We start from the raw sequence: 56154 nt of genomic DNA, 5'->3' as shown, positions 1-56154 counted from the left end.
TTCAGCCACAAGGGCCAGGCTCGGGTCATCCAGCAGCAAGCCGTCATCGAGTGGGGCGATGGTGATCGCCAGGCGCTCGCTGCCGGTGATGAAGTCAGCCCAGCCCTCGACGGTATGCGGGCGCAACTTCAGGCGTTCGAGCAGCTCCAGCAGCACCTCGCGTCGGCCTGCCGATTCGGCGGTGAACAGCACCCGGCCGGGGAACTGGTCGAGGAAGTTCGACAGCTCTGCCAGCGGCTGGTTGGCCTTGGCCTCGATGGCCAGGTTGGGCAAGGCGCGGGCCGGGAAGCGTTCGCGGCCTGCGCCCTGTTCGAGTTCGTCGGCGCTGACCACCACGCGCGGCCATTGCTTGAGGCGGGCGAAGCAGTCCTCGACCGGCATGAACAGCTCGGCCGGTGGCAGCAAGGGGCGGCTGAGGTCGCCGCGGCGCTCTTCGTAGCGCCCGCGTACGTCGTTCCAGAAGTGTTCGGCGGCCTGCTCGACGCCCGGCAGGGAGAATACCTGGGTGTCTGCCGGCAGGTAGTCGAAGAGTGTCGCGGTCTCTTCGAAGAACAGCGGCAGGTAGTATTCGATGCCGGCCGGAATGATGCCGCTGGTCAGGTCCTGGAAGATCGCGCTGCGCCGGAAGTCGACGTCGAAGCGCTCTCGGAAGCGGGCCTTGAAGCGTGTCACCTCATCCTTGTGCATGGGGAATTCGCGGGCCGGCAGCAGGCGGATCGAGTCGACCTTGTCGATCGAGCGCTGGGTCTCCGGGTCGAAGGTGCGCAGGGTCTCGATCTCGTCGTCGAACAGGTCGATGCGATACGGCGCCTTGCTGCCCATGGGGAACAAATCGATCAGCGCGCCGCGCACGGCGAATTCACCATGCTCGTAGACCGTGTCGACGCAGCGGTAGCCGCTGGCTTCCAGGCGGGTGCGCATCTGCTCGACGTCGATCTTCTGGCCCACGTCCAGCACCAGGCTGCTGCCCAGCAGGAAGCGGGTCGGGGCCAGGCGGTGCAGGGCGGTGGTGATCGGCACCACGAGAATGCCGTGGTCCAGCTCTGGCAGTCGGTAGAGGCTGGCAATGCGCTGGGAGATGATGTCCTGGTGCGGCGAGAACAGGTCGTAGGGCAGGGTTTCCCAGTCGGGGAACGGCAGCACCGGGAGCTGCGGGGCGAAGAAACGCAGCTCCTGTTCCAGCCGATCGGCGGCCTGGCTATCGGCAGTCAGCAGCAGGGTGAAGCGCCCGGCGCTGCTGGCGGCCTCGGCGATGGCGAGACTGAGGGCGGCACCTGGCAGGTTGCCCCAGGTTTGTTTGCCGGCCGTGGCCGACAGTTGCGGAAGGCGCAGAACTGACACGGAAGATCCGACTCCAAGCGTTGCGGCAAAGAGGTCAAGTGTACCGGCGACGCTCCTCGCTGTCAGGCTCGAAAGGGCATGACGGCTGGCTTCGCGGGTAGCGACAGGCGCTCATTGCCCGATACGCATCGGGGCGTCATAATGTAGCCCCTTTTTTCTGTCCCTACATGTGGAAGGTTCCCGTGACTCAGAAGCCCGACCAGTGTCTTGGTGAGTGGATCGATCGTGAAGCCCTGGCTGAAGCGATGATCCCGCTTATCGGTCAGCTCTACCGCAACAACAACGTGGTGAGCTCGATCTATGGCCGCAGCCTGATCAACCGTTCGGTTATCTCGATCCTCAAAGCCCATCGCTTTGCACGTCACCGTCAGACCGACGAGACCGAACTGTCCGTACACGAGACATTCCCCCTGCTCAAAGCCATGAGCGAGCTGAAACTGGGCGCCGCTTCGGTCGACCTGGGCAAGCTGGCCAACAAGTTCAAGCAGGAAGGCAACGGTCGCACTGCCGAGCAGTTCGTTCGTGAAGAGCTGGCTGAGGTGGTGGGCCAGCAGAACGCTTCGGCGCGCAAGGGCACCGACGTCGTCCTGTACGGCTTCGGCCGCATCGGCCGCCTGCTGGCGCGCATCCTGATCGAGAAGACCGGTGGTGGCGACGGCCTGCGCCTGCGCGCCATCGTCGTGCGCAAGGGCGCCGAAAACGACCTGGTCAAGCGCGCCAGCCTGCTGCGCCGCGACTCGGTTCACGGCCCGTTCGATGGCACCATCACCATCGATGAAGCCAACAACACCATCACTGCCAACGGCAACCTGATCCAGGTCATCTACGCCAAGAGCCCGAGCGAAGTCGACTACACCCAGTACGGCATCGACAACGCACTGATCGTCGACAACACCGGCGTCTGGCGCGATGCCGACGGCCTGGGCCAGCACCTGGCCTGCCCGGGCGCTGCCCGTGTGATCCTCACCGCACCTGGCAAGGGCGCGCTGAAGAACATCGTGCACGGCATCAACCATGGCGATATCGCTGCCGATGACAAGATCATCTCCGCGGCATCCTGCACCACCAACGCCATCGTGCCGGTGCTCAAGGCCATCAACGATCAGTACGGCATCGTCAACGGCCACGTCGAAACCGTTCACTCGTTCACCAACGACCAGAACCTGATCGACAACTTCCACAAGGGCAGCCGTCGCGGTCGTGCCGCGCCGCTGAACATGGTCATCACCGAAACCGGCGCCGCCACTGCCGCTGCCAAGGCACTGCCAGTGCTCAAGGGCAAGCTGACCGGCAACGCCATTCGCGTACCGACGCCGAACGTGTCGATGGCCATCCTGAACCTGAACCTGGAAAAGGCCACCAACCGCGAGGAGCTCAACGAGTACCTGCGCCAGACCGCCATGCACTCGGAACTGCACAAGCAGATCGACTACGTCAGCTCCCAGGAAGTGGTTTCGACCGACTTCGTTGGCTCGCGCCACGCCGGTGTGGTCGATGCCGAAGCGACCATCTGCAACGATAATCGTGTTGTCCTGTACGTCTGGTACGACAACGAATTCGGTTACAGCTGCCAGGTCGTTCGCGTGATGGAAGAGATGGCCGGTGTGAACCCGCCAGCGTTTCCACGCTGATAGGCTTGTAAGGCCATGAAAAAACGGGAACCTTCGGGTTCCCGTTTTTTTATGTCGTGTCTGTGCCGGCACTGCCACGGTAAACGCTGGTCCCAGGGTAGACGCGGCACAGGCAATCGAGAGTCTGAATCTTGCGCAAAGCCTTACTGCTTATCCTGATGCTGCTATCGGCCTGTGACCAGCAACCCACGCTGGAGCGCCTTGGCGGCCCGACCATGGGCAGCAGCTACAGCATCCAGTATGTTCGCAACCCCGGCGGCCCGGCACCGGACCAGGTGCGCGAAGCTGTCGAAACCATCCTGCATGAAATTGACGCGTCGTATTCCACCTACCGTGACGACTCTGTCGTCAGTCGCTTCAACCAGTTGCCGGCCAATCAATGCCTGGCCATCCCGCAGGACATGCTCGAGCTGGTCACCTTCGGCCAGCACCTGGCGGATGTGAGCGAGGGCGCTTTCGACCTCAGTGTCGAGCCACTGCTCAACCTGTGGGGTTTCGGCCCGCAGGCGCGTCAGGAGCAGGTGCCCGATCCTCAGGCCCTGGCCTTGGCCCGTCAGCGCGTAGGTTATCGTCACCTGCACATCGATGGCGAGCGCCTGTGCAAGGATGTCGCGCTGGAGCTGGACTTCAACAGTATCGCTGCCGGTCACGCCGTCGACCTGATCGCCGAGCGCCTGCGGGCGATGGGTATCGACAGCTTTGTCGCCGAAGCCACCGGGGAATTGCAGGCCGCAGGCCGCAAGCCTGATGGCAGCCCCTGGCGCATTGCACTGGAGCTGCCGCGCGAGGATCGCCAGATCGCTCGCCAGGTGATTGCCATCGATGGCCTATCGGTGTCGACCTCGGGTGACTACCGCAACTATTTCGAGGACAATGGCCGGCGCTATTCGCACACCTTCGATGCCCGTCTGGGGCGTCCGGTCGCCCACGGTCTGGCTGCGGTCACCGTGCTTGACCGCTCGGCACTGATCGCTGACGGTTACTCGACGTTGCTGCTGATTCTCGGGCCCGAGCGCGGCTGGGATTTTGCCGTGGCCCACGGCATCGCTGCCGTACTGGTGACCCGGGTCGAGGGTGGTTTCGTCTCCCGTTCCACGCCAGGTTTCCAGCGGGCGTTGAAAGGCGGGTGAAAGGCAGGGCACGGATGATCGCGGCCAGGGAAGCGGCGAAATGACATGTAGTGCAGGCAAAGATGGCCTACGACGCGACCAAGGGTTAATGTGCGCGGCGTTCACGCTTGATTAGACTGCACCCGAATTTTTTCATGGCGCCTCGGCGACATGATGAGCCCCGCGGCCAGCCGCGGCGGGCCAGTTCTGAAGGAGTACGCATGGCTGTCTACAACTACGACGTAGTGGTGCTGGGTTCCGGCCCGGCCGGAGAAGGCGCGGCAATGAACGCCGCCAAAGCGGGGCGCAAGGTCGCGATGGTCGACAGCCGTCGCCAGGTCGGCGGCAACTGCACCCACTTGGGCACCATCCCGTCCAAGGCACTGCGTCACTCGGTGCGGCAGATCATGCAGTTCAACACCAACCCGATGTTCCGTGCCATTGGTGAGCCGCGCTGGTTCTCCTTCCCCGACGTGCTCAAGAGCGCCGAGAAGGTGATTTCCAAGCAGGTTGCCTCGCGCACCGGCTACTACGCGCGCAACCGCGTAGACGTGTTCGTCGGCACCGGCAGCTTCGCCGATGAGCAGACCGTCGAAGTGGTCTGCCCCAACGGCGTGGTCGAGAAGCTCAACGCCAAGCACATCATCATCGCCACCGGCTCGCGCCCTTATCGCCCGGCCGACATCGACTTCCACCACCCGCGCGTCTACGACAGCGACACCATCCTCAGCCTGAGCCACACGCCGCGCAAGCTGATCGTCTATGGTGCCGGGGTGATCGGTTGCGAATACGCCTCGATCTTCAGTGGCCTGGGCGTGCTGGTCGAATTGGTCGACAACCGAGGCCAATTGCTGAGCTTCCTGGATTCGGAAATCTCCCAGGCGCTGAGCTACCACTTCAGCAACAACAACATCACCGTACGCCATAACGAGGAGTACGAGCGTGTCGAGGGCCTGGACAACGGGGTGATCCTGCACCTGAAGTCGGGCAAGAAGATCAAGGCCGACGCCTTGCTGTGGTGCAACGGCCGTACCGGCAACACCGACAAGCTGGGCCTTGAGAACATCGGTATCAAGGTCAACAGCCGCGGCCAGATCGAGGTCGACGAGAACTACAGCACCAGTGTGCCGAACATCTACGGTGCCGGTGACGTGATCGGTTGGCCGAGCCTGGCCAGCGCCGCCCACGACCAGGGCCGTTCGGCGGCCGGTAGCATCGTCGACAACGGCAGCTGGCGCTTCGTCAACGACGTACCGACCGGCATCTACACCATTCCGGAGATCAGCTCGATCGGCAAGAACGAGCAGGAGCTGACCCAGGCCAAGGTGCCGTACGAAGTGGGCAAGGCGTTCTTCAAGAGCATGGCCCGTGCGCAGATCGCCGGCGAGCCTCAGGGCATGCTGAAGATCCTGTTCCACCGCGAAACCCTGGAAATCCTTGGCGTGCACTGCTTCGGCTACCAGGCTTCGGAGATTGTCCACATCGGCCAGGCGATCATGAACCAGCCGGGTGAGCTGAACAATCTCAAGTACTTCGTCAACACCACCTTCAACTACCCGACCATGGCCGAAGCCTATCGGGTAGCCGCGTACGACGGTCTGAACCGGCTTTTTTGAGCGGCTCCGGCCGGTGGCCTGAGCCGGTCGGGGAGACCGATTTCAGCCCTACCCGAGGGTGGTCTTGGCCAAACCGGGAAAGTCTGTAATCAGGCTGTCCACGCCAAAATCGGCGAGTCGGCGCATCAGCGCCGGCTCGTTGACCGTCCACACCGACACATGCAAACCCTGCTTCTGCGCCTTGAGCAGGCGTTCGGGGGTGCACAGTGTCCAGTTCAGCGCGAGCATCTCGCAGCCGTAGTTCTGTGCCACTTTCAGTGGGTCGAGCCAGGCGTATTCGGCAACCAGCCCACGCGTGATGTCGGGCACCAGTTCCTGCGCTGCCCCCAGTACTTCCCGCGAGCTCGAGGTGATGGTCACCTTGTCGAGCAGGCCGTATTGTTGTGCCAGCTCGCGAATGGCCAGCACCGTGCTTGCTGCACGGGTGCGCGAAGCACTCTTGACCTCCAGCTGCCAGTGGGCAAAGGCGCATTTCTCGAACAGTTCTTCAAGGCGCGGGATAGGGCAGGGCTGCACATGTCCGGGGCCGCCCTTGCGCGCGTCGTAGGTAACCAGGTCCGCTGCCGGGTGTTCGACGACCTTGCCGCGTCGACCGGTGGTGCGCTTGAGGGTAGGGTCATGGATCACCATCAGCTCGTTATCGGCCGACAGGTGCAGGTCCAGCTCGCAACGGTCGACGCCGTGCGACAGGCACTGGCGGAAGCTGGTCAGGGTGTTCTCGGGCGCTTCGCCCTTGGCGCCGCGATGGCCGTAGATCAGGGTCACGTTCGTTCCTTCAGGTCTAAAGGGAAAAGGCTCAGGATGCCGGGTCGTCGTGTTCGAGTTGCTGGCGCCGCTGTTGTTGCTGACGCTGCAGGATATAGCGGGCCAGCAGCTGGCGCTGGGCATCGGTCATGTCGATGAATTCGGTGCCAACCTCGAAGCCGCCGTCGGCACGTGGGTCGCAGTGGGTGACGCGGCCACGCAGCAGCAGGCCGTGGGCGCGTGGCATCAGCACCATCTTCACCTTGACCCGGGTGCCGGGCGCGATCTGCTGCGCCTGGGCGAATTCGACACCGCCTTCGGAGATGATCACCCGCTGCGGCTGGCCGATCTCGCCGATCAGCGTTTGCGCGACCACCGCGCTGAGCAGGTCGAGGCGTTTGTTCTGGGCGCGCAGGAAGGCGGCCAGGGTGCGGTCCTTGTCGCTGAGCTGGCGCAACAGGTGCTGGGATTCGAAGTCCGACAGGTGCAGCTCGCTGAGCAGGTTGAACAGTGGTGAATCATCCTGCAACAGTTCTGGCTCAAGGGCTTCGGCCGCGCTCAGGGGGCTGATTTCCAGTGCGATCCTGTCTTCGATGCGGTAGTATTCCCGGCGATCTTCTTCGTCTAATGTCGTCATGGCGAACCCATGGTTGCGGCGGTGGTCCGAGTGTAAAGCCGCCGTAGGCGCCTCGCCACCAGGACGTTCCCTTTCATCCGAACAAGCCCCGACATGTTCAGACCTCTCTTCGTATTCATCGGTACGCGTTACACCCGTGCCAAGCGACGCAACCATTTCGTCTCGTTCATTTCCCTGACCTCGATGATCGGCCTCGCCCTGGGCGTGGTGGTGATGATCGTGGTGCTGTCGGTGATGAATGGCTTCGATCACGAGATGCGCACCCGCGTCCTTGGCATGGTCCCCCACGCCACCATCGAGGGCGACCAGCCCATCGGCGACTGGCAGGCCCTTGCTCAACAAGTAAAGCAGAATCCGCACGTGCAGGCGGTCGCGCCCTTCACACAGATGCAGGGGCTGCTTACCCATGACGGCAAGGTGCAGAAGATGCTGCTCAACGGCATCCAGCCGGACCGCGAGCGCGAGGTGTCGATCATCGACAACTTCCTGCAGCAGGGCAGCCTCGACCAGCTGGCGCCCGGCGAGTGGGGCATCCTCATCGGTGACAAGGCCGCCACCAAGCTGGGCGTTAAGGTCGGTGACAAGGTCACCTTCGTCGCCCCCGAGGTGAGCATCACCCCGGCCGGGATGTTCCCGCGCATGAAGCGCTTTACCGTGGTCGGCACCTTTCACGTCGGCGCTGGCGAGATCGATGGCTTCCTGGGCCTGACCAACCTCTCTGACCTTTCGCGCCTGCACCGCTGGAAGGCCGACCAGGTACAAGGCCTGCGCCTGAAGTTCGACGACCTGTTCAAGGCTCCGCGCGAGGCTTGGAGCATCGTCCAGCAGTTGGGCGAGCACCAGTACTACGCCCGCGACTGGACCCGCACCCAGGGCAACCTGTACCAGGCGATTCGCATGGAGAAGTCGATCATCGGCCTGCTCCTGCTGCTGATCGTCGCGGTGGCCGCGTTCAACATCATTTCCACCCTGGTGATGGTGGTCAACGACAAGCGCGGCGACATCGCCATCCTGCGTACGCTTGGCGCCACGCCCCGGCAGATCATGGCGATCTTCATGGTCCAGGGCACGGTGATCGGCGTGGTCGGCACGCTGATCGGCGCAGTGGTCGGGATCATCGCTGCGCTCAACGTCAGTGCGGCGATCGCGGGTGTCGAGACCCTGATCGGGCACAAGTTCCTCAATGCCGATGTGTACTTCATCGATTACCTGCCGTCGCAGATCATCGCCCAGGACGTGTGGATGGTCTGCGGTGCGGCACTGGTCCTGAGTTTCCTCGCCACCCTGTATCCGGCCTGGCGTGCCGCGCGCACCCAGCCTGCAGAGGCGCTACGTTATGAGTGAGTCGCGCATGAGTGATAAAGCCGTACTGAGTTGCCGCAACCTGGGCAAGTCCTATGACGAGGGGCCGGAGTCGGTGCAGGTGCTGTCGGGCCTGAGCCTGGAGCTGCACCCGGGGGAGCGGGTGGCCATCGTCGGTAGCTCCGGCTCGGGCAAGAGCACGCTGCTCAACCTGCTTGGCGGCCTCGACACGCCAACCCAGGGCAGCGTCTGGCTGGCCGGGGAAGAGCTTTCGGCGCTCGGCGAACGTGATCGCGGCTTGCTGCGCAACCGCGCCTTGGGCTTCGTCTACCAGTTCCACCACCTACTGGCAGAATTCACGGCCCTGGAAAACGTCTGCATGCCGCTGCTGATCGGTCGTACACCCATCCCGGAGGCGCGCCAGCGCGCTGAGGCGCTGCTCAAGCGTGTAGGCCTCAGCCATCGCCTGAATCACAAGCCTGCCGAACTGTCTGGCGGCGAGCGCCAGCGCGTGGCGATTGCCCGTGCGCTGGTCAACCAGCCGGGCCTGGTGATGCTCGACGAGCCCACCGGCAACCTTGACCACCATACCGCCCTGGGTATCCAGGAGCTGATGCAGGAGCTGTCGACGGCGTCGCGCACGGCGTTCCTGGTGGTGACCCACGACCTGAGCCTGGCACGCAAGATGGACCGTGTGTTGAGCCTGGAAGACGGTCGTCTGATCTCGATCTGATTGCATGGGGCCGCCTGCGCGGCCCCAATCTACTGTTCAACTGGGTGTTCGCGTACATGTTCAGACCCTTGCCCTTGTTCATCGGTGCCCGTTACACCCGTGCCAAGCGCCGCAATCACTTCATCTCGTTCATCTCCATGACCTCGATGATCGGCCTCTCTTTGGGCGTGCTGGCGATGATCGTGGTGTTGTCGGTGATGAACGGTTTCCAGCGTGAGATGAGCTCGCGCGTGCTGGGGCTGGTGCCGCATGCCAGCATCCTTGGCGTACAGCCGCTGGATAACTGGCAGCGTGTTGCCGAGGCCGCGCTGAAGAATCCGGCGGTGATCGCCGCGGCGCCCCTGACGGAAATGGAAGGCATGCTCTCCTACAAGGGGGCGATGCAGCCGATCCAGGTCAGCGGTATCGATCCGGCGCAGGAGGGCAAGGTCTCCATTGTCGGCCAGCATATCGTTCAGGGTGCCCTGCAAGCGCTGCAGCCCGGTGAGTATGGCGTGGTGCTCGGGGAGCTGACGGCGCGCCGTTTTCGCCTGAACACCGGTGACAAGGTCACCCTGATCGTGCCGGAGGTGAGCAGTGCGCCCGGTGGTATTACCCCACGCATGCAGCGGCTGACCGTGGTCGGCATCTTCAAGGTCGGTGCCGAGCTGGACGGTTCGCAGGCCTACATCCACATGGCCGATGCCGGCGAGATGCAACGCTGGGCACCGGGCCAGGTGCAGGGCGTACGCCTGAAGCTGCACGACCTGTATGCTGCGCCGCAGGTGTCCAAGGCGATCGCTTCGGGCCTGGGCGATGCCTACCGCGCCGATGACTGGTCGCACACCCAGGGCAGCTTGTTCAGCGCGATGAAGATGGAAAAGACCATGATCGGTCTGCTGTTGCTGATGATCATTGCCGTGGCGGCGTTCAACATCATCGCCACCCTGGTGATGGTGGTGAACGACAAGGGTGCCGACATCGCGATTCTACGCACCATCGGTGCGACGCCGGCGCAGATCATGGGGACCTTCATGGTCCAGGGCAGCCTGATCGGTATCGTCGGCACCCTGATTGGCGGGGTGTTGGGCGTGATCGGTGCGCTCAACGTCAGCGCCATCGTCGGTTGGCTGGAACGCACCAGCGGCCAGCATATCTTCACCTCCGACATGTACTTCATCAGCAGCCTGCCATCGCAGTTGCAGTGGGGTGATGTCGCGATCATCTGTATCGCCGGCCTGGTGATGAGTTTCCTGGCCACGTTGTACCCGGCGTATCGCGCATCGCAGATCGAGCCTGCGATGGCATTGCGTTACGAGTGACGTCGTGGTCTGCGCCTGAAGGTGGGCGCGATCCCTGCGCTGGCGCGAGCGTAAACGAAGCCCGCGCCAGCCGTTGCACTGCCTCAGCGCTTCGGGGGCAGGTCAATCACAAAGCGTGTCCATCCTCCTTCACAGTGAGCGTGAATCCCCCCGCCATGGGCCTGCACGATGGACCGGGTGATCGCAAGCCCCAGCCCTGCATGTTCGCTGCTGCCTTCATGGCGTGTCGGATCCTCTCGATAGAACCGGTCGAACAGGCGTGGCAGGGCCTGAGGTGCAATCGCGGGGCCGGTATTGGCGATCTCTATGTGCAGCCCCGGTGACAGCGTCACTTCGATGGTCCCGCCAGGTGGGGTGAAGCGCAGTGCGTTGTCCAGCAGGTTGGACATGGCCCGGCGCAGCATGTGCCGGTCGCCCTCTGTCTGTGCTTCACCGCGGCGTCGCAGGATGATGCCGGCATCTTCGGCCAGCGGCGCGTAGTACTCCAGCAGAGCATCGGTCTCGGTCGCCAGGTCCAAAGCCTGTCGGCTGGGCATCAGCAGGCCATGGTCGGCCTTGGCCAGGAACAGCATGTCGTTGACCATCTGCGCCATGTGTTGCAGTTCCTCGAGGTTGCCGTGAAGGGCTTCGCGGTACTCCTCCAGGCTGCGGGGGCGGGTGAGAGTGACCTGGGTGTGGGTGAGCAGATTTGACAGCGGCGTGCGCAGTTCATGGGCGATGTCGGCGGAAAACGCCGAGAGGCGCTGAAAAGCATCGTCCAGGCGTTGCAGCATGGCGTTGACGGTGTGGCCGAGCTCGGCGAGTTCTTCAGGCAGTTGCGCCACTGGCAGGCGCGTGGTCAGCGAGCGCGCATTGACGCTGGCGGCCACCGCGCCCATCTGGCGCAACGGTTGCAATCCGCGGCGCGCAGCCCAGGCGCCGAGTAGGGCTGTGGCCAGCGCGCAGAGCCCGACAGTCAGCCAGATCAACTGCTGCATGCGTTGCAGAAAGTGCTGGTGGTGGGTGATGTCGAGAAACAAGGTGATCTGGGCGTTTGGCAACGCCTGGCACAGGCTGCGGTAGTCCATGCCGTCACTGTGCAGGGTGGCCAGGCCCGGCTGACGGGGCTCCTGCGGCAAGCCTGCGCGGCTGTCGAACCACAGCGTACCGTCGTTGCCGCGGATACGCAGGGCCAGGTCCGACTGGTGGCTGAGCTCGCTGCGCAGCGTCGGCAGGTGGTCGTCCAACGCGGCGCGGGAGTCGACATCGGCCAGGTGCGCACGCAATTGCGAGAGGCGGGCGCTGAGCAACTGCTGGTCGAGCTCGACGAAGTGACGTTCACTGGCATGGCTGAACAGCAACCCGGCGCTCAGCGACACGGCGGCGGTGCAGGCCGCGAACAGCAGGGCCAGGCGCCCGCTGAGGGAGAGTCGGGGCATCAGTCGTGGCGCTCCTCGAGCACGTAGCCCATGCCGCGCACGGTATGGATCAGCTTGTTGGGGTGGTTGTCGTCGATCTTCAGGCGCAGGCGACGGATCGCGACCTCGATCACATTGGTGTCGCTGTCGAAATTCATGTCCCACACCTGCGAAGCGATCAGCGATTTGGGCAGCACCTCGCCCTGGCGCCGCAGCAGCAGCTCGAGCAGGGCGAACTCCTTGGCGGTCAGGTCGATGCGGCTGCCGGCGCGCTCGGCGCGGCGACGGATCAGGTCCAGGCGCAGGTCGGCCAGGGCCAGGGTGGTGTCCTGAGAAGGGCTGGCACCGCGGCGCAGCAGGCTACGTACCCGGGCCAGCAGCTCGGAGAAGGCAAAGGGTTTGACCAGATAATCGTCGGCCCCCAGCTCCAGGCCATGGACGCGGTCTTCGACAGCGTCACGCGCGGTAAGGAACAGTACCGGCGTGTCCAGCCCCGCCTGGCGCACCGCCTGAAGGATCTGCCAGCCATCCCGGCCCGGCAGCATGACATCCAGGATCAGCAGGTCGTGGTCGCCGGTGAGCGCGAGAAATTGCCCCGTTTCACCGTCACCGGCCAGTTCCGTGGCAAAACCGGCCTCGCTCAGGCCCTGGCGCAGGTATTGGCCGGTCCTGGCCTGGTCTTCGACGATCAGCAGTTTCATGCACTGTCCATTGTCAAAAAGGTAAGCGCACAAGCACTCCAGTTTTCATAGAACAGCCCGGAGTGTCGTGCCGCAGCATTGGCTCAAATGATACGTGACGATCGGCAAGCGCGCCCAAGCTGACAAACTTGTAATCTGCCTGTCAGCTAGCCGCCAGTCCCATGACCCTAGAGTGGCTCCATCTCTAGCGCACAAACCGGAGTTGCCATGAAACACCTGATCCTCGCCGCCACCCTCGCCGTGGCCAGCCTGCCGGTCTTCGCCGATGGCGCCAAGACCTTCGGCTTCGGCGAACCGGCGCCGGCCTCCAAGGCCACCCGTACCGTCGATGTGGTGCTCAAGGATATCGCCTTCGAGCCCAAGAGCCTGCAGGTCAAGGCCGGCGAGACGGTGCGCTTCGTGGTGATCAACGAAGGCAAGCTGGCTCATGAGTTCAACCTGGGTGACAAGGCCATGCACGTCGAGCACCAGAAGGAGATGGCGGCCATGGCGGGCATGGACCATGGCAACATGGCCGGGATGGACCACAGCCAGATGGGCCATGGCGGCAACGGGCATGATCAGGGCAACACTGTGCTGGTCCAGCCCGGGCAGCGCGCCGAGCTGACCTGGACCTTCCGCAAGTCGGCGCCCATCGAGTTCGCCTGCAATGTACCGGGCCACTATCAGGCAGGCATGGTTGGTCAGTTGACCATCGAGTGACATCATCCCCAAGGCGGGGTGCAAAACCGGTAGAATGGCGCCATTCCCGCGCTTTCAGGTCAGATACATGCATCCCGCCGCCGAACACTCCCCGCTGGGCAAGTCCAGCGAATACATCGCCACTTACACCCCGTCGCTGCTGTTTCCGATCCCACGCACGGCCAAATGGGCCGAGCTGGGTGTGACCGCGCAGACCCTGCCGTGGCAGGGCGTGGACTACTGGAACTGCTTCGAGCTGTCGTGGTTACTGCCCTCCGGCAAGCCGGTGGTGGCCATCGGCGAGTTCGCCATTCCGGCCGACTCGCCTAACATCATCGAGTCCAAGTCGTTCAAGCTCTACCTCAACTCGTTGAACCAGACGGTGTTCGCATCGACCGGCGAGCTGCAGGCGTGCCTGGAGAAGGACTTGTCCGCTGCTGCAGGCAAGCCTGTGAAGGTTCAGGTTCGAACGCTGGGTGAGGTCGAGCAGCAGGGTGTGGTGGCCTTGCCGGGCCAGTGCATCGATGGGCTGGACGTGAGCATCAGCAACTACGAGCAACCGCAGCCTGAACTGCTGCGCTGCGACTCGCAGCGTATCGTCGAGGAAACCCTGCACAGCCACCTGCTCAAGTCCAACTGCCCGGTCACCGGCCAGCCTGACTGGGGGAGTGTGGTGGTCGAGTACAAGGGGCGCGCGCTGGATCATGCCAGCCTGCTGACCTATCTGGTGAGCTTCCGCCAGCATGCCGACTTCCACGAGCAGTGCGTCGAGCGGATCTACCTGGACCTGCTGCGCCTGCTGCAGCCGGAGCATCTGACGGTGTATGCGCGTTATGTGCGTCGGGGTGGGCTGGACATCAACCCCTACCGCAGCAATCGGCCGATCAGTCCGAGCAACGGGCGGTTGGTGCGCCAGTAAGCGCAATGCTTGGGGGCGTTATACCCCCAGCGTAGCGCGAGGCCGCTCCCGCAGGTGATAACTGCAGGGGCGGCTCCTGGTGATGAAATCAGATCCCCATGCTGTGCAGCGAGTTGGCAATGCTGCGCAGCGTCGCCGTGAGGTCCGGGTGATCGGCTTCGAAACGCTCGATGGCCAGATTCACGCCATCGACCAGGTTGTTGTCTGGCGTGGCCTCTTCGAGCTTCAGTTGCGCTTCGATCTGTCGCGCTTCCTCATGCAGGCTGGCGAGTTCTTCTTCCGACAGCGGTACGTTTCGATCCAGTTGCTCGCGCAGGCTGTTCAGGCGCTCTTGCAATTCGCGGGCGGGCATTGGCTGTTCTCCATCAATGACTTGGCAAGCCATGGACCTCGGCGAAGCGGCAAAGGTTCTGGCCTGACCTCAAGCGTAATCCACTTGCTGGCGCTTTGCATGACCGGCATCAACGGCGCTGTGTCAGGGTTTTTCACCCTTGCGTCGGCGCTGAGCGATGTCCGCAAGGCAGGTGTCCAGTGACTCCAGGTGGTCAATCACCGAGTGCACGCCCAGGCCGAACAGTTCGAGGGTAGCCTTGCCGCGGGCCAACTCCTGCTCCTGCGTGCTCATGGCTTGCCACCGGCTCGATGCCAGGTCGCAGGTTGGGCTGCAGGCTGCAAGGCCGACCGTCCACAATCCGGCGTTCAGGCCCGACTGCAACAGGCGCGGCTCGCCACTGACCAGCACGCAGCCATCGAGGCGATCGCTGTTCAATGACATCAAGGCCTGCCAGCAAGCATTCGGTGAGGGCCATGGTGAACCGTTGGCAACCTGGCCGGGCAGCCAGTCGGGGAGCACGCGGGCCAGGTGCTCGCCCTGATGGTCGCTCAGGTCGTCCAGCCAGATGCAAGGTACTTGCTGGCGCCGCAGTTGTTGGAGAGTGTCCAGGGCACCTGGGGCGGGTAGGGGGCTGCCGTTCGCGGCCTGGACCAGGCAGCCGCGCAGGCCGAACAGCACAGCAGTGAGGGCGGGCGCTTCGTGCATGGCAACATCCCTGAAATACACCGCAGGCTAAACGCCCTTCATGACGGTCGGATGACAGTTGGAAGATGAAACTCTTGTTCACAAAATGTTGAACAAAGGTGTGTAATGCTGGCTGCCTGCCAGATTGCCTTTATACTGGCGCACTATCCAGCAGCGCCTTCAGGCGGCTGCCACCGTGAAATCCGATGGAGAAACATCTATGCAGAGGATCGGTGCCGGTGTGATCGAGCGAATCACCCAGGCCTGTGTCTGTGCCACTCTGTTGCTGGCGCCTGTGGCCGCCACCCAGGCGGCGACCGAGGAAGATCCCTGGGAAGTGGTCAATCGACCGATCTTCAGGTTCAACGACACCATTGATACCTACGCCCTCAAGCCGTTGGCCCAAGGCTATCAGGCGGTCACCCCGCAGTTCCTCGAGGACGGCATTCACAATGTCTTCCGGAACCTGGGCGACGTCGGCAACCTGGCCAACAATGTCCTGCAGCTCAAGCCTCGCGCCGCAGGCATCGACACGGCGCGGCTGATCGTCAATACCACGTTCGGCCTGGGCGGCTTCATCGACGTCGGGACCCGCATGGGGCTGCAGCGCAACGACGAAGATTTCGGCCAGACCCTCGGTTACTGGGGCGTGCCTAGCGGGCCATACGTGGTCATCCCGCTGCTGGGGCCGAGCACTGTGCGTGACGGCCTGTCCAAGTACCCGGACTCCTTCACCGAACCCTACCGCTATATCGATCATGTACCGACCCGCAACTCGATCTTCGCCCTGGACGTGATCGACACCCGCGCCAGCCTGCTGTCGGCAGAGAAGCTGATGCAGGGCGACAAGTACATCTTCATCCGCAACGCCTACCTGCAGAACCGCGAGTTCAAGGTCAAGGACGGGGAAGTCGAAGACGACTTCTGAGTCAGGCAAGCAGAAGAAGGCGACCGCAAGGGTCGCCTTCTTCGTTTTGGCGCAGTGTGAAAGTGATGCACCTGTGCGTTCAGCTTCTCCCTGATTGACGGCACAATGGCCGTCGTTCTCATTCTCAAGGGTGGCTGGCCCCATGGCGGCATTCAAGCGCTCCGATCTGGCGGACCTGAACGTATTCTTCACCATTGCACGTCGCGGCAGTTTCGTCGATGCCGCCAACGAGCTCGGACTGACCGCCTCGGCGTTGAGTCATACGATGAAGAAGCTCGAAGATCGCCTCGAAGTCCGCCTGCTCAATCGCACCAACCGCTCGATCGCGCTGACGGCCGCCGGCAGCGACCTCATGCAGTCCCTGGCCCAGGGCTTCGAAGCCATCGGCCACGGCCTCAATGCCCTCGAAGACCACCGCAAGGCGCCCGTCGGTCGCCTGCGCCTGAATATTCCCCATGACGCCGGGCGCCTGCTGATCCTGCCGGTGCTTGATCGGTTCCTGTCGCGCTTTCCCCAGGTACACCTCGACCTGGTGATGGACGACCGCATGCTCGACATCGTTGCCGAAGGCTTCGATGCCGGCATCCGCTTCGGTGCAACCGTGCCCCAGGACATGATCGCCATCCCGCTGACCGGCGTGTTGCGCTGGGTTGTGGTTGGCGCGCCGGCATACCTGGACAAGCACGGCCGACCCACATCGCCCGCCGAGCTCATGCAGCATCGCTGCATCCAGATGCGTATCGGCGACGATTCGGTCTACCCCTGGGAGCTGGGTGACGGAGAACGGCAGGTGCGCATCGAAGGGCCAGGGCCGCTGCGCTTGAACGCCAGCGACATGGCCATTGGCACCGCAGTTGCGGGGTTGGGCCTGGCGTACTGCCTGGAAATGCGCGTGCGCGAAGAGCTGCGCAGTGGTGCGCTGGAGGTGGTGATGCCGCAGTGGGCCTCCAGCGACGAGCCGCTGGTGATGTACTACCCCAGTCGCCGCCAGACGCCACCCGCCCTGCGTCAGCTGATCGAGTTGATTCGAGCCGATCAGGGCCTTTCATGAGCCTAGTCTGACTAAATGATGAAAATGGTTCAGCATGGCGCTGAGTTCTTTTCTGTCTGAAGTTCGCGCGTTTGCTGATTGAATGGATTCAGCGGTGGTCGCGCCGACAGGCTGCGCACTGCCTAGCATGTAACCAGACCAAGAGGTGGACTTGATGACTTATTTTGCCGATCCCGGTCGCTATGAGGGCGCCATGCCCTATCGTCGTGTTGGGCGCAGCGGCCTGGTACTGCCGGCCATTTCCCTGGGCCTGTGGCAGAACTTCGGCGGCGTGGATCAGTTCGAGACCGGCCGCAGCCTGCTGCGCCGTGCCTTCGACCGTGGTGTCACGCACTTCGACCTGGCTAACAACTACGGCCCGCCTGCCGGCTCCGCCGAAGAACACTTCGGGCGCTGGATGGCCCAGGATTTTGCCGCCTACCGCGATGAGCTGGTGATCTCCACCAAGGCTGGCTGGCACATGTGGCCGGGCCCTTACGGCGGCCCGACCGGCTCGCGCAAGCACCTGATCGCCAGTTGCGAGCAGAGCCTGCGACGCATGGGCCTGGATTATGTCGACATTTTCTATTCGCACCGGGTCGATGCCGACACACCGCTGGAAGAGACCATGGGCGCGCTGGCGCAGTTGCACCGCCAGGGCAAGGCCCTGTACGTGGGCATCTCCTCCTATTCGCCGGAGTTGACCCGCGAAGCTTCAGCAATCCTGGCTTCTGAAGGCGTGCCGCTGCTGATCCACCAGCCCAACTACTCGATGCTCAACCGCGATATCGAGCAGGGCTTGCTCGGCACGCTCGACGATCTGGGAGTCGGCTGCATTGCCTTCTCGCCGTTGGCCCAGGGCATGCTCACCGACAAGTATCTGCAGGGCGTGCCAAGCGAATCGCGCGCCACCCGGGGTGGTTCGCTGCCGTCGCGCATGCTCGGCGATGACAATCTGGCGCGAATCCGCGGCCTCAACGACATCGCCCAGGCCCGCGGCCAGACCCTGGCGCAGATGGCGATCGCCTGGGTGCTGCGTGATTCGCGGGTGTCCTCGACGCTGATCGGCGCACGTACGCTGGCACAGCTCGACGATTCCCTCGATGCGGTGGGCAATCTGCAGTTCACCCCTGACGAGTTGGCCGCCATCGACCGTCATGCCACAGACGGTGGCGTCGACCTGTGGAGTGTGTCGTCGCACATCGGTCGTCGCTGAAACCTGATCTTTTCCAGACCTGCCCGCGAGTAGCCAGGCATTTACATCCTGTAATTGTCTGGCTGCTCAAGGGCTTTTCTATACCCAACCGTATGCCAAACGGCCCTGCCAAATAACCGCTGGTGATTAGCACAGCGAACTCGACCCTCGTATGCTTGAAACGCCCCGCGGATGGGAGTACCGTCTGCGCCTTACAGGGCACCACTGCGATTTGCCGGACAGGTTTTCTTGTCCTACACCTCAAAGAGAAGTGGTCACAGAGTATTCCAGTAGCCGTCCGTCGCCCTTGCCGATGTCCGCTACGCCAACCAATCGGCGCCGTTCGCCCACATGCAGAAAACCAGTGCAACGCTGCTGATCATCGATGACGACGACGTGGTCCGTGCAAGCCTCGCCGCCTATCTGGAAGACAGTGGCTTCAGCGTCCTCCAGGCCGGTAATGGCCAGCAGGGGCTCCAGGTCTTCGAAGAACACCAGCCCGACCTCGTGATCTGCGATCTGCGCATGCCGCAGATGGGCGGCCTCGAATTGATCCGCCGGATCACCGAGCACGCTCCGCAGTTGCCCGTGATCGTGGTATCCGGTGCCGGCGTCATGAGCGATGCGGTCGAGGCCCTGCGCCTGGGCGCGGCCGACTACCTGATCAAGCCGTTGGAAGACCTTGCCGTGCTCGAGCACTCGGTGCGCCGTGCGCTCGACCGTTCGCGCCTGGTGCTCGAGAACCAGCGCTACCGCGACAAGCTCGAAGCTGCCAACCGGGAGCTGGAAGCCAGTCTGCACCTGCTGCAGGAAGACCAGACCGCCGGTCGCCAGGTGCAGATGAACATGCTGCCGGAAAAGCCGTGGACTGCGGGCGATCTGTCGTTCGACCACCAGATCATTCCCTCGCTCTACCTCTCCGGCGATTTCACCGATTATTTCCGCGTCGACGAGCGCCGCATCGCCTTCTACCTGGCCGACGTGTCCGGCCATGGCGCGTCTTCGGCCTTCGTCACCGTGCTGCTCAAGTTCATGACCACCCGCCTGCTGTTCGAATTCAAGCGCAACGGCAAGATGCGCGAGTTCAAGCCGTCGCAGGTGTTGGCGCACATCAACCGTGGCCTGATCAACTGCAAGCTGGGCAAGCATGTGACCATGGTCGGCGGGGTGATCGACGAAGATACCGGCCTGATGACCTACAGCGTCGGCGGCCACCTGCCGCTGCCTGTGCTCTATACCCCGGGGCAGGCCCGCTACCTGGAAGGCCGTGGCCTGCCGGTGGGGCTGTTCGATGAAGCCACCTACCAGGACCATGTGCTCGAGCTGCCGCCGCGCTTCAGTCTCACGCTCATGTCCGACGGCATTCTGGACCTTTTGCCCGGGGATACACTCAAAGATAAGGAAGCGGCCTTGCCGGAAATCGTCAAGACCGCGGGGGGCAGCCTGGACGGGCTGCGCCAACGATTCGGATTGGCTACGCTTGGGGAGATGCCGGATGATATCGCCCTATTGGTGTTGAGCAGGAACCTTCAATGAGTACCGGTAGAATCCAGTTCGCCGAGCAGAGCGGTACCTTCGTGCTGAAATTCGTCGGTGAAGTGCGCCTGACCCTGTGTTCGGCGCTGGATGCGACGATCGAGAAGATCTTCACCGCACTGAATTTCTCGGCCATCGTCATCGACCTGACCGAAACCGAAAGCATCGACAGTACCACCCTGGGCCTGCTGGCCAAGCTGTCGATCCTGTCGCGGCAGAAGGTCGGCCTGCTGCCGACTGTGGTCACCACCAACCCGGACATTTCCCGGCTATTGCAGTCGATGGGGTTCGACCAGGTATTCAACATCGTCGACCGTCCGCTGCCATGCCCGGATTGCCTGAGCGACTTGCCATCGCAGGATCAGAACGAAGAAGTGGTGCGCTCCAAGGTGCTGGAGGCGCACAAGATCCTCATGGGCCTGAACGACTCCAACCGCGAAGCGTTTCGTGATCTGGTGAGTGCGCTGGAGCGTTCCTGATTCGGCGCCAATGGCGCCCCGGGATCCGCTAGCGGTCCCTCTCACCACACCGCACGAACTCCGTCGCTTCATCGCCCTCGGCACTCAGCTGGACAACCCGCGCCGGCCGCCCCTGCTCGTCGAAGAATACCTCCCCCAGGCCCGCACCATTCCACAGCCGCTCCCCGGCCTTGCTTCGGCTTGGCACCCGAGGCACCACCTCCATCGATCGGCGCTGGGTGAACCAGTTGAGCGGCGAGCGCGGTGAGTACAGCCAGCGGTTCAGACGGTCGAGCACATCCAGCAGGCGCACTGGAAAGGTGTTCTTGATTCCGCTGCTGGTGACCTGCCACAGGTGTGGACTGCGTTGGCGGTGGCGGATCAGCACTTCGTAGACGAATGAATAATGCACGTCCCCGGACAGGATCACGTAGTGTCCCGGCGTGCGGGAATGGCGGAAGATATTCAGGATCACCTGAGCGGCGCCGCGATGGGCCATCCAGTTCTCGGCATCCACCAGCAGCGGGTAGCCCAGTGCAGTAAACACCCGCTGCACCGTCTCGATCAGCTTGACCCCGAAAATCGGCGCCGGTGACACGATGATCGCTGACGGATGATCGAGCAGGGCCTGCTGCAGTTCGCACAGCGCTTCCCAGTCAAGCAGCCCGGACGGCTTGCTCAGCTTGCGTTCGCTGCGCCAGCGTCGGGTGCGGGTGTCCAGTACGCGTAGCGGTGGGTCGCTGGGCAGGTCGTATTGCCAGCCTTGGAAATGCAGCAGATCACCGATCAGTGTATCCAGGGCCTCACCGTCCAGTGCGCCCTGCGGTGCATTTGCAGTCAGTGCCTGCAATCCCTCGACCAGCGTTGTGCAGCCCTTGGGGTCGTTGCCCCAGCCTTGGCACAGCAGGTAGCCGAGCAGGGCGTTGCCGATGATCCGACGCGAGAAGGGGTGGCCATAGGCGGTCTGCTCCCATTGCGCCGACAGGTTCCAGTCATCGGTGATGTCGTGGTCGTCGAAGATCATCAGGCAGGGCAGGTGTGCCATGACGCGCGCCACTTGGCCCAGGCCGTCGCGGAACGCCTCGATCAGCGGCAGTTCGTCCTGGTAGCGCTGCTGGCGCCTGACAGAGAGCCCTTCGGGCGCCTCCAGCCCCACCAGTGTCCAGGGTGTGGGTGACCAGACCAGCAGGTACATGGCCATGACCTCGGCGAAGGTCACCAGATGATTGTCGGCATTGCTCGACGAGAAGATCGGCTTGCGCTTGCCCCGGAAGAAACGCCGGCGCAGCGGCTCATTGCCCTGCTGGGCTGGCAGCAGGTCGGCGCGATGGTAGTAGCAGGCGGGATGACGATAGAGCGCCTGGCCGCTGTCGACCAGCGCGCCGTCGAGAGGCTCGTCGAACAGCTTCAGGCGTTCGATCAAGCCGTGGATGGCCTTGAGGGTGGGGCCGGCCACATCGTCGGCATACACCTGGTCGCCGGTCATCATCAGCAGTGCCGGGCGTTGTTCAGGGGGTGGGTTGTCGAGCAGCAGGCGGTCGGCGCAGAGCAGGCCGTCGGCGGCGGGGTGATGGGGTTTGCGGCACGAGCCGTGCAGCAATGGATCGATACGCTTGCGCAACACGAAGCTCGGACGACTGGCACCTGGGTACAGCAGGTGCGGCGCCCAGTCGGCGATGCCCTGATCATTGTCCAGGTGCAGGTCGTACTCCAGCAGCACATCTTCGGGCAAGGGCTGGTCGAAGTGCAGGTTCAGCAGGTGTACATGAGCATGTTCGCCGATGGCGACGACCTGGCACTCCAGTTGGCTGCCGACGTGCGGGCAGTCCAGCACGAACTTGGGGTTCAGTGGTCGTGAAGCGACCAGCCAGATGGCCAGGCGTTGCGGTTCCAGGCGGCGCAGCACGGGGCCGGCGAGGACGAGGGGGAGGGTGGTGGTCATTGCTTCCATCTGTTGGGAGGCTGCCGGCCCATCGCGGGACAAGCCCGCTCCTACAGCAGCACCTATTCCGTGGCAGGGCACATGCTTCTGTGGGAGCGGGCTTTTACCGCGATGGGCCGGCAGCTTCTTTTTCGAATACACAAACGCAAACGGGCGGGAAATACTCAGTACTTCCCGCCCGTTCCACAACTCGGATATGTGTCAGCCTTTGTCGGCCATCAACGCCTCGAGCTTTTCCTGGTCGCGTGCAAACTGGCGAATGCCTTCGGCCAGCTTCTCGGTGGCCATGGCATCCTCGTTCATCGCCCAGCGGAACTGGCTCTCGTTCAGCACTTGCTTGGCTTCGCCGGTATTGCCCGGCTTGAGGATGCGCGGCAGCTCGCCTTGGTCGTCGCTCAACTGTTGCAGCAGCTCCGGGCTGATGGTCAGGCGATCGCACCCGGCCAGTTGCTCGATCTGCCCGACGTTGCGGAAGCTCGCGCCCATGACCACGGTGTCGTAGCCGTTGGTCTTGTAGTAATCGTAGATGCGTGTCACCGACTGCACGCCTGGATCCTCGGCGCCGACGTACTCTTTGCCGGTGCTCTTCTTGTACCAGTCGTAGATGCGGCCCACGAACGGCGAGATCAGGAACACCCCGGCATCGGCACAGGCCTGGGCCTGGGCGAAGGAGAACAGCAGCGTGAGGTTGGTCTGGATGCCTTCCTTTTCCAGCTTCTCGGCGGCGCGGATGCCTTCCCAGGTGGAGGCCAGCTTGATCAGCACGCGATCCTTGGAAATACCGGCAGCTTCGTACAGGGCGATCAGCTGGCGTGCCTTGTTCAGCAACGCCGGCTCATCGAACGACAGGCGTGCATCCACTTCGGTGGAGATACGCCCGGGGATGACCTTGAGAATGCCCGCGCCCACGGCCACCGCGAATTTGTCGCAGGCCAGGTCGACGTTGCCCTTGGCATCAGCCTTGACCTGTTTGAGCAGGTCGGCGTAACCCGAGATGGCCGCGGCCTTGAGCAGCAGCGACGGGTTGGTGGTGGCATCGACCGGCTTGAGGCGGGTGATGGCATCCAGGTCCCCAGTGTCGGCGACCACGGTGGTGAACTGCTTGAGTTGTTCCAGCTTTGAGGTCATGGGCGTGCTCTGTCCTGATGCTCTGTCCTGTGAGTGTTTTGACATTACCCGAGCCCTGGCGGCCACTCAAGGCCAAACACCGGCTAAGGCTATCCTGCGTCATGGGGGCGCGGGCTGGCCCCGCGATGGCCACATGGCAGCCCCTGGATGGGGCGTCGACTCCCCCTTCGAGTCCAGCCCCCGCCCAGGGTTCCCTAGCGTCCGGCCAGCAACTCTGCCGCTTGCTCGACCACCTTCAGCGGCTCGGCCGCCTTGTGAATGTCTGCCGACAGCAACTGGCGGAACCGCCGCGCCCCCGGGAAGCCCTGGCCCAGGCCGAGGATATGCCGGGTGATGTGATGAATGGCCCCACCACTCTCCACATGCGCCACCAGATACGGCATCAGCCGCGCCATCGCCTCGCTGCGCGTCACGACGGGCGCGTCGCTGGCGAACAGCTGTTGATCCACCTCGGCCAGCAGGTACGGGTTGTGGTACGCCTCGCGCCCCAGCATCACGCCGTCGAAGGTCTGCAGGTGCGTGCGGCATTCGTCGAGCGTCTTGATACCGCCGTTGAGCACCAGCTCAAGGTCCGGGAAGTCCTGTTTCAACTGCGCCGCCACCTCGTAGCGCAGCGGCGGCACCTCGCGGTTCTCCTTCGGCGACAGGCCCTCGAGGATCGCGATTCGTGCATGCACGGTGAAGCTGCGACAGCCCGCGTCGCGCACCTGGCCGACGAAGTTGCACAGCTCGGCATAGCTGTCGCGGCCATTGATGCCGATGCGGTGCTTGACCGTCACCGGAATCTCGACCGCGTCGAGCATCGCCTTGACGCAGTCGGCCACGAGCGCCGGGTGGCCCATCAGGCAGGCGCCGATCATATTGTTCTGCACCCGGTCGCTGGGGCAGCCGACGTTGAGGTTGACCTCGTCGTAACCCGCCTCCTGCGCCAGACGAGCGCAGGCGGCGAGTTCAGCCGGGTTGCTGCCGCCCAACTGCAGCGCCAGCGGGTGCTCGGACTCGTCATGACGCAGGAAACGCGCCGCATCGCCGTGGAGCAGGGCGCCGGTGGTGACCATTTCGGTGTAGAGCAGGGCGCGTTGGGAGAGCAGGCGCAGGAAGTACCGGCAGTGGCGGTCGGTCCAATCCATCATGGGTGCAACGCTGAACCGGCGGGAGGGTTCAGGGCGCGTGGTTTGTGGCTTTGAGGCTATTTCTAGGGGCATTCTGTTCTACACGGTTTGTACCATTTTCCGGGGTTTTCAGGTGTTTTGGAGTGACAGTGGCGCGATATACCACCGCCAATCACCCTTGTACCACCGGAAAATATGGCAACGATCAAAGCAAGGAAAAAGGCCGATGGAACGGTCAGCTATACCGTCCAGATCGGCCTCAAGATAAAAGGTGTCCTAGTCTACCAAGAGTGTCAGGCGTTCGCCCGAACGCAAGTAACTCAGGCCAGGTACCAAGACAGGCGCAAGAGCTGTCCGAGGACTGGCTGAGGCTCTTTCAATCAATCCGCAGGTAATATCAATTCAGGACCCTGGTTGCGGACACTGCCTACATCCTTACGGACTGCATGCCACTTGAAATCACCTGCGGCTCGGCAACCGGTACGCACTATCTCTTCTGCGCGCTCCATTGATGTATCTGGCGAGAGCCACTCACGAGCAACCTCGGGCGAGAGCACAAGAGGTTTGCGGTCGTGTATATCGACGAGACCTTGGTCAGCTGCAGCGGTGATGATCACGAAGCCGTCCCGTTCGTCTGGTTCAAGTGCTGGGTGAGCTTCGGCCAGCGCCGCGAAGAACAGCGGGGCTTCGTCCGTTGCCTGGATGTAGTAGGGTTGCTTGCGCTTTGGGTCCGCAGGATCGGCTATCCACTCGTACCAGCCATTCGCCGGTGCCAAGGCTCGGCCATTCGGCCAAAGCGCCTTGAAGAACTTTCCCGTCACCACCGTTTCTGCCCGCGCATTGATCGGGTCAGGACGCTTCCCCTTCGCCCAAAACGGCGCCCATCCCCATTTCACTCGATCCACCCTCAACCCTTCCGGCGCAGGTCGAATCACCTCCACTCGGGTGGAGGGTGCGACGTTGTATCGATTGATCTGCTCGTGGTCATAGCCATTGATCACGACCAGGTCGAGGCTCAACTGTCGGAGGTAGTTGTCCATGGATTCGTAGATCGAGTAACGCCCGCACATACCTCACCTCGCTCGTTCGTCGGCTTCCACCCCCCTCACGTTGACGGGGGAAAGATCTAACAGTTAACTGTACATATATACAGTTATCTATCTGGAATAACCCCTCATGACCATCACTTTCCTGGGAGTCCCGACCGGTGGCCCTGCATTGCTGCCCGTGTACTCGTTTCGAGTGCCCGCAGGCTTCCCCTCGCCAGCGGCGGATCATCTGGAACGTCACATCTCACTCGATGAGCTATTCGAGCTACGGGCGCCCCATGTGTACCTGGTGCAAGTGGAGGGCGACAGCATGCAGGGCGCTGGCATTTTTTCCGGCGACCTTCTTATCGTAGACCGCAGCAAGGAAGCAGAGCATGGCGACATCGTGATCGCTGCGGTCAACGCCGAGCCCGTCTGCAAGCGCCTGCAAAATCGGGGTGGGGTGGTGATGCTTCAGTCCGAGAACCCCAGTTATCCGCCCCGGTACGTGATGGAGGGCGATGACCTGGTCATCTGGGGTGTTGTTCGCTACAGCGTGCGCGATCATGCGCAGTGACCGAGTGTTCGCGTTGATCGATTGCAACTCGTTCTACGCGAGCTGCGAACGCGTGTTCCGGCCGGATCTGGCCAAGACCCCTATCGTGGTACTGAGCAACAACGACGGCTGCGTGATCGCGCGCAGCTATGACGCCAAACCGTTCGTGAAGATGGGCGAGCCATACTTCCAGTGTCGCGAGAAGCTGAAGCGGCACGGCGTGGTGGCGTTCTCCTCCAATTACGCGCTGTATGGCGACATGAGTGAGCGCGTAATGTCGATCATCGAATCGATGGTGCCTGCGGCTGAGGTCTATTCGATCGACGAATGCTTCGCCGATCTCACAGGCGTGCAGGGCAGCTTGACCCAGTTCGGCCGCGAGATACGGGCCAAGGTGTTGCAACGTACCGGCATACCTGTCGGTGTCGGCATCGCACGCACCAAGACCCTCGCGAAGCTGGCCAACCACACCGCAAAGCGGCTGCAGGCACACACGGGCGGTGTGGTCGATATCACGACGGATTTCGAGCGTGACTGGGTGCTGCGTAATACCGAGATCAGGGAGGTGTGGGGTATTGGGCGGCGGATGACCGAGCACCTGCAGAGCATGGGGATTCAGAAAGCCATGGACCTGGCAAAGGCTGACCCGCGCATGTTGCGGGACAAGTTCAGCGTGGTGGTGGAGAAGACCGCGCGCGAGCTGGCTGGCGTTCCCTGCCTCGAACTGGATGAGGCAGCACCCCCGAAGCAGGAGATCTGCTGCAGCAGGATGTTCGGCAAGCGGCTGAGTGAGCTTGCCCCGATCAAGCAGGCTGTGGCCACATACGCCGGGCGAGCGGCTGAAAAGCTTCGGGCGCAGGGCTCGGTATGCAAGCGCATGCGAGTAAGTATCCGTACAGGCATGTTCAACCCTGATGAGCTGCACCATGCGCAGGGAGCGATTGTGGAGTTGCCTTATCCCACGAACGATACGTTGCTGCTCACCAGGGCGGCGACAAACGCGGTGGAGCGAGTTTTCAGGGAGGGCTACCGGTACAGCAAGGCCGAAGTGCTGCTGCTCGATTTGCGGCAGCCAGGTGAATTCACGGATGATCTTTTCGCGATCACGCAGCCTTTGGCGAGCGACAAGCTGATGTCGGTGGTAGACCAGATCAACGACCGGTATGGGCGGGGGACAATGAGGGCGGGCAGCGTCCCCCGCAGCCCCGATTGGGGGATGCGCCGCGAGCTCATGAGTAGGTCATATACCACTCAGATTGATCAATTGTGGCGAGTTCGGTAGAGGGGAGTGGGTGCAAAAATAGGGCAAACCGAGCGCCATTCCATGCCCCTCTATGCCACATTTGGGCTTTGCTCGCAGACATAAAAAGCGCTCAAGCCTTGTATATAGGGCTGGGGCTTTTTCTCGTTAATACTCCAGCACAATCGGTATGAGTAAGGAATCGGGGTGGCGGCATCTATAACTCTGCCGGTTCCATCATTGCTATCAATGCTTGCGTGAGAATATTCATGTAGAAATCGATGTATAGAATTCTTTGTCGTGTATGTTTCATTCTCAGGAACTGCCCGGGACTGAGGTCAAATAGGCGCTCGGTTCCAAGCATGTTTCTCTGGACTATTCTGAATTGCTGTATTGCTTCGGGTGAGTTATGAGCAATACGGTTGCGTACTCGTTCACCATCGCTTAGAAATTGGCTATTGGCTGATACTACGACTGCCAATGGCCATCCCTCTCGCATGTAAAGTTTTGCTGTTTTGGCTAGGCTATCTGCCTGTGCCCAGCTGATAAATTTGTTTGCGCCTTTAACTATATTGCGTGCAAGGGCTCGATCTGTAGTGTTCAAGTGGCTGGTGGGTTGAAGATTGTTTAGCGTGATTCCCCCCGTTGCATAGTGCAGAAATATTTGCTCAACATCGTTTTCATATGCAGTGAAAGCTCTTAGGAAGATGGCCTCCACCGATGCGTCTGTGGCTATATCAGTACTGTTAATGTCTGTGGGGGCCACTGGAATGTTGGCAGTTATCTCCATAAAGGAGGTATGTCTCTGAATTATAGAGTCGCGGAGTTCCACCATTTCTTCAGGCGTCATGGATGGCTTCCAATACAAAGCGCGCTCGCTCGCGGCGTGCCTCTGTGTCGGTAGTCCTTCGTTGCGCGAAGTTTATATATCGTGCGAAAGCGGCTGGTACATCTTCATCCGTATTTTCAGTGTACTGGTCATATAAAGCACTCAACTGGTCAAGCTCTGCACGCCAGCGACCGAGGCTTTGACTGTTGAGCTCAGGCCGAGGGGCGTCTTCAAGACCGCGCAGCGGCCTGATTGAGTTTGCTACACAGGTAAATAGTGTATAGAACCAGTGCGGGCGAGCCCAGTTGGTATTTTTTAGTTCCTCGGGCGGGTATATAGCTCCGATATACTGCATTGTCTCGTTGAAAGTCGAGATGGCGTCACGAATTTCTTGAGGTACGCTTTCTTCCTTTTCGTATTCTTTGTAATATTTTTCGATATTTTTTACTGTCTGGACACCGCCAGTAATAGCGACTAGTAAGTCGGAGGCTAGCTGCGCTTCGCCCATTCGGCTAACGGCCTTCTCTGTCAAGATACTGCCTTCTAGCATGTAGCCTACGTAGGAGAATCCCAGCTCATATGCTGATGTTTTGAATGTCCCCAGATATTTTGCATTTAGTTTTTCTTGGGTGTTCAGAGTGACGGAGTAAGTGTTAATCCTGGCGAAGATGTCGAGCATGTCAGCTAGGCTTAGGTTGTAAAGAAGATCGACGCCAACTTCGTATTGTAGGATAGATCCTTGAACGTCTTCGTCTAATTCATCAAATTTTTGTCCGGCGTATTCCTCGTTGTGGGCGCTGAGTACTGTAAAGTTGCCGGCTACAAACTCAAGTATTGTTCGAATCCGCTGTTGTCCATCCACAACTGTACGAACGTTTTTTTTGCCGATAAGGTCTTGCGTAAGAAGAACCTTCGGCATTGGTTTTCCACGTAAAATGGTGTCAATTAGAAACGACTTGGCTGCACGAGTCCATACTCCTCGCCGCTGAAACTTTGGCGATAGATCTAGAAGATTCGATGCATCCCATTCAAGAAAATCGGCGATGCTGTACGACCTTGCGTCAAATTGCTTCATCTTATCTATCCATGTCGTGGTGCATTGAAAAGGCAGCTGCCTGATACTAACGAGTAGCTGTAGCTTAGGGATTTTAGGCGAAAAAAGCACCTGACTTGCAGGGCGAGCGTTACCCCCATTAGGGAATGTGAGGAGGCAGGGGAGGATTGACCTACGTCCGGCTAAGCAGGTGTGGAGCGTAGTTGGTACAGAATTGGTACGCAGAGAAATGCGTCAGGCTAGAGCTCGCGTGAATTAGGGATTTTGAGAAGTAGATACCCAATCCATCATGGGTGCAACGCTGAACCGGCGGGAGGGTTCAGGGCGCGTGGTTTGTGGGTTTGAGGCTTGTGAAGCAGTGCGTTCGTTCAACGTATTCAGTACCGATTACCGACAATTTTGTCGCGTTGTACCCTTCGCTCGGGGCGCTATACCAACAGAGCCGCACAGAAGGCGTTCAAGACGCCAGTTTACCAAGAGCACCAGGCATGTGCCTGTAGAGCCTTGCTTGCCGTGGCCCCGATGGTCAGTCCGTCAGGGAAACATTGCCCGCGAAACCCCCTACGGCCTGGATAGCTCCCCGCTGACTTTGCCGAGCATCGGCCTTACGATAGATTGTTCGCCTCAACCAACTCGCACCATGTCGAAACCCACAAACAGCCCGCATCCGAAGGGAAGACTCATGCATCCATACGACATGCCCCAAGCCGAAGCGGAGAAGATTCACGTCGAAATCGCCAAACTGATGGCAGAGACTCGCAAGCTCAATGCCGAAGCAGGCAAATTGACCCGAGAAACCTTCTGGTACCCGATCGGCATCGCGACCGGTCTGGTGACAGCAGTGGCGGGCATCACCGCACTGACAATCAAGGTCTTTGCCTGAATCCCCAGCCCCGCAATCGCGGGGTTTCTTGCATCAAGGCCAATGGCCTGCACTTCATCAAATGGTCTACAAAGCTGGCGCCAGCGCCATCGATGGTCAAAGCTGCAGGTTCCCCTTGCATTGATAAAGGACTTCGCATGCCCATCCGACGCTCACCGATCGCCGCTGCCATCGCCTTGTCATTCCTGTCGTTTTCCGCCCTTGCCGCCAACCTGACTCCCGACGCGCTACTGAAAAAGGCCGAGGCCGAGCAGAAGGCCTATCTCGCGACCGTCAAGCAACTGGTCAATGTCGATACCGGAACCGGGCAGGCGCCGGGGCTGAAAACCGTCAGCGGCCTGCTGGTCGAGCGGCTCAAGGCGTTGGGTGCCGAGGTCAAGACCAGCCCTGCAAGCCCCTCGGCGGGCGACAATATCGTCGGCACCTTCAAGGGCACCGGCAGCAAGTCGTTCCTGCTGATGGTCCACTACGACACGGTGTTCCTGCCGGGCACCGCTGCCAAGCGGCCGTTCAAGGTCGAGGGCGAGCGTGCCTATGGGCCTGGCGTGGCCGATGCCAAAGGTGGTGTGGCGATGATCCTGCACTCGCTGAAGCTGCTGCAGGACGAGAAGTTCAAAGGCTTCGGCACCTTGACCGTATTGTTCAACCCGGATGAGGAAACCGGCTCCAGCGGCTCGAAGGCGATCATCGCGGAACTGGCGCGCAAGCATGACTACGTGTTCTCGTACGAGCCACCGGACAAGGATGCGGTGACGGTCGCGACCAATGGCATCAATGGCGTATTTCTCGAAGTGAAAGGCAAGTCTTCCCACGCAGGCTCCGCGCCTGAGGCTGGGCGTAATGCCGCCATGGAGCTGGCCCACCAGATGCTGCAGTTGAAGGACCTCGGTGACCCGGCCAAAGGCACCACGGTCAACTGGACGATGGTCAAGGCAGGCGACAAGCGCAACATCATTCCCGCCAGCGCCACGGCCGAGGCGGACATGCGCTACTCGGACCTGAGCGAAAGCGACCGAGTGCTGGCCGACGCGCAACGCCTGGTGCAGAAAAAACTCATCGACGGCACCGAAGTGACGGTGCGCCTCGACAAGGGCCGCCCGCCGTTGGCGAAGAACGCCGGCTCCGAGCAGTTGGCGAAAACCGCCCAGACGCTCTACGCGAAGATCGATCGCAACATCGAGCCGATCGCCATGCGTTTCGGGACCGATGCGGGCTACGCCTATGTGCCCGGCAGCGAGAAGCCTGCAGTGCTTGAAACCATGGGTGTGGTGGGGGCGGGGTTGCATGCCGATGACGAGTACATCGAGCTGTCGAGCATCGCGCCGAGGCTTTATCTGACAGTGGCATTGATCCAGCAATTGTCTGAGGCGGCGAAGTAAGCGCGCGTAGGATCAAGTGGTTATTGTCCTGCGATGACCAGCATGCCGGTTCCATTTGCCGAGGTGTCTGCTTCGTGGGCAAGTCGGGGCGCCGAACCGCCGCCCCTACAGGGGCGGGCAGTGGATTGCAGGCTTTGTGGCCGCGGCGGTTACTCAAGGCGACTGATTTCTGGCGACTTCCAGGTCGTTCATCAATGCTTTGGCCATGGCGCTCAGATACCTCAGGGCGACCATGGCCGCAGGCGTGATTGATTCATCACCCATTTCGCTCAGGTCGCGCACGCATCCCAGTAGTAGCGAGACTTCGTCGAAAGCCTGGCCGGCGGGAATGCCGGGTTGCACGCGGAAAATCCCTAGCGCAGTGGCGATGCCGGGTGTGGTGCCTTCATTCATCAGCGAACCTCTTTGACATCCGCCTCAGTGCATGTTCGATCAAGGCGCGAGCCGTTTCTGCGGCGTGCGCTGCGTTGGCGAGCATGTTCAGGCCAGGAGTACCGGCCAGGGCCCGGCAGTGCTCGTCGAGGGTTTCGCTGACGCCGCGCAACAGTTCGCTGGCGTGAGCCAAGGCGTCGGGCGGAATGAGGTCGGAATGGATGGAGAAGTAGAGGTTGTTGACGAGTTTGAGGCGGGGTGGATCGGGGACGATCTTTTTCATGGCTAACTCCCATTAAGCAAAGTAGCCACCTTCATCATCCCTCTCACAGGATAAGGGTGGCAGCGGTGCGTGGGGTGAGAGACCGGCGAGAGTTAGCAAAAACCGGCCAGGCAGAAGCCTGCCCACGCACTGCTGCCATAGCAGTGCCGCCAACTCTTCAGTAAAGCCGGGCTCTCACCCCCGGTCGCCATATGGACGACCCGGGGAAATTAGCCCTGATGCTTATCTTCAACAACAGAGAAACGGCTGCGTGCTGCGTAGGATAATTCCCAGGTGGCGTTGAGCTGAAGTATTGGCGGAGAGATTCGGAATTTTCTGAGGGTGTAGTGGAGGGTAGCGGCGGTTCGGCGGCCCGGTTTGTCCCGAGAACACGGGCGTAGCCCGTGCCAGGGAGCGCGGTGTCTTTTTCGCGGGCAAGCCCGCTCCCACAAGGTCCGCGCAGGTTTTGAGAACCCTGTATCGCGGGGCTGCAGGCGCGGGCAGCCTTGCCTCAGCCGTAGGCGAAGTTGTACTCCTCGTCGCGATCTTCCTTGGTGATCGGCCCGCCGGTGAGGTCGTACTTGTCCAATACCGGCTTGAGTTCGCCGAAGAACTGGTCCTGCATCTTCTCGCGCTTGGCCACTTCGATGATCGGCAACACGATCCCGGCCACCAGCCCGATACCCGCCGTGGCCCAGCCCAGCACGCCTGAGAAGGCACCGGCGATGGCGCCGACATCGGCCAGACCGAACAGGCCCGCACCGCCTTCGATGATCGAGGTGATCGCCGCACCTGTACCTAGCGCGCCGGTGGTCAGCGAGAAGCCGGCCCCGACCTTGTCACCGGCGAAGGCGCTGTTGACGCCGCTGATCAGGCCCAGCACGCCGCCGATGAAGCTGCCCGCACCGCCGATGACCTTGCCCAGGTTGCCCAGGCGGTTGATACCGTCGGTGTTCTGCACCATGTTGCCGGTCGGGAACTCGCCGATCGGCGCGGGTTTGGACGGGTCGACCGGGGTGGGTTTCCAGACCATGCCATAACCGGCTTCCTTGGCGTACTTGGTGCCGCCCTCGATAATCAGGCCGGCGAACTGCATGCCTGCCGAAACCCGCGAGGCGTTGTCGGTCGGGCTGTTGCCACCGGTGGCGGAACGTGCAGCCAGCACACCACCGGCGAGCAGGGCGCTGCCGATGTGCAGCAGGCCTTGCTTGTAGGACTCGCTGACATTGAGCTTCAGACCGTCGATCGACTTGGGCAGGACGTCGCTGATCTTCTCGCCCTGGCGGTTGGTGTCCCACACCGAGCGCAGCATCGAGATCACATCCTGCGGGCGGATCGGCGCACCGCTGGAGTCCTTGAACATGTCTGGATCGTCGGCCATGGCCTTGTCGATGATGGCCTTGGCCTTGTTTTCATCGAAGTTGCCGCTGCCGTCGCCAAAGATATCCTTGAGCGTGGTGTTGTCGGCACCGTCGATCAGCGAATCGGACACCGCCTGGTTGATGCGCTGGCCGACCTCGGAGGCCTCCTGCGGCGTCACCTTGTCGCCGAGGAACTCTTTGAATAGCGCGGCGTTGGAAGCGTACTGGCCGATGACGGTCATCGGGTCGCCACCCTTGGATAAGCCGTCCTCCAGGTCCTTGCCGTTGAGGATGTGCTCGCGGAAATACTGCTCGATCTCCCCGGACTTGCCCGACTTGTCGGCGATCGATGCCAGGTCGACGTTGCCGTCGCCGCCCAGGGCGAGGTCGGTCAGGGTGGCATCGGTACCGGTCAGGGCGAGGGCATCGGGCAGCGAGAGCGGGTTGCCGTTGCCATCCTTGGTGGCCAGGGCGGTGTTGATGATGTTGCCGCTGTTGATCTGGCTGTCTTGGCTGTGCTGTAGCGCTTTCTTCATCGCCGGGTCGGCGTTGATGATGTCGCGCATGCCCGGGCCCTGGTTTGCGGTCATGTAGGCCTTGACGTCCGCGTCGTTGCCCAGCTTGGAGATGGCATCGTCCAGTTGCTTCATGACCTTGGACTTGGTCGGGTTGAGGTGGTACTGGCTGTCGGCGGTGATGCCGGCATACAGGTCGCCGTCGACCTTGTCGCTGGCCTGCAGGCGCGCACGCGCGTCGGTGATCTCCAGCATGGCCGCGGCCTTGGTCTTGCCGTCGTAGTTCTCGGGGTGCTCGAGCACGTCCTTGGTCAGCTTGGAGGTGTCCACGCCCGCCAGAGAGCCGCGAATCGAGGAGTTGCTGAGCATCATCAGCACGCCGTGGTCGTCCTTCGGCGCCTGGTTTTCCAGCCAGGCGCCGATGTTCTTCTGCTGGACGATGCCGTCGGAGGAGGCGGTCGCGGGGTGGTCGCCGGCCGAGTCCATCACGTGCCACATGCCTGGGTTGGACCAGTAACCGGCAGCGCCTGTCAGCTCGGGGCTCAGGCCGCTGTCGGACTTGATCGCGTTGAGGTTGTCGGTGGTCAGGCTGCCGTTGTTGGCGCGCTGGTTGGCGCCTGCCATCTGCGGGCCAGCGCTGCTGACCAGCGAGATGTTGGCCATGACGATGGCTGCGGACTTGGCGTTTTCCTTGGCCAGGTCGGAGGCGCCCGGGTTTTTCGAGAGGAACTTCGAATAGGAAGAAGAGGCGGCCGACAGGTCCTTGTTCTGCTGGCTGATGAACTTGTCGACATCGGCGTGGGTGATGACGCCATCGCTCTTGCCCAGGCCGCCGCTGTCCAGGGCGTTCATCAGGCTCGGGCTGCCCGCAAGGTACTTGAGCGTGGCCTGCGCCTCGGGCGGCAGGTCGCTGGGTGGGTTGGCGAAGTCGATCTTGCGGTCGTGCAGGCCCCATTTGTCCCAGTTATCGCTGAGCATCTTGGATGCGGCGCGCGGACGCTCCAGGTCTTTTTCGGCCTGGGTGGGCTTGTCGCCGCCCTTGTTGCCGGTGATGGTGTCCCAGTCGCGCACACCGCTGGCGTACTTGGAGTTGTCGATCCAGCTGGTGTCGACCGCGCCGTCGACACCGAAGATGCCGTTGGACGCCTTGCTCATCGAGGCATAGAGATCCGGGCTGATGCCTTGGGAGACGATGATCTTCTCGCCGCTTTCGGTTTCGTAGCGAATCAGGCCGTGGCCCAGTTCCTCGGGCGTACCGATGGCCTTGATGCCATCGGCGGGCTCGTCGGCCCTGGCCAGGCGATAGCCTTCCTGCTCGCTCTTGTTGATCAGGGTGAGGGCTTCGCCGTCGGACTTCACCTGGTCGAACAGGGCATGGTTGGTCTCGTTGGCGACGATCACCTTGTCGCCGGACTGGGTTTCGTAGCGAATCAGGCCGGGGCCGACCTCGTCGGCAGGGCCGATGAACTTGTAGTCGTCCATGCCCGGTGGCACATCGCCGGCCTGGGCGATGCGATAGCCCTCGGCCTTGCTCTTGTTCAGGGCGTCCACGGCGTCGGTCTTGCTGGCCATGCCGTCGAACAGGTAGGGGGTCATCTGCTTGATGATGACGATGTCGCGGCCGTCGCGGGTCTTGAGGTCCAGGACGTTGTCGGAGAGCTTGGTGATCGAGGCGATGTTGGCCAGCGGGATGCCGGTGTTGCCGATATCGGCGAGGTTGGGATCGTTGAGGTGCTTGATGACTTCCGGGTCGTTAGTGGCCAGTGCGGCGGCGATTTCCGCTTCCTTCTTGTTGTCGACCGCGGCGGCGACGACGAAGCGTTTGTTGCCGGCCGGCGTGGGGGCTGGCGTGTCCTTGAAGTTGGAAAGCGAGCGGGTGACCGCAGTTTCGAAACGGGCGAGGGGATTGTCCGAGGACGTTGTGCCAGGGGCGTCGGTGTTCGAGGTTTTCATGGGGCCGGACCTAGTGATACAGGAGGATTCCGACGATAAGGAGGCAATAAGTCATATTTGTTTCAAATTGTAAAATAAACGTGCGAAGCGTGAGTTCATTATCGTTTTCACGCGTTTGCTAAATGATGTGATTGCCGCGGCGGAAGTTGTGAATTTAGTTGCCTGTCAAGTGAAGCGTTGTTTAGTAAATAGCCATTGTTATCGGCAAGCTATTAACTAAGTGAAATGTTGTGAAATGACTCGTAACTATCTTTCCCGGATTGGCACTGCGCTTGTGGAGGTGAGCTTATGTGCAGTCTCGCATGCGTCGGTTTCAGGATGTGCCCTGTCGCTTGCGCGCTACCGTTTTCGGCCAACGGTGCCATTCTTATCAGGATGTCCGAGGACCGAGTGCGCACAGACGCACCGGCTTGGACGAGGAGGGCGACCGTGATCCTGTGACCGTGACAGGCCCGGAACGCCACAGCAGAACACCGCCGGACACCTGCCCGCACCTTCGGGCGGATCCGGGTTGCCGAGGTCCGCTGTATGCCTGAAGAGACGCTTGACCTGCCCTTGATCCAGCGGGTGCTGGACAACCACAAGGAGGTGCCCGGCGCGCTGTTGCCGATCCTCCACGCCATCCAGCAAGGCCTGGGCCATGTACCCGATGAAGCAGTCCCCGAGATCGCCCATGCGCTGAACCTCAGCCTCGCCGAGGTGCGTGGGGTGATCAGCTTCTACCATGATTTCCGCACTTCGCCCCCGGCACGCCATACCCTGCGCCTGTGCCGCGCCGAGTCGTGCCAGAGCCGCGGCGCCGAAGCCCTGGCCGCGCAGCTGCGCGAACAGCTTGGGCTGGACGACCATGGCACCACTGCAGATGGAGCGTTGAGTCTGCGCCCGGTGTACTGCCTCGGCGCTTGCGCCTGCTCGCCAGCGCTGGAGCTGGACGGGCAGGTGCATGCGCGGCTCACGCCCGAGCGTCTGCAGGCTTTGGTGAACAGCTGCAGGGTGGAGGCGGGCGCATGATCAAGCTGTGTATTTCCTGCGATTCGCTGGCTCGCGCAGTGGGCGCCGACCAGCTCGCCGAGGCGTTCGAACGTGAGGCCGCGAAGCGGCAACTGCCGCTGCAGATCCAGCGCACCAGCTCGCGTGGCCTGTATTGGCTCGAGCCATTGCTGGAGCTGGAAAGCGCCGAAGGGCGCCTGGGCTTCGGACCGGTCATGCCCGAAGACGTGCCGGGCCTTCTGGAGGCCCTGGACAAAGGGGCTGAGCATCCACTGGCATTGGGCCCTGTCGAACAGATCCCTTACCTGAAGACCCAGCAGCGCCTGCTGTTTGCCCGCGCAGGCATCACCCGGCCATGTTCGCTGGACGACTATCAAGCCCATGGGGGCTTCGAGGGCTTGCGCAAGGCTGCATTGATGGACGGCGATGCAGTGGTTGCCGCGGTTCTGGATTCCGGCCTGCGTGGCCGAGGCGGGGCTGCGTTTCCAGCGGGTATCAAATGGCGCACCGTGCGCCAGGCACCGGCCGGGCAGAAGTACATCGTCTGCAACGCCGACGAAGGCGACTCCGGCACCTTTGCCGACCGCATGCTGATGGAAGGCGATCCGTTCCTGCTGATCGAAGGCATGATCATCGCCGGCCTCGCGGTTGGCGCTAGCAAAGGCTATATCTATGTGCGCTCCGAATACCCGGACGCCATTCGAGTGCTCAACGAGGCCGTCATGCTGGCGCGCGAGGCCGGTTATCTGGACGTCACCGGCAGCGGCGTGGCCTTCGAGCTCGAAGTGCGTGTGGGGGCTGGCGCCTATATTTGTGGCGAAGAGACGGCGCTGCTGGAGTCGATCGAAGGCAAGCGCGGCATCGTGCGCGCCAAGCCGCCGCTGCCGGCGCTCGAGGGCCTGTTCGGCCAGCCGACGCTGGTGCATAACGTCCTGACCTTGGCTTCTGTGCCGATCATCCTGGCAAGAGGTGCAGCGTTCTATCGCGACTTTGGCATGGGCCGTTCGCTGGGCACCTTGCCGTTCCAACTGGCGGGCAACGTGCGCCAGGGCGGGTTGGTCGAGCGTGCCTTTGGCCTGACCCTGCGTGAGCTAGTCGAGGGGTATGGTGGTGGTACCGCCAGTGGTCGTCCGCTGAAAGCTGCGCAGGTCGGTGGCCCGCTGGGTGCCTGGGTGCCGCCGTCGCAGTTCGATACGCCGCTGGACTACGAGGCCTTCGCTGCCATCGGCGCGATGATCGGCCATGGTGGTGTGGTAGTCGCCGACGACACGCTGAACATGGCCGGCATGGCGCGTTTCGCCCTGCAGTTCTGCGCCGAGGAATCCTGCGGCAAGTGCACGCCCTGCCGCATCGGGTCGACCCGCGGCATGGAGGTGGTGGATCGCCTGATCGCCAGCAGCGACCCTGCTGCGCGCGAAGACCAGGCGCACCTGCTGCGCGATTTGTGCGACACGATGCAGTACGGCTCGCTGTGCGCCATGGGCGGGATGACCGCTTACCCGGTGGCCAGCGCCCTCAAGCACTTCCCCGCCGATTTCGGTCTGGCCAGCTCGGAGGCCGCACAATGATCAACTATTTCGACCCCGCCAACAGCGACATCGACCTGGGCACGCCTGCCCGCGACAGTGAGCTGCAGGTCAGCCTGAACATCGACGGCCGTGCGATCAGTGTCCCCGCAGGCACCTCGGTGATGCGCGCCGCCGCGCTGCTGGGCACCAGCATTCCCAAGCTGTGCGCCACCGACAGCCTCGAAGCCTTCGGCTCGTGCCGCATGTGCATGGTCGAGATCGACGGTATGCGCGGCTACCCAGCTTCATGCACCACGCCGGTCAGCGAAGGCATGGTGGTGCGCACCCAGACGCCGCGCCTGGCCGACCTGCGGCGCAATGTCATGGAGCTGTACATCTCCGATCACCCGCTGGACTGCCTGACCTGCTCTGCCAATGGCAACTGCGAGTTGCAAACGGTCGCCGGCCAGGTGGGCCTGCGCGAGGTGCGCTATGGCTATGACGGCGCCAACCATCTTGACGAGGCCAAGGACGTCTCCAACCCGTACTTCGACTACGAGCCCAGCAAGTGCATCGTCTGCAGCCGCTGTGTGCGTGCCTGCGAAGACATTCAGGGCACCTTCGCCCTGACCATCAGTGGTCGAGGCTTCGAGTCGCGGGTGGCAGCGGCCGGTGGCGAGAATTTCCTCGCCTCCGAGTGCGTGTCGTGCGGCGCCTGCGTGCAGGCCTGCCCGACAGCGACCCTGACTGAGAAGAGTTTGGTCCAGCTCGGCCAGCCGGAGCGTGCGGTGATCACCACCTGCGCCTATTGCGGGGTGGGCTGCTCGTTCCGCGCCGAGATGAAGGGCGATCAACTGGTGCGCATGGTCCCGGACAAGAACGGCGGCGCCAACCACGGTCACGCCTGCGTCAAGGGGCGCTTCGCCTGGGGCTACGCCACTCACCCGGATCGCATCACCACGCCGATGATCCGCAAGCGCCTTGAAGACCCATGGCAGGAAGTCAGTTGGGATGAGGCGCTGGCCTATGCCGCCAGTGAGTTCCGACGCATCCAGCTCAAGTACGGACGCGACTCGATCGGCGGTATCACCTCCAGCCGTTGCACCAACGAAGAAGCCTATCTGGTGCAGAAGCTGGTGCGTGCCGCCTTCGGCAACAACAACGTCGACACCTGCGCGCGGGTCTGCCATTCGCCGACCGGTTATGGCTTGAAGCAGACCCTGGGCGAATCGGCCGGCACCCAGAGCTTCGACTCGGTCATGCAGGCCGACGTGATCCTGGTGATCGGCGCCAACCCGACCGACGCTCACCCGGTGTTCGGCTCGCAGCTCAAGCGCCGCCTGCGCCAGGGCGCGCGGCTGATCGTCATCGACCCGCGCCGCATCGACCTGGTCGACTCGCCCCACGCCCGCGCCGAGCTGCACCTGCAGCTGCGTCCGGGCACCAACGTCGCCATGCTCAATGCCTTGGCCCATGTGATCGTCGATGAAGGGCTGCTCGACCAGGCCTTCATCGACGCGCGCTGCGAGAGTGCCGAGTTCACGCGTTGGCGTGAGTTCGTCAGCCTGGCCGAGAACTCACCCGAGGCGCTTGGGCCGATCTGCGGCGTGCCTGCCGAGCAGATCCGCGAGGCGGCACGGTTGTATGCGGGCGCTGGCAATGCGGCGATCTACTATGGCCTGGGCGTCACCGAACACAGCCAGGGCAGCACGGCGGTGATGGGCATCGCCAACCTGGCCATGGCAACCGGCAACATCGGTCGCGAAGGCGTGGGCGTCAATCCGTTGCGTGGTCAGAACAACGTCCAGGGCTCGTGCGACATGGGCTCCTTCCCCCACGAATTGCCGGGCTACCGGCATATCTCCAACGAGACCGTGCGCAGTGAATTCGAGCAGGCCTGGGGCGTGACCTTGCAGCCTGATCCTGGTCTGCGCATTCCCAATATGTTCGAGGCCGCGCTCGATGGCAGCTTCAAGGCGCTGTACTGCCAGGGCGAGGATATCGCCCAGAGTGACCCGAACACCCAGCACGTCACTGCGGCACTGATGGCCATGGAGTGCGTGGTAGTGCAGGACATCTTCCTCAACGAAACCGCCAAGTTCGCCCATGTGTTCCTGCCAGGCAGCTCGTTCCTGGAAAAGGACGGTACCTTCACCAACGCCGAACGCCGCATCTCGCGGGTGCGCAAGGTGATGGAGCCGCTGGCCGGCAAGGCCGACTGGGAGGCGACCGTGGCCCTGGCCAATGCCTTGGGCTATCGCATGGACTACCGGCATCCGTCCGAGATCATGGACGAGATCGCCCGCCTGACGCCGAGCTTCCACCGCGTCAGCTATGCCGAGATCGACCGCCATGGCAGCCTGCAATGGCCGTGCAACGAAGCCGCGCCCGACGGCACCCCGACCATGCACATCGACCAGTTCGTGCGCGGCAAGGGGCGATTCATGCTCACCGGTTATGTGCCCACCGACGAGAAGGTCAATGCCCGTTATCCGTTGTTGCTGACCACCGGCCGCATCCTCAGCCAATACAACGTCGGTGCCCAGACCCGCCGCACCCACAACGTTGCCTGGCATGATGAGGATCGCCTGGAGATCCACGCCAGCGATGCCGAAAGCCGCGGCATCCGCGACGGCGACTGGGTTGGGGTGGGCAGCCGTGCGGGGCAGAGCGTATTGCGTGCGCGGGTCAGTGCGCGGGTGGCGCCGGGCGTGGTGTACACCACCTTCCACTTCCCCGAGTCCGGTGCCAACGTGATCACCACCGACAACTCCGACTGGGCCACCAACTGCCCAGAGTACAAAGTCACGGCCGTCGAGGTGGTGCGGGTGTTCCAGCCCTCGGAATGGCAGAAGCGCTATCAGCATTTCAGTGACGAACAGCAGCGCTTGCTCAAGGAGCGACGCCAGGTCGAAGGACAGGAAAAAGTCGAGGTCCGCCGATGAGCAGTGACAACCTGGTCAGGATGGCCAACCAGATCGCCCACTACTTCGACAGCGAGCCGGACCGGGCGCTGGCGGTGCAGGGGGTGAGGCAGCACTTGCAGAGTTTCTGGACCCCAGCGATGCGCCGGCAGTTGAGCGAATGGAGCGAGGCCCATGCGGGGGAGGGGCTCGATTCGAAGGTGCGGGAGGCGTTGGGATAGTGATCGGGCCTCGGCATGACCCATGCCGAGGCCGCGCAGGCATTAGCCGTTTTCGCTATAATCGAACTTCCATCACCCCGTGAGAGGCGTTGAACGGTGAAAGGCATCAGCTTGGAAACCAAAAAAGCAGCTTGGGAAAAGACTCGCCGCTCGAACTACGCAGCCAGTCTGCGCCTTGAGGGTTTTGATGTCACGCCTGACTCCGCCGAGCGTAAGCTCCCGTCCAAGGAAGAGTTGTTGCGTCACTACCGCAAGCAGGTTTGATCCTTGGACAAGTACGGTGTCGGACAGGACGCCTACTGTTATCCCGGTACGGTCGTCCTGTGCAATCTACTTGATCTTCGTGATGAGTCAGCGCTTGCCAGGGCCGAGCGGGACTTTTCCGAGCTCGCCGCCAGCCAGCTCCCATTCGAGCTTCCTCCTTACGATCTTCCCTATCTCCAGAGGCTTCATCGCGCGCTTTTTCAGGATATTTATGCGTGGGCTGGAGAAATCCGCACGCTCGATATTTCCAAAGGCCACACGCGTTTCTGCAATATGAGTCGCATTGAAACCGAAGCTTCAAAAGTATTCAGCAGCCTTGCACGGCAAAGCTGGTATGAGGGCTATTCGCGTGCGGATCTGATCCGCGCCGTGGCAGAAAGCTTTGGCGATTTGAACATGGTCCATCCATTTCGCGAGGGAAATGGGCGAGCTCAGCGGATTCTTTACGAACACGTGATCTTGAACGCGGGTTTTGAAATCGACTGGTGGTCGGTCGATCCTGATGAGTGGGTGGCTGCGAACATAGCGGCAGTTGTTTGCGATTATTCGCCGCTGGAAGCGGTTTTCGACAAGTGCATCGGGCGGACCATCATCGGCTTGTCGCCTGTTTAGCGTTCATGGCACGCCCAACATGAAACCTCCGTCATCTTCGCCAGCCCCGGCCGGTGCTAGGCTCGGGTAAATACTCGCCACGGAAACCCCACCATGGAAATGAACTGGCACCAGGCCCTGCAAGAGAGCCTGAGCTGGCTTGCAGTCGCTTCATTGATCACCCTTGTCGGCTTCACCGCCGCCGCTTTCCTGGCGGTGCGCTTTACTCGCTGGGGCCAGCAGTTCTGGCAACTGGCAGGCGATTACTTCAGCTTCAGGCGCAGTTGGCGTCCGCTGTTGGTGTTTGCCCTGCTGCTGTTCCTGGCGCTGTTCTCGGTGCGCATGAACGTGCTGTTCTCGTTCTGGTACAACGGTTTCTATAGCGCCCTGCAGGGCCTGGACCAGACCGCGTTCTGGTACCTGCTCGGGGTGTTCGCGGTACTGGCGACCATTCATGTGCTGCGTTCTCTGTTCAACTACTACGTCACCCAGTCGTTCAACATCCACTGGCGGGTCTGGCTGACCGAGCGCCTGACCGCCGACTGGATGCATGGCGATGCCTACTACCGCGGGCAGTTCCTAGAAGAGCCGGTGGACAACCCGGACCAGCGTATCGAGCTGGACGTCAATGCCTTCGTTACCGGCTCGGTGTCGCTGGCCCTCGGGGCAGTGAGTGCGTTGGTCTCGCTGGTTGCCTTCACCGGCATTCTCTGGGGGCTGTCGGCGCCGCTGACAGTGGCTGGAGTCGAGGTGCCGCGGGCGATGGTGTTTGCGGTGTACGTCTATGTGCTCATCGCCACCTGGATCGCTTTCCGCCTCGGGCGGCCGTTGATTCGCCTGAACTTCCTCAACGAAAAGCTCACGGCGAACTTTCGCTACGCACTGATGCGCTTGCGCGAGAACGCCGAGAACATTGCCTTCTACCAGGGCGCGCAGGTCGAGCGGGGCACGTTGCTCGGGCGTTTCTTCGCCTTGATCGGCAATGTCTGGGCACTGGTCTGGCGGAGCCTGAAGTTCAACGGTTTCAACCTGGGTGTCAGCCAGGTGGCGGTGGTGTTCCCGTTCATCCTGCAGGCGCCGCGCTTTTTCAGCGGAGCGATCAAGCTGGGTGATGTGATGCAGACGTCGCAGGCGTTCGGGCAGGTGCAGGATTCGTTATCGTTTTTCCGGGAGTCCTACGACACCTTTGCCAGCTACCGCGCGACCCTCGATCGTCTCACCGGTTTTCTCGATGCCAACCACCAGGCCAGCGAGCTGCCGCACGTGGCAACCCGCGAGCTGCCGCGGGCCCTGGATATCGCGGGTTTGCAGGTGCTGCGTCCGGATGGCCATCGGTTGATTGCCGACCTGAGCCTGAACCTGCAGGCCGGGCAGGCATTGCTGATCAAGGGGCCTTCGGGCAGCGGCAAGACCACGCTGCTTCGAGCCCTGGCGGGATTGTGGCCTTATGCAGAAGGGGCGGTCGCGAGGCCTTTGGGGGAGCAGGCGCTGTTCCTGTCGCAGCGGCCTTACCTGCCGTTGGGGGATCTGCGCACCGCCATCGCCTACCCGGCCCAGGTCGGCCAGGAGCAGGATGCACGGATGCAGCAGGCATTGCGGCAAGTGAACCTGGCGCATCTGGCCGAGCGCCTGGAGGAAAGCCGCGACTGGACGCGCATCCTGTCGATCGGCGAGCAGCAGCGCCTGGCGTTTGCCCGGGTGCTGTTCAACCAGCCGCATGTGGTGTTTCTCGATGAGTCCACTTCGGCGATGGATGAAGGTTTGGAACATGCCTTGTATTCGCTGCTACGCAACGAAATGCCGGAAACCTTGCTGGTGAGTGTCGGGCACCGCAGCACGCTGGCTGGCTTTCACAGCCACCGGCTGGAGGTCGATGGCAAGGGTGGTTGGGCGTTGTTCGAGCAGGACGCGGTGGTGCTGTCCTGAGTATCGGCAGCAGATGAAAAAGCCCCCTGGCATCGCTGCCAGGGGGCTTTTTTACATGCGGCGCGGGCCTTACATGTTGGGGTAGTTAGGGCCGCCGGCACCTTCTGGGGTGACCCAGGTGATGTTCTGCGACGGATCCTTGATGTCGCAGGTCTTGCAGTGCACGCAGTTCTGCGCGTTGATCTGGAAGCGCTTGCTGCCGTCTTCCTGGGTGACCACTTCGTAGACCCCGGCCGGGCAGTAACGCTGGGCCGGCTCGTCGTACAGTGGCAGGTTGGTGGCGATCGGCACGTTCGGATCGGTCAGCTTCAGGTGGCAGGGTTGTTCCTCTTCATGGTTGGTGCTGGAGAGGAACACCGAGCTGAGCTTGTCGAAGCTGAGCTTGCCGTCGGGCTTTGGGTAGTCGATCTTTTTCGCGTCGGCAGCCAGCTTCATGCAGGCGTAGTCGGGCTTGGTGTCGTGCAGGGTGAACGGCAGCTTGCCGCCGAACCAGTTCTGGTCGACATAGTTGAACGCAGCGCCGAACAGTGGCCCGAACTTGTGCATGGCCGGGCCGAAGTTGCGGCTGGCGTACAGCTCTTCATACAGCCAGCTGGCCTTGAACGCCTCGACGTAGCTGTTGAGGGCGTCGCCACCTTCGCTGCCGGCGAACAGGGCATCGGCCACTGCATCGGCGGCCAGCATGCCGGACTTCATCGCCGTGTGGCTGCCCTTGATCTTGGCGAAGTTCAGGGTGCCCAGGTCGCAGCCGATCAGCGCGCCGCCGTTGAACACCATCTTCGGCAGCGAGTTCAGGCCGCCCTTGCAGATGGCGCGGGCGCCGTAGCTGATGCGCTTGCCGCCTTCCAGGTACTGGCTGATCACCGGGTGGTGCTTCAGGCGCTGGAACTCGTCGAACGGCGACAGGTAGGGATTGGCGTAGGACAGGTCGACGATCAAGCCAACTACTACCTGGTTGTTCTCCAGGTGGTAGAGGAACGAGCCGCCGGTGTTCTCGGCGCTCACCACATCCAGCGGCCAGCCGGCGGTGTGCACGACCAGGCCTTGCTCGTGCTTGCTCGGGTCGATCTCCCAGATTTCCTTGATGCCGATGCCGTAGTGCTGCACGTCGGCTTCGCTGTCCAGGTCGAAGCGCTTGATCAGCTGCTTGCCGATGTGGCCGCGGCAACCTTCGGCGAACAGGGTGTACTTGGCGCGCAGCTCCATGCCGGGGGTGTACAGGCCGTCCTTGGGCTGACCTTCGCGGTCGACGCCCAGGTCGCCGGTGACGATGCCACGGACTACGCCGTTCTCGTCGAACAGCGCTTCCTGGGCGGCGAAGCCCGGGTAGATTTCCACGCCCAGGTTCTCGGCCTGCTGGGCCAGCCAGCGGCACAGGTTACCCAGCGAGATGATGTAGTTGCCCTGGTTGTGCATGGTCTTGGGCACGAACAGGTCCGGCACCTTGACCGAACTGCCCTGGTCCTTTAGCACATAGATGTCGTCGCGCTTGACCTCGGTGTTCAGCGGGGCGCCGAGTTCTTTCCAGTCGGGGAACAGCTCGTTCAGCGCGCGGGGTTCGAAGACCGCACCGGAGAGGATGTGGGCGCCGACCTCGGAGCCTTTCTCGACCACGCAGACGCTGATCTCGTTACCGGCTTCGGCGGCCTTCTGCTTCAGGCGGCAGGCGGCAGACAGGCCCGCCGGGCCTGCGCCGACGATGACCACGTCGAATTCCATGTATTCGCGTTCCACAGGTTCTCTCCTACTCAAGGCTCATCGCGTTGCTTGTCTTATGGGTGTCGGATGCCCGCTCACGGTCGGGGCAGCTGTAGCCGTGCCGGTGGCGGACTACACCGTTTTGTCTTGGCCGCGCATTATATCTACACCACTTGGCGGGTCCAATACAAACGTTTGTTTGAATTTGCCGCAGCCCAGTAAAATCACAGGAGGGCGGCTGGAGGCTGGCCAATTTGCCGTATTGACCGGATTGGGTGTTACGGTCAAGATACGAGCGGTTTTACGCTCGCCGTAGGCTGACCGTCGGGCGCAGGTGCACCTCTAAAAACCAGGCGTAGAGCAGGGAATACAGGCTGAAACCTTTTTTGTAGTGGAGTCTACACGCCACGACAGGAAATGACCCGCGGGTTTTGCCCCGCCAGTCCGCACAGGACTGATCGGTCATGGCAAATTTCGCTCGACCCGGAACGTTTTCAGAGGTGTCCTTGTACCCACGCGCATTCGCCGGGCACGCCCCAGGCGACATTCTTTTCACCGGAGAGTAACGAGGAATCCATGAAGGTTCTTGTAGCTGTCAAACGAGTGGTCGACTACAACGTCAAGGTTCGCGTCAAGGCGGACAACTCCGGCGTCGACCTTGCAAACGTCAAGATGTCCATGAACCCCTTCTGCGAAATCGCCGTGGAAGAAGCCGTGCGCCTGAAAGAGAAGGGCGTTGCGACCGAGATCGTCGCCGTTGCCGTCGGCCCGACCGCCGCCCAGGAGCAACTGCGTACCGCCCTGGCACTGGGTGCCGATCGTGCCATCCTGGTCGAGACCAGCGAGGAACTGAACTCCCTGGCCGTGGCCAAGGCGCTGAAGGCCATCGTCGATAAAGAGCAGCCGCAGCTGGTCATCCTCGGCAAACAGGCCATCGACAGTGACAACAACCAGACCGGCCAGATGCTGGCTGCGCTGACCGGCTACGCCCAGGGCACCTTCGCCTCCAAGGTCGAAGTGGCTGGCGACAAGCTGAACGTCACCCGTGAGATCGATGGCGGCCTGCAGACCGTCGCGCTGAACCTGCCGGCGATCGTCACCACCGACCTGCGTCTGAACGAGCCGCGCTATGCGTCGCTGCCGAACATCATGAAGGCCAAGAAGAAGCCGCTGGAGACCGTGACTCCAGATGCGCTGGGCGTATCCACCGCCTCCACCACCAAGACCATCAAAGTCGAAGCGCCTGCTGCACGCAGCGCCGGTATCAAGGTCAAGTCGGTGGCCGAACTGGTCGAGAAGCTGAAGAACGAAGCGAAGGTAATCTAAATGACTATCCTGGTTGTCGCTGAACACGAGAACGGTGCCGTAGCCCCGGCCACCCTGAACACTGTCGCTGCTGCCGCCAAGATCGGTGGCGACGTCCACGTGCTGGTCGCAGGCCAGAACGTCGGCGGCGTAGCCGAGGCTGCGGCCAAGATCGCTGGCGTTGCCAAGGTGCTGGTCGCTGACAATGCGGCCTATGCCCACGCCCTGCCGGAAAACGTCGCGCCACTGATCGTCGAGCTGGCCAAGGGCTACAGCCACGTGCTGGCTCCGGCCACCACCAACGGCAAGAACATCCTGCCGCGCGTCGCCGCGCTGCTGGACGTCGACCAGATCTCCGAGATCGTCTCGGTCGAATCCGCCGATACCTTCAAGCGTCCGATCTATGCCGGTAACGCCATTGCCACCGTGCAATCGAGCGCTGCGGTCAAGGTCATCACCGTGCGCACCACCGGCTTCGACGCCGTGGCCGCCGAAGGTGGTTCGGCTGCGGTGGAAGCCGTTGCTGCCGCCCACGACGCCGGGAAGTCGGCCTTCGTCAACGAAGAGCTGGCCAAGTCCGACCGTCCCGAGCTGACCGCTGCCAAGATCGTCGTCTCCGGCGGCCGTGGCATGGGCAACGGTGACAACTTCAAGCACCTGTACGCCCTGGCCGACAAGCTCGGCGCCGCTGTCGGCGCTTCGCGCGCTGCGGTCGACGCAGGCTTCGTGCCGAACGACATGCAGGTCGGCCAGACCGGCAAGATCGTCGCACCGCAACTGTACATCGCCGTCGGTATCTCCGGCGCGATCCAGCACCTGGCGGGCATGAAGGACTCCAAGGTGATCGTCGCGATCAACAAGGACGAAGAAGCCCCGATCTTCCAGGTGGCCGACTACGGCCTGGTTGCCGACCTCTTCGAGGCGGTGCCGGAGCTGGAAAAGCTGGTCTGATCCGAGCGCTTCACTTATAAAGAAGCCCGACCCTCGTGACAGGGGTCGGGCTTTTTTTTGCATGGCTGGCAAGGAGTAAGGTAATGGCGTTTGGCAGAACGGGTCGGTTGCTGGCCTGCATGGTGGCCTTGGTATCCTCGCAGGCGATGGCCGCCGGCAAGTGTGAAAAGCTGGTGGCCACCGGCAGCCCGGATGCACCGCCGTACTCTTGGCAGGACCCGCAAGACCCCCGGCATCTGATCGGTGCCAATGTCGACCTGTTGCGCCAGGTGGCGGGCGAGTTGGGGGTGAGGGTCGAGGTGCTGCATGCCGGGCGCCGCGAGCAGGCGCTGGAGGAGGTGCGCAGCGGGCGCATGGACCTGTTGCTGGACACGCCGATGCAAGTCGGTCAGTTGACCGCGCTGGACTACATCCATCCCCCCTTGCAGCTCAACGAATACCTGGTCTGGACTCGCCATGATTCGGCATTGGATTTCGACGGTCCGGCGGATCTGGCCCGCTATCAGGGCAGCCTTTCGGAGAAGGCCCGGCTGACCCCGGCGTTCGAGGCGTTCGCCAAGTCCCAGCTCAAGCTGGTGCCTGCGCAGAATCTCACCCAGGCCTTCCAGAAGCTGGTGCTGGGGCAGGTCGACTACGTATTGGCGGGGCGCTATTCGGGGATGGCCATGACCCAGAGCCTGGGCATGAGCAACGACCTCGTCGCACGCGGCCTGCCGGTGGATCGTCCGGGGCTGTACCTGGCGGTGTCACACAATTCGGCCTGTAACGATGCCTGGCTGCGTGGGCAACTGGCGAAAAAGCTGACAGAATTGCCGATCTCTGGCGCCTCCGAGGCGGTGCTGCAGCGGAATGTGGAGCGCTGGAAAGCGCAGATGCAGATGACCGGGGACGCCCCCAAACAGTAGGAAGAATGCGTGAGAATCCAACCACTGATCCTGGTCCTGGCTGTTGCAGCCCTGGCCGGTTGTGCCAACGATCCGGCTCCTCATGAGCAGATGCGCCTGTCCGAGCAGGCGCTGGAGCAGGCCAAGGCTGTCGGCGCGACCGAGCAGGTCGAGGCGTTCAAGCTGGCCGAAGACAAGTTCGCCCGAGCCAAGACCAACATGGTCAGCGAAGACTTTCGTGATGCGCGCATGCGCGCTGAGCAGGCCGAGCTGGATGCACGCCTGGCCGAGGCTCAGGTGTTGACCCAGAAAAGCGAAGAACAGTTGAAGGTGACCGAGTCGCGTATCAAGCGCCTGCGCAAGCAGCTGGAGGTGCAGCCATGAGCCGAACATTCAAGCCCGGTGCTGCCCTGGTCGTGCTGGCGTTGGCTGCCGGTCTGCAGGGTTGCGCGAGCCAGCGCAGCGAGTCGGCGTTGGACGATGCCACGGCTGCGTTCCAGAAGGTCAAGGACAACTCCGACGTGCTGCGCAGTGCACCGCGCGATGTGATCCGTGCCGGTGAGTCGCTGGCGCGTGCAGAGCGTCTGGCCAGTTATGTCGGCAGCGGCACCGATGTACGTCACTATGCCTACCTCAGCCAGCGCTACAGCGAGATCGCCCGCGAGCACGCCAATCTGGCACTGAACCAGGAGCGCCTGGCCAAGCTCGATCTGGAGCGCCAGCGCCTGCAACTGGCGCTGCGTGAGGCGAAGCTGGCCAGCGTGCAGCAGCAGGGCAAGTGGGTCGAATCGCAGATCGCCGCCCTGGCATCGGAGCAGGCCGATCGCGGCCTTGTGATGACGCTGGGGGACGTGCTGTTCGACACCGGCGAGGCGGAGCTCAAGAACTCCGCCAGTCGCACGGTGCTCAAGCTGGTGCAGTTCCTGCAGCTCAACCCGCGCCGCGTGGTGCGGATCGAGGGCTACACCGACAGCACCGGGGCGTCCGAAGACAACCTGAAGCTGTCCCGTGACCGTGCGCAGTCGGTGGCGGACATGCTGGTCGACCTGGGCATCGATGAAAAGCGCATCGAGGTCGAGGGGTATGGCGATCAGTACCCGGTCGAGGTCAACGCCTCGGAGCGGGGCAGGGCGCAGAACCGCCGTGTGGAGATCGTGTTCTCCGATGAGAAGGGCAAGCTCGCGCCGCCGCGCTGAGTGCTGTTCGGGTGCTGCCTGGCACCCGCGCTGACGGTTCGTCTGTTCGCCGCTGTCAAGCAAGTGTAATGTCGACTATTCTCGGAACTGTCCCAGTACACTTTGCAACTGTTACGGTATTCTGTGTCGACTGTGAGTCGTACAAGAACAACGAACCCGTCCGCGCTTCGAGAATCACCATGACCAACCTGCTGTTGTACCAGCGCATTGCCCAGCAACTGGCCGATGACATCCGTCGCGGTGTCTACCAGCCAGGCGAGCGCGTGCCTTCCGTGCGCAAGATGAGCGCCCAGCTCAATGTCAGTCATGCCACGGTGCTGCAGGCCTACGCCAACCTCGAGGATCAGGGGCTGATCCGTGCCCGCCCGCAGTCTGGCTACTATGTCCACCAGACGCCCGCCCTGACCGCGCAGACTCCGGATATCGCCCGGGTCGAGCGCCCTGGGTTGGTCACCCGGGCCAGTATCATCCAGCAAGTGCTCACTGAAGCGCGCCGCGATGGCGTGTTCCCGTTTGGCGCTGCTGTTCCCCATGTGGACTATCTGCCGGTTCGGGCCCTGCACCAGCAGATCGCCAAGGTGACGCGGTTCCACAGCCCGCGTGCCTTCAGCTACATGTTCAGCCCGGGGTTCGAGCCGCTGCGCCGGCAGATCGCCATCCGCATGCGTGACGCTGGCGTGCTGGTCGACCCGCGCGAGGTGATTGTCACCCATGGCTGTGTCGATGCCCTGCAAATGGCGCTGCGCGTGTTGACGCGTCCTGGCGACCTGATCGCCGCCGAGTCGCCGACCTACTATGGGCTGCTGCAGTTGGCGGACTTGCTGGGTCTGAAGGTGATCGAGATTCCCAGCGACCCGTCCACCGGCATCAGCCTCGAGGCGCTGCAACTGGCGGCCAACCAGTGGTCGATCAAGGCCCTGGTGCTGACGGCGCGCCTGAGCAACCCTCTGGGTGGGACCATTCCGGAAGAGCGGCAGAAACAGTTGCTGCGCCTGGCGTCAGACTTCGATATCCAGATCGTCGAGGACGACATCTATGGCGAGCTGATGTTCGAGCAGGGGCGAACCAAGGCGCTGAAGGCGTTCGACCGGCTGGATCGAGTGATTTACTGTTCGAGCTTCTCCAAGACGCTGTCGCCAGGGGTTCGGGTCGGCTGGATGATTCCTGGGCGCTACCAGGACGAGATCCAGCGCCTGCAGACCTTCACCACGCATTCGGCCTGCAGTGTCACCCAGATGGGTGTGGCGGCCTATCTCGAGAATGGCGGCTACGACCGCCACCTGCGTTTCATTCGCCAGGAGTACCGCAAGAATCTCAGTGCCTATCAGCTGGCGGTGCAGCAGCACTTCCCGGACGGCACGCAGATGACCCGGCCCACGGGTGGGTTCATTCTCTGGGTCAGCCTGCCGGGGCGAGTCAATACCCAGGAGTTGCATGTCCGGGCGCTGGAGCAGGGCATCAGCATCGCGCCTGGCCTGATCTTCAGCAACACCGAGCAATTCAACCACTGCATCCGCCTCAATTGCGGGATTCCCTGGAGCAAGGAGGCAGAGCGGGCGGTGATGACCTTGGGGCTGCTGGCCCAACAATTGTGTCGAGAGTCCGCTGTCTCGATTTTGTAGCTTGTCATAAGGGCAGGGAACAGGGAGCATAGGCATTTTGATGCCATGCTCTTGATGCCCATGAATGCGTTTCGCCCTATTGCCCTGATCCTGTGTCTTGCGCTGCCCTGGTTGCCGGGTGCGTCGGTGCGGGCTGCGCAGGTGCAGGCCAAGAGCGAAGTCTCCCAGAGCAAGACCGCCAAACCGGCGGTCAAGACCCCGGCGAAGACGGCCAGTAAACCGGCAAGCAAGCCTAAGCCAAAGCCGAAGAGCAAGCCGGTCAGCAAGGCGGCGAGCAAGCCACTGCCCAATCCCAAGCTTGATCTGAGCCTGCCGACCGAGATGGTGAAGAACCTCAAGCCGGATGTCGGCAATGCCTCGTCGACGCGCAAACCCTTGCTGCCATCGATGTTCCCCGAAAAGCCCGCGTCCGATGACAGCCCGTTCCAGCTCAACGGCCGGCTCATCAGCAACGAAATGCAGTTGCAGTTGCGCAACGACAGTCGCCGTGATGTCGAGGGTGCCGCCATCGATTTCGAATTTCGCAACTGACTGCCGAGTCACCGCGGATTTCATCGGTTCGGTAATTTCAAACATATGTTTGAGCGGTTAGTATCCAGGGATGTCCGTCCCGTCCAGTTCCAGGGAGTCCAGTTGTCATGAAATGCCGCGAGGGCTGCGGTGCCTGCTGCATTGCCCCGTCCATCAGTTCGCCGATCCCCGGTATGCCCCAGGGCAAGCCGGCGGGCGAGCGTTGCCTGCACCTGTCCGTGGACTATCTCTGCGCCTTGTTCGGCAAGCCCGAACGGCCAAAGGTCTGTGGCGGGTTCAAGGCCGAGGTGGATGTCTGCGGCAGCGATCGCGACGATGCGATCAGGATCATTGGCTGGCTGGAGCAGATGACGGCGGCGTGACGTTTGGATCTTCGACAAAAGGAACAAGATGATGAGATCGATCAAGCGCGTTGTACTGCTGTGTGGCATGGGTGTCTTGCTGGCGCCGACGGCCTGGGCCGAGAGCTGGCAGGTGGCCAAGGACGAGGAGGGCATCAAGGTGTCCCTCAGCGAGGTGTCGGGTTCCAAGTACAAGGCCTACCGTGGGGTGACCGTCATCAAGGCGCCGCTGGCCAAGGTCAAGGCGCTGCAGGAGGATGTAGCCGGCGCCTGCGCCTGGGTGCATGAGTGCAAGTCGCAGAAGCTGCTCAAGCATGAGGGCGACCAGAGCTGGACCTACACCCAGTTCAATACGCCCTGGCCGGTGACGCCGCGCGATTCGATCCTGCACGTGACCACGGTGCAGGAAGCCGATGGCAGCCTGACCCGCAAGCTCGAGGGTGATCCGAAGTACCTGCCGGAGGAGAAGGGCTTCGTGCGCGTGGCGCAGGTCGAGGGCTTCTGGAAGCTGGTGCCCAAGGGCGACAGTACCGAGGTGACTTATCAGGTGCACACCGAGCCGGGTGGTAGCGTGCCTTCGTGGTTGGCCAACAAGTTCGTGGTGGATGCGCCGTTCAATACGCTGAAAGGCTTGCGTGAGCGGGCCGAGAAGAACTGAGGTTCTTTCGTCGAATGGCCCAATGAAAAAGGCTGCCCGAGGGCAGCCTTCTTGCGTTCGGCCTGGGCAGCTTACTTGCGGTCTTTCAGTGCGGTGATGTCGCGCTGCGGCTCGCCGGTGTACAGCTGGCGCGGACGGCCAATCTTGTACGGGCCGGAGAGCATTTCCTTCCAGTGCGAGATCCAGCCCACGGTACGTGCCAGGGCGAAGATCACGGTGAACATGCTGGTTGGAATGCCGATCGCCTTGAGGATGATCCCCGAGTAGAAGTCGACGTTCGGGTACAGCGAGCGCTCGATGAAGTACGGATCGGTCAGGGCGATCTCTTCCAGGCGCATCGCCAGTTCCAGCTGCGGATCGTCCTTGATGCCCAGCTCGCGCAGGACTTCGTCGCAGGTCTGCTTCATCACGGTGGCGCGCGGGTCGCGGTTCTTGTAAACGCGGTGACCGAAGCCCATCAGTTTGAACGGATCGTTCTTGTCCTTGGCCTTGGCGATGAACTTGTCGATGTTCGAGACATCGCCGATTTCATCGAGCATGGTCAGGACCGCTTCGTTCGCACCGCCGTGGGCAGGGCCCCACAGTGCGGCGATACCGGCGGCGATACAGGCGAACGGGTTGGCACCCGAAGACCCGGCCAGGCGCACGGTGGAGGTGGAGGCGTTCTGCTCGTGGTCGGCGTGGAGGATGAAGATCCGGTCCATCGCCTTGGCCAGCACCGGGCTGATCGGTTTGATCTCGCACGGGGTGTTGAACATCATGTGCAGGAAGTTTTCTGCGTACGACAGGTCGTTGCGCGGGTACATCATGGGTTGGCCCATGGAGTACTTGTACACCATCGCTGCAAGCGTCGGCATCTTCGCGACCAGGCGCACGGCGGAGATTTCGCGGTGCTGCGGGTTATTGATGTCCAGCGAGTCGTGATAGAACGCCGAGAGGGCGCCGACCACGCCGCACATGACGGCCATCGGGTGGGCGTCGCGGCGGAAACCGTTGAAGAAGGACTTCAGCTGCTCGTGGACCATGGTGTGGTTCTTCACGGTGCTGACGAACTGGGCCTTCTGCTCTGCGTTCGGCAATTCGCCGTTGAGCAGCAGGTAGCAGGTTTCCAGGTAGTCCGATTGCTCGGCGAGCTGTTCGATCGGGTAGCCGCGGTGCAGCAGCACGCCCTTGTCGCCGTCGATGTAGGTGATCTTCGACTCGCACGAGGCGGTCGCCATGAAACCGGGGTCGAAGGTGAAGTGACCGGATGCCCCCAACCCGCGGACGTCGATAACATCGGGACCAACGGTGCCGGTTAAAATGGGCAGCTCTACGGGGGCTGCGCCCTCGATGACCAACTGCGCTTTTTTGTCAGCCATGTGGCCTCCTATTAATGCTTGAAATCATCAGACAGACCCCCCACGCAGGGCCCGCACCACTATAGAGGGATAAATTCGAATGTCAATTTGCCTAAAGGCTGGTTGAAACACCCTCCAAGCCCATGATTTTCACGAAATTGCCGCCCGTTTACGCCTTTTGTTCGCTAAAGGCAATGCGCTATTCGGGCTAGCCCCTTACGTTGTCATAAGCAGCCTAACTGTCTATACTCGGCAGCCGACTCCCAGGGGCTTTCCAGCCCGCCCTGCTGGGTGTCGTGTTCTCTTCGGTGGTGGGTACCTGACCAGTACACTTACCAACAACTTTGCCCTGTTCGCTAGGGGCTCTTCAGTGTGAAAAAAGCCGTGAAAAGCCAACGACCTGTAAACCTAGACCTAAGGACCATCAAACTCCCGATCACCGCGTACACGTCCATTCTTCACCGTATTTCCGGCGTCATCCTGTTCCTCGGCCTTGCCATCATGCTGTACGCATTGGGCAAGTCGCTGGGTTCCGAGGAGGGCTTTGCCGAGGTGAAGGCGTGTCTGACCAGTCCGCTGGCCAAACTGGTGACCTGGGGCCTGCTGTCCGGCCTGCTGTATCACCTCGTCGCAGGTGTTCGCCACCTGATCATGGACATGGGTGTCGGTGAGACGCTGGAAGGCGGCAAGCTGGGCTCGAAAATCGTGATCGTCATCTCCGTGGTGCTGATCGTTCTGGCGGGAGTTTGGGTATGGTAACTAATGTCACGAACCTGTCGCGTTCGGGCCTCTATGACTGGATGGCGCAGCGCGTCTCGGCGGTCGTTCTCGCGGCTTACTTCATTTTCCTGATCGGCTACCTCGCGATCCACCCGGGCATCGACTATGCCCAGTGGCACGCTCTGTTCTCCAACAACGCGATGCGGATCTTCAGTCTGCTGGCACTCGTTGCCCTGGGCGCTCACGCCTGGGTCGGCATGTGGACCATTGCCACCGACTACCTGACGCCGATGTCGTTCGGCAAGTCGGCGACTGCGATTCGTTTCCTGTTCCAGGCGGTATGCGGCGTTGCGATGTTCGCTTACTTCGTCTGGGGTGTGCAGATTCTCTGGGGTATCTGATTCATGGCTAACATTCCAACCATTTCGTTCGACGCCATCATCATCGGTGGCGGCGGTGCGGGCATGCGCGCAGCACTGCAGCTGGCTCAAGGCGGCCACAAGACCGCAGTAGTCACCAAGGTGTTCCCGACCCGTTCGCACACTGTATCCGCCCAGGGCGGCATCACCTGCGCCATCGCTTCGGCCGACCCG

The 56154-nt window shown here is 62.1% G+C and carries 54 protein-coding genes (2 of these 54 cut by a window edge); 36 read left to right on the top strand and 18 right to left on the bottom strand.

The window, feature by feature from the left end:
• On the bottom strand, window positions 1–1341 hold the 5' end (the start) of the coding sequence (gene mfd, locus ACMGGG_RS15620) for a transcription-repair coupling factor (RefSeq protein ID WP_323453745.1). The gene continues 2109 nt to the left of window position 1, outside the view; the window shows 1341 of its 3450 coding nt (coding positions 1–1341); the start codon lies at window positions 1339–1341; its stop codon lies beyond the left edge, outside the window.
• Window positions 1342–1508: 167 nt separating this feature from the next.
• Here mfd and ACMGGG_RS15615 point away from each other — a divergent pair, with 167 nt between their 5' ends.
• The 3 genes from ACMGGG_RS15615 to sthA all read left to right on the top strand — a co-directional run bounded on the left by ACMGGG_RS15615 (window position 1509) and on the right by sthA (window position 5697).
• On the top strand, window positions 1509–2972 hold the full coding sequence (locus ACMGGG_RS15615; RefSeq protein ID WP_054894439.1) for a glyceraldehyde-3-phosphate dehydrogenase: 1464 nt from the start codon (window positions 1509–1511) through the stop codon (window positions 2970–2972).
• A 131-nt stretch (window positions 2973–3103) separates the two neighbouring features.
• Entirely contained in the window at window positions 3104–4102 is a 999-nt protein-coding gene (locus ACMGGG_RS15610) for an FAD:protein FMN transferase (RefSeq protein WP_414154026.1), read from the top strand.
• Window positions 4103–4302: 200 nt separating this feature from the next.
• On the top strand, window positions 4303–5697 hold the full coding sequence (sthA, locus tag ACMGGG_RS15605; protein WP_054894437.1) for a Si-specific NAD(P)(+) transhydrogenase: 1395 nt from the start codon (window positions 4303–4305) through the stop codon (window positions 5695–5697).
• 48 nt (window positions 5698–5745) lie between these two features.
• Here sthA and ACMGGG_RS15600 read toward each other — a convergent pair whose 3' ends face one another.
• Together ACMGGG_RS15600 and ACMGGG_RS15595 are read right to left on the bottom strand one after the other, a co-directional pair.
• Window positions 5746–6462: a glycerophosphodiester phosphodiesterase gene (locus tag ACMGGG_RS15600; protein ID WP_054894436.1), complete on the bottom strand. Its 717-nt coding sequence runs from the start codon at window positions 6460–6462 to the stop codon at window positions 5746–5748.
• 31 nt (window positions 6463–6493) lie between these two features.
• Entirely contained in the window at window positions 6494–7078 is a 585-nt protein-coding gene (locus ACMGGG_RS15595) for a PilZ domain-containing protein (RefSeq protein ID WP_063545625.1), read from the bottom strand.
• Window positions 7079–7171: 93 nt separating this feature from the next.
• On the opposite strand from ACMGGG_RS15595, the gene ACMGGG_RS15590 reads away from it, so the two are divergent.
• From ACMGGG_RS15590 to ACMGGG_RS15580, 3 genes are read left to right on the top strand one after another with little or no spacing between them, the layout of a single operon-like run.
• Complete coding sequence (locus ACMGGG_RS15590; RefSeq protein ID WP_054894434.1) at window positions 7172–8422, top strand: lipoprotein-releasing ABC transporter permease subunit; 1251 nt, start codon at window positions 7172–7174, stop codon at window positions 8420–8422.
• Window positions 8423–8429: 7 nt separating this feature from the next.
• Entirely contained in the window at window positions 8430–9113 is a 684-nt protein-coding gene (lolD, locus tag ACMGGG_RS15585; protein ID WP_172964760.1) for a lipoprotein-releasing ABC transporter ATP-binding protein LolD, read from the top strand.
• 56 nt (window positions 9114–9169) lie between these two features.
• The gene (locus ACMGGG_RS15580) at window positions 9170–10414 is read left to right on the top strand and encodes a lipoprotein-releasing ABC transporter permease subunit (RefSeq protein ID WP_063545623.1); all 1245 of its coding nucleotides are present in this window, start codon (window positions 9170–9172) and stop codon (window positions 10412–10414) included.
• Between the two features lie 83 nt (window positions 10415–10497).
• On the opposite strand, the gene ACMGGG_RS15575 is transcribed toward ACMGGG_RS15580, so the two are convergent.
• Together ACMGGG_RS15575 and cinR are read right to left on the bottom strand one after the other, a co-directional pair.
• Window positions 10498–11835, bottom strand: a complete 1338-nt coding sequence (locus tag ACMGGG_RS15575) for a heavy metal sensor histidine kinase (protein WP_414155817.1) — start codon at window positions 11833–11835, stop codon at window positions 10498–10500.
• Window positions 11832–12512: a two-component system response regulator CinR gene (gene cinR / locus ACMGGG_RS15570; protein WP_063545622.1), complete on the bottom strand. Its 681-nt coding sequence runs from the start codon at window positions 12510–12512 to the stop codon at window positions 11832–11834. Before cinR ends, ACMGGG_RS15575 begins: the two co-directional genes overlap by 4 nt.
• 207 nt (window positions 12513–12719) lie before the next feature.
• Here cinR and ACMGGG_RS15565 point away from each other — a divergent pair, with 207 nt between their 5' ends.
• Together ACMGGG_RS15565 and queF are read left to right on the top strand one after the other, a co-directional pair.
• On the top strand, window positions 12720–13214 hold the full coding sequence (locus ACMGGG_RS15565) for a plastocyanin/azurin family copper-binding protein (protein WP_054894430.1): 495 nt from the start codon (window positions 12720–12722) through the stop codon (window positions 13212–13214).
• Window positions 13215–13281: 67 nt separating this feature from the next.
• A complete protein-coding gene (gene queF / locus ACMGGG_RS15560; protein ID WP_063545620.1) occupies window positions 13282–14112 on the top strand; it encodes an NADPH-dependent 7-cyano-7-deazaguanine reductase QueF in 831 nt (276 codons plus the stop codon).
• Window positions 14113–14200: 88 nt separating this feature from the next.
• On the opposite strand, the gene ACMGGG_RS15555 is transcribed toward queF, so the two are convergent.
• Window positions 14201–14464, bottom strand: a complete 264-nt coding sequence (locus ACMGGG_RS15555; RefSeq protein ID WP_063545619.1) for a DUF4404 family protein — start codon at window positions 14462–14464, stop codon at window positions 14201–14203.
• A 123-nt stretch (window positions 14465–14587) separates the two neighbouring features.
• Window positions 14588–15151, bottom strand: coding sequence for a phosphonoacetaldehyde phosphonohydrolase-related protein (locus ACMGGG_RS15550; RefSeq protein WP_414154024.1), 564 nt, complete (start codon window positions 15149–15151; stop codon window positions 14588–14590).
• 199 nt (window positions 15152–15350) lie between these two features.
• Between ACMGGG_RS15550 and ACMGGG_RS15545 the strand changes: the two genes are divergently transcribed.
• From ACMGGG_RS15545 to rssC, 5 genes are all read left to right on the top strand, one after another.
• Window positions 15351–16058 carry a VacJ family lipoprotein gene (locus ACMGGG_RS15545; RefSeq protein WP_414154023.1) on the top strand — a complete coding sequence of 236 codons (708 nt, stop codon included), beginning with the start codon at window positions 15351–15353 and terminating at the stop codon, window positions 16056–16058.
• 142 nt (window positions 16059–16200) lie between these two features.
• Window positions 16201–17109, top strand: a complete 909-nt coding sequence (locus tag ACMGGG_RS15540) for a LysR family transcriptional regulator (protein ID WP_414154022.1) — start codon at window positions 16201–16203, stop codon at window positions 17107–17109.
• Window positions 17110–17263: 154 nt separating this feature from the next.
• The gene (gene mgrA, locus ACMGGG_RS15535; protein ID WP_054894424.1) at window positions 17264–18304 is read left to right on the top strand and encodes an L-glyceraldehyde 3-phosphate reductase; all 1041 of its coding nucleotides are present in this window, start codon (window positions 17264–17266) and stop codon (window positions 18302–18304) included.
• A 330-nt stretch (window positions 18305–18634) separates the two neighbouring features.
• Window positions 18635–19819, top strand: coding sequence for a two-component system response regulator RssB (gene rssB, locus ACMGGG_RS15530; protein WP_054894423.1), 1185 nt, complete (start codon window positions 18635–18637; stop codon window positions 19817–19819).
• Window positions 19816–20298 carry an anti-sigma factor antagonist RssC gene (rssC, locus tag ACMGGG_RS15525; RefSeq protein WP_054894422.1) on the top strand — a complete coding sequence of 161 codons (483 nt, stop codon included), beginning with the start codon at window positions 19816–19818 and terminating at the stop codon, window positions 20296–20298. Before rssB ends, rssC begins: the two co-directional genes overlap by 4 nt.
• Window positions 20299–20326: 28 nt before the next feature.
• Here the strand turns inward: rssC and ACMGGG_RS15520 are convergent, their stop codons facing one another.
• The 4 genes from ACMGGG_RS15520 to ACMGGG_RS15505 form a co-directional block, all read right to left on the bottom strand.
• Entirely contained in the window at window positions 20327–22219 is a 1893-nt protein-coding gene (locus tag ACMGGG_RS15520) for an alkaline phosphatase D family protein (RefSeq protein WP_414154021.1), read from the bottom strand.
• 201 nt (window positions 22220–22420) lie between these two features.
• Window positions 22421–23347: a transaldolase gene (tal, locus tag ACMGGG_RS15515; RefSeq protein WP_063545613.1), complete on the bottom strand. Its 927-nt coding sequence runs from the start codon at window positions 23345–23347 to the stop codon at window positions 22421–22423.
• Window positions 23348–23541: 194 nt separating this feature from the next.
• Entirely contained in the window at window positions 23542–24552 is a 1011-nt protein-coding gene (dusA, locus tag ACMGGG_RS15510; protein WP_414154020.1) for a tRNA dihydrouridine(20/20a) synthase DusA, read from the bottom strand.
• A 287-nt stretch (window positions 24553–24839) separates the two neighbouring features.
• Window positions 24840–25529: an SOS response-associated peptidase family protein gene (locus ACMGGG_RS15505; RefSeq protein WP_414154019.1), complete on the bottom strand. Its 690-nt coding sequence runs from the start codon at window positions 25527–25529 to the stop codon at window positions 24840–24842.
• 106 nt (window positions 25530–25635) lie between these two features.
• Between ACMGGG_RS15505 and ACMGGG_RS15500 the strand changes: the two genes are divergently transcribed.
• Window positions 25636–26064 carry a LexA family protein gene (locus ACMGGG_RS15500; protein ID WP_414154018.1) on the top strand — a complete coding sequence of 143 codons (429 nt, stop codon included), beginning with the start codon at window positions 25636–25638 and terminating at the stop codon, window positions 26062–26064.
• Window positions 26054–27325, top strand: a complete 1272-nt coding sequence (umuC, locus tag ACMGGG_RS15495) for a translesion error-prone DNA polymerase V subunit UmuC (protein ID WP_414154017.1) — start codon at window positions 26054–26056, stop codon at window positions 27323–27325. The genes ACMGGG_RS15500 and umuC overlap by 11 nt, the downstream gene beginning before the upstream one ends.
• Window positions 27326–27500: 175 nt before the next feature.
• On the opposite strand, the gene ACMGGG_RS15490 is transcribed toward umuC, so the two are convergent.
• On the bottom strand, window positions 27501–28133 hold the full coding sequence (locus ACMGGG_RS15490) for a hypothetical protein (protein WP_414154016.1): 633 nt from the start codon (window positions 28131–28133) through the stop codon (window positions 27501–27503).
• Complete coding sequence (locus ACMGGG_RS15485; protein WP_414154015.1) at window positions 28123–29187, bottom strand: DUF262 domain-containing protein; 1065 nt, start codon at window positions 29185–29187, stop codon at window positions 28123–28125. Before ACMGGG_RS15485 ends, ACMGGG_RS15490 begins: the two co-directional genes overlap by 11 nt.
• 676 nt (window positions 29188–29863) lie before the next feature.
• Between ACMGGG_RS15485 and ACMGGG_RS15480 the strand changes: the two genes are divergently transcribed.
• Both ACMGGG_RS15480 and ACMGGG_RS15475 read left to right on the top strand, forming a co-directional pair.
• A complete protein-coding gene (locus ACMGGG_RS15480; protein ID WP_081255346.1) occupies window positions 29864–30049 on the top strand; it encodes a hypothetical protein in 186 nt (61 codons plus the stop codon).
• A 137-nt stretch (window positions 30050–30186) separates the two neighbouring features.
• Complete coding sequence (locus tag ACMGGG_RS15475) at window positions 30187–31428, top strand: M20/M25/M40 family metallo-hydrolase (protein ID WP_414154014.1); 1242 nt, start codon at window positions 30187–30189, stop codon at window positions 31426–31428.
• A 153-nt stretch (window positions 31429–31581) separates the two neighbouring features.
• Here the strand turns inward: ACMGGG_RS15475 and ACMGGG_RS15470 are convergent, their stop codons facing one another.
• The 3 genes from ACMGGG_RS15470 to ACMGGG_RS15460 all read right to left on the bottom strand — a co-directional run bounded on the left by ACMGGG_RS15470 (window position 31582) and on the right by ACMGGG_RS15460 (window position 35891).
• Window positions 31582–31821, bottom strand: coding sequence for a DUF3077 domain-containing protein (locus ACMGGG_RS15470; RefSeq protein ID WP_414154013.1), 240 nt, complete (start codon window positions 31819–31821; stop codon window positions 31582–31584).
• Complete coding sequence (locus tag ACMGGG_RS15465) at window positions 31814–32083, bottom strand: hypothetical protein (protein WP_414154012.1); 270 nt, start codon at window positions 32081–32083, stop codon at window positions 31814–31816. Before ACMGGG_RS15465 ends, ACMGGG_RS15470 begins: the two co-directional genes overlap by 8 nt.
• Before the next feature lie 490 nt (window positions 32084–32573).
• A complete protein-coding gene (locus ACMGGG_RS15460; RefSeq protein WP_414154011.1) occupies window positions 32574–35891 on the bottom strand; it encodes a type III effector HrpK domain-containing protein in 3318 nt (1105 codons plus the stop codon).
• Between the two features lie 528 nt (window positions 35892–36419).
• On the opposite strand from ACMGGG_RS15460, the gene ACMGGG_RS15455 reads away from it, so the two are divergent.
• The 7 genes from ACMGGG_RS15455 (at window position 36420) to ACMGGG_RS15425 (ending at window position 44315) form a co-directional block, all read left to right on the top strand.
• Window positions 36420–36902 carry a formate dehydrogenase subunit gamma gene (locus ACMGGG_RS15455; RefSeq protein WP_054895549.1) on the top strand — a complete coding sequence of 161 codons (483 nt, stop codon included), beginning with the start codon at window positions 36420–36422 and terminating at the stop codon, window positions 36900–36902.
• Window positions 36899–38449 carry a formate dehydrogenase beta subunit gene (locus ACMGGG_RS15450; protein WP_414154010.1) on the top strand — a complete coding sequence of 517 codons (1551 nt, stop codon included), beginning with the start codon at window positions 36899–36901 and terminating at the stop codon, window positions 38447–38449. Before ACMGGG_RS15455 ends, ACMGGG_RS15450 begins: the two co-directional genes overlap by 4 nt.
• Window positions 38446–41334 (top strand): formate dehydrogenase subunit alpha, encoded by a 2889-nt coding sequence (gene fdhF, locus ACMGGG_RS15445; protein ID WP_414154009.1) that lies wholly within the window; start codon window positions 38446–38448, stop codon window positions 41332–41334. Before ACMGGG_RS15450 ends, fdhF begins: the two co-directional genes overlap by 4 nt.
• A complete protein-coding gene (locus tag ACMGGG_RS15440; RefSeq protein WP_414154008.1) occupies window positions 41331–41534 on the top strand; it encodes a formate dehydrogenase subunit delta in 204 nt (67 codons plus the stop codon). Before fdhF ends, ACMGGG_RS15440 begins: the two co-directional genes overlap by 4 nt.
• A 96-nt stretch (window positions 41535–41630) precedes the next feature.
• Window positions 41631–41798 (top strand): YhfG family protein, encoded by a 168-nt coding sequence (locus ACMGGG_RS15435; protein ID WP_081255289.1) that lies wholly within the window; start codon window positions 41631–41633, stop codon window positions 41796–41798.
• A gap of 3 nt (window positions 41799–41801) precedes the next feature.
• Window positions 41802–42410 (top strand): Fic/DOC family protein, encoded by a 609-nt coding sequence (locus ACMGGG_RS15430; RefSeq protein WP_414154007.1) that lies wholly within the window; start codon window positions 41802–41804, stop codon window positions 42408–42410.
• 93 nt (window positions 42411–42503) lie between these two features.
• Window positions 42504–44315 (top strand): ABC transporter ATP-binding protein/permease, encoded by a 1812-nt coding sequence (locus tag ACMGGG_RS15425; protein ID WP_063545595.1) that lies wholly within the window; start codon window positions 42504–42506, stop codon window positions 44313–44315.
• A 69-nt stretch (window positions 44316–44384) separates the two neighbouring features.
• On the opposite strand, the gene ACMGGG_RS15420 is transcribed toward ACMGGG_RS15425, so the two are convergent.
• Window positions 44385–46049, bottom strand: coding sequence for an electron transfer flavoprotein-ubiquinone oxidoreductase (locus tag ACMGGG_RS15420; protein WP_063545594.1), 1665 nt, complete (start codon window positions 46047–46049; stop codon window positions 44385–44387).
• Window positions 46050–46589: 540 nt separating this feature from the next.
• Between ACMGGG_RS15420 and ACMGGG_RS15415 the strand changes: the two genes are divergently transcribed.
• From ACMGGG_RS15415 to ACMGGG_RS15375, 9 genes are all read left to right on the top strand, one after another.
• Complete coding sequence (locus ACMGGG_RS15415; protein WP_063545593.1) at window positions 46590–47339, top strand: electron transfer flavoprotein subunit beta/FixA family protein; 750 nt, start codon at window positions 46590–46592, stop codon at window positions 47337–47339.
• Window positions 47340–48269, top strand: a complete 930-nt coding sequence (locus tag ACMGGG_RS15410; RefSeq protein ID WP_063545592.1) for an electron transfer flavoprotein subunit alpha/FixB family protein — start codon at window positions 47340–47342, stop codon at window positions 48267–48269.
• Window positions 48270–48352: 83 nt separating this feature from the next.
• Window positions 48353–49174 (top strand): substrate-binding periplasmic protein, encoded by an 822-nt coding sequence (locus ACMGGG_RS15405; protein ID WP_065864901.1) that lies wholly within the window; start codon window positions 48353–48355, stop codon window positions 49172–49174.
• 9 nt (window positions 49175–49183) lie between these two features.
• Window positions 49184–49537 (top strand): DUF4398 domain-containing protein, encoded by a 354-nt coding sequence (locus ACMGGG_RS15400; RefSeq protein WP_054894263.1) that lies wholly within the window; start codon window positions 49184–49186, stop codon window positions 49535–49537.
• Entirely contained in the window at window positions 49534–50349 is an 816-nt protein-coding gene (locus ACMGGG_RS15395; RefSeq protein WP_414154006.1) for an OmpA family protein, read from the top strand. Before ACMGGG_RS15400 ends, ACMGGG_RS15395 begins: the two co-directional genes overlap by 4 nt.
• 179 nt (window positions 50350–50528) lie before the next feature.
• Window positions 50529–51971 (top strand): PLP-dependent aminotransferase family protein, encoded by a 1443-nt coding sequence (locus tag ACMGGG_RS15390; RefSeq protein WP_054894261.1) that lies wholly within the window; start codon window positions 50529–50531, stop codon window positions 51969–51971.
• Window positions 51972–52031: 60 nt separating this feature from the next.
• Window positions 52032–52502, top strand: a complete 471-nt coding sequence (locus ACMGGG_RS15385; RefSeq protein WP_112898755.1) for a hypothetical protein — start codon at window positions 52032–52034, stop codon at window positions 52500–52502.
• Between the two features lie 107 nt (window positions 52503–52609).
• Entirely contained in the window at window positions 52610–52864 is a 255-nt protein-coding gene (locus tag ACMGGG_RS15380; RefSeq protein ID WP_054894259.1) for a YkgJ family cysteine cluster protein, read from the top strand.
• A 31-nt stretch (window positions 52865–52895) separates the two neighbouring features.
• Entirely contained in the window at window positions 52896–53501 is a 606-nt protein-coding gene (locus ACMGGG_RS15375; RefSeq protein WP_153774980.1) for an START domain-containing protein, read from the top strand.
• 71 nt (window positions 53502–53572) lie between these two features.
• Here the strand turns inward: ACMGGG_RS15375 and gltA are convergent, their stop codons facing one another.
• Window positions 53573–54862: a citrate synthase gene (gene gltA / locus ACMGGG_RS15370; RefSeq protein WP_054894257.1), complete on the bottom strand. Its 1290-nt coding sequence runs from the start codon at window positions 54860–54862 to the stop codon at window positions 53573–53575.
• Window positions 54863–55213: 351 nt separating this feature from the next.
• Between gltA and sdhC the strand changes: the two genes are divergently transcribed.
• The 3 genes in view from sdhC to sdhA are tightly spaced (at most 3 nt apart) and all read left to right on the top strand, a layout consistent with a single transcriptional unit that may run on beyond the window.
• Window positions 55214–55600: a succinate dehydrogenase, cytochrome b556 subunit gene (sdhC, locus tag ACMGGG_RS15365; protein ID WP_023628897.1), complete on the top strand. Its 387-nt coding sequence runs from the start codon at window positions 55214–55216 to the stop codon at window positions 55598–55600.
• Window positions 55594–55962, top strand: a complete 369-nt coding sequence (gene sdhD, locus ACMGGG_RS15360) for a succinate dehydrogenase, hydrophobic membrane anchor protein (RefSeq protein ID WP_054894255.1) — start codon at window positions 55594–55596, stop codon at window positions 55960–55962. Before sdhC ends, sdhD begins: the two co-directional genes overlap by 7 nt.
• Before the next feature lie 3 nt (window positions 55963–55965).
• A protein-coding gene (gene sdhA / locus ACMGGG_RS15355; RefSeq protein ID WP_054894254.1) for a succinate dehydrogenase flavoprotein subunit crosses the window boundary here: on the top strand, window positions 55966–56154 show its 5' portion. It continues 1584 nt past the right edge of the window; the window shows 189 of its 1773 coding nt (coding positions 1–189); the start codon lies at window positions 55966–55968; its stop codon lies off the right edge, out of view.

It is taken from the genome of Pseudomonas sp. BNK-44-b (genome assembly GCF_047456245.1).
In the GTDB taxonomy this organism is placed as follows: Bacteria; Pseudomonadota; Gammaproteobacteria; order Pseudomonadales; family Pseudomonadaceae; genus Aquipseudomonas; species Aquipseudomonas machongensis.
Note: the sequence above shows the minus strand (reverse complement) of the source record. Positions and strands in the feature narration are given on the sequence as shown.

What these genes read in the sequence shown, in the direction of transcription:
- tal (WP_063545613.1), bottom strand. Translation starts at nt 23,347, where the DNA reads ATGACCTCAAAGCTGGAACAACTCAAGCAGTTCACCACCGTGGTCGCC.
- ACMGGG_RS15450 (WP_414154010.1), top strand. Translation starts at nt 36,899, where the DNA reads ATGATCAAGCTGTGTATTTCCTGCGATTCGCTGGCTCGCGCAGTGGGC.
- mgrA (WP_054894424.1), top strand. Translation starts at nt 17,264, where the DNA reads ATGACTTATTTTGCCGATCCCGGTCGCTATGAGGGCGCCATGCCCTAT.
- ACMGGG_RS15590 (WP_054894434.1), top strand. Translation starts at nt 7,172, where the DNA reads ATGTTCAGACCTCTCTTCGTATTCATCGGTACGCGTTACACCCGTGCC.
- ACMGGG_RS15615 (WP_054894439.1), top strand. Translation starts at nt 1,509, where the DNA reads ATGTGGAAGGTTCCCGTGACTCAGAAGCCCGACCAGTGTCTTGGTGAG.
- ACMGGG_RS15440 (WP_414154008.1), top strand. Translation starts at nt 41,331, where the DNA reads ATGAGCAGTGACAACCTGGTCAGGATGGCCAACCAGATCGCCCACTAC.
- ACMGGG_RS15405 (WP_065864901.1), top strand. Translation starts at nt 48,353, where the DNA reads ATGGCGTTTGGCAGAACGGGTCGGTTGCTGGCCTGCATGGTGGCCTTG.
- ACMGGG_RS15595 (WP_063545625.1), bottom strand. Translation starts at nt 7,078, where the DNA reads ATGACGACATTAGACGAAGAAGATCGCCGGGAATACTACCGCATCGAA.
- ACMGGG_RS15550 (WP_414154024.1), bottom strand. Translation starts at nt 15,151, where the DNA reads ATGCACGAAGCGCCCGCCCTCACTGCTGTGCTGTTCGGCCTGCGCGGC.
- ACMGGG_RS15520 (WP_414154021.1), bottom strand. Translation starts at nt 22,219, where the DNA reads ATGACCACCACCCTCCCCCTCGTCCTCGCCGGCCCCGTGCTGCGCCGC.
- ACMGGG_RS15455 (WP_054895549.1), top strand. Translation starts at nt 36,420, where the DNA reads ATGCCTGAAGAGACGCTTGACCTGCCCTTGATCCAGCGGGTGCTGGAC.
- ACMGGG_RS15395 (WP_414154006.1), top strand. Translation starts at nt 49,534, where the DNA reads ATGAGCCGAACATTCAAGCCCGGTGCTGCCCTGGTCGTGCTGGCGTTG.
- dusA (WP_414154020.1), bottom strand. Translation starts at nt 24,552, where the DNA reads ATGCCCCTAGAAATAGCCTCAAAGCCACAAACCACGCGCCCTGAACCC.
- umuC (WP_414154017.1), top strand. Translation starts at nt 26,054, where the DNA reads ATGCGCAGTGACCGAGTGTTCGCGTTGATCGATTGCAACTCGTTCTAC.
- ACMGGG_RS15490 (WP_414154016.1), bottom strand. Translation starts at nt 28,133, where the DNA reads ATGACGCCTGAAGAAATGGTGGAACTCCGCGACTCTATAATTCAGAGA.
- sdhD (WP_054894255.1), top strand. Translation starts at nt 55,594, where the DNA reads ATGGTAACTAATGTCACGAACCTGTCGCGTTCGGGCCTCTATGACTGG.
- ACMGGG_RS15505 (WP_414154019.1), bottom strand. Translation starts at nt 25,529, where the DNA reads ATGTGCGGGCGTTACTCGATCTACGAATCCATGGACAACTACCTCCGA.
- ACMGGG_RS15380 (WP_054894259.1), top strand. Translation starts at nt 52,610, where the DNA reads ATGAAATGCCGCGAGGGCTGCGGTGCCTGCTGCATTGCCCCGTCCATC.
- gltA (WP_054894257.1), bottom strand. Translation starts at nt 54,862, where the DNA reads ATGGCTGACAAAAAAGCGCAGTTGGTCATCGAGGGCGCAGCCCCCGTA.
- ACMGGG_RS15485 (WP_414154015.1), bottom strand. Translation starts at nt 29,187, where the DNA reads ATGAAGCAATTTGACGCAAGGTCGTACAGCATCGCCGATTTTCTTGAA.
- ACMGGG_RS15540 (WP_414154022.1), top strand. Translation starts at nt 16,201, where the DNA reads ATGGCGGCATTCAAGCGCTCCGATCTGGCGGACCTGAACGTATTCTTC.
- ACMGGG_RS15475 (WP_414154014.1), top strand. Translation starts at nt 30,187, where the DNA reads ATGCCCATCCGACGCTCACCGATCGCCGCTGCCATCGCCTTGTCATTC.
- ACMGGG_RS15425 (WP_063545595.1), top strand. Translation starts at nt 42,504, where the DNA reads ATGGAAATGAACTGGCACCAGGCCCTGCAAGAGAGCCTGAGCTGGCTT.
- sthA (WP_054894437.1), top strand. Translation starts at nt 4,303, where the DNA reads ATGGCTGTCTACAACTACGACGTAGTGGTGCTGGGTTCCGGCCCGGCC.
- ACMGGG_RS15480 (WP_081255346.1), top strand. Translation starts at nt 29,864, where the DNA reads ATGCCCCAAGCCGAAGCGGAGAAGATTCACGTCGAAATCGCCAAACTG.
- lolD (WP_172964760.1), top strand. Translation starts at nt 8,430, where the DNA reads ATGAGTGATAAAGCCGTACTGAGTTGCCGCAACCTGGGCAAGTCCTAT.
- ACMGGG_RS15500 (WP_414154018.1), top strand. Translation starts at nt 25,636, where the DNA reads ATGACCATCACTTTCCTGGGAGTCCCGACCGGTGGCCCTGCATTGCTG.
- ACMGGG_RS15565 (WP_054894430.1), top strand. Translation starts at nt 12,720, where the DNA reads ATGAAACACCTGATCCTCGCCGCCACCCTCGCCGTGGCCAGCCTGCCG.
- rssC (WP_054894422.1), top strand. Translation starts at nt 19,816, where the DNA reads ATGAGTACCGGTAGAATCCAGTTCGCCGAGCAGAGCGGTACCTTCGTG.
- ACMGGG_RS15465 (WP_414154012.1), bottom strand. Translation starts at nt 32,083, where the DNA reads ATGAAAAAGATCGTCCCCGATCCACCCCGCCTCAAACTCGTCAACAAC.
- ACMGGG_RS15390 (WP_054894261.1), top strand. Translation starts at nt 50,529, where the DNA reads ATGACCAACCTGCTGTTGTACCAGCGCATTGCCCAGCAACTGGCCGAT.
- ACMGGG_RS15375 (WP_153774980.1), top strand. Translation starts at nt 52,896, where the DNA reads ATGAGATCGATCAAGCGCGTTGTACTGCTGTGTGGCATGGGTGTCTTG.
- ACMGGG_RS15470 (WP_414154013.1), bottom strand. Translation starts at nt 31,821, where the DNA reads ATGAATGAAGGCACCACACCCGGCATCGCCACTGCGCTAGGGATTTTC.
- ACMGGG_RS15385 (WP_112898755.1), top strand. Translation starts at nt 52,032, where the DNA reads ATGAATGCGTTTCGCCCTATTGCCCTGATCCTGTGTCTTGCGCTGCCC.
- ACMGGG_RS15410 (WP_063545592.1), top strand. Translation starts at nt 47,340, where the DNA reads ATGACTATCCTGGTTGTCGCTGAACACGAGAACGGTGCCGTAGCCCCG.
- queF (WP_063545620.1), top strand. Translation starts at nt 13,282, where the DNA reads ATGCATCCCGCCGCCGAACACTCCCCGCTGGGCAAGTCCAGCGAATAC.
- ACMGGG_RS15415 (WP_063545593.1), top strand. Translation starts at nt 46,590, where the DNA reads ATGAAGGTTCTTGTAGCTGTCAAACGAGTGGTCGACTACAACGTCAAG.
- ACMGGG_RS15555 (WP_063545619.1), bottom strand. Translation starts at nt 14,464, where the DNA reads ATGCCCGCCCGCGAATTGCAAGAGCGCCTGAACAGCCTGCGCGAGCAA.
- ACMGGG_RS15545 (WP_414154023.1), top strand. Translation starts at nt 15,351, where the DNA reads ATGCAGAGGATCGGTGCCGGTGTGATCGAGCGAATCACCCAGGCCTGT.
- ACMGGG_RS15460 (WP_414154011.1), bottom strand. Translation starts at nt 35,891, where the DNA reads ATGAAAACCTCGAACACCGACGCCCCTGGCACAACGTCCTCGGACAAT.
- rssB (WP_054894423.1), top strand. Translation starts at nt 18,635, where the DNA reads ATGCAGAAAACCAGTGCAACGCTGCTGATCATCGATGACGACGACGTG.
- fdhF (WP_414154009.1), top strand. Translation starts at nt 38,446, where the DNA reads ATGATCAACTATTTCGACCCCGCCAACAGCGACATCGACCTGGGCACG.
- ACMGGG_RS15580 (WP_063545623.1), top strand. Translation starts at nt 9,170, where the DNA reads ATGTTCAGACCCTTGCCCTTGTTCATCGGTGCCCGTTACACCCGTGCC.
- cinR (WP_063545622.1), bottom strand. Translation starts at nt 12,512, where the DNA reads ATGAAACTGCTGATCGTCGAAGACCAGGCCAGGACCGGCCAATACCTG.